Here is a 52127-nt window from a genome sequence, read left to right as displayed (position 1 = left end):
TCAAAGTAGCGCGCCGTAAGGGCGCAAAGGTGACCTGAGCCATGCGCTCGGCTCACTGAGTCCGCAATCTGTGCCATGTGTGACGCGGAGCGTCACGTGGGGCATGCCCACGCGATGGGCACGATCAGTGTCGAGGCAGACATCTGGGTAGCGATGTCTGCCCCACCTCACAAATCATCAAAGAACCGTTCATGCCAGTCCACCAGCGGCTGCGGCGAATTGAGTTTCTGTCCGTAGATCACCGAGTACGACAGCACGTTCTGTACGTACTGACGGGTTTCGTCGAACGGGATGCTTTCGACCCAGACATCGAAGGCCAGGTGATTGGCGCCCTTGAGCCACTGGCGTACGCGGCCGGGACCGGCGTTGTAGGCTGCAGAGGCAAGCACACGGTTACCGTTGAACTGGCTGTGCACCGAACTCAGGTAGGCGGCACCGAGTTGAATGTTGGTGTCCGGGTCAAGCACCTGCTGGGGAGAGGCCAGCGGGATGCTGTACTTGCGAGCGGTTTCCTTGGCAGTAGCGGGCATCAACTGCATCAGACCGCTGGCACCGACGCCTGAACGCGCGTCATCCATGAAGGCGCTTTCCTGACGAGTAATTGCAAACACCCAGCTGGAATGCAGGCCGCGGATCTTGGCTTCGCGAACCAGCGTGTCGCGGTGCGCCATCGGGAAGCGGATATCCAGATCGTCCCAGTACTGGGCCTGGCTGATGGTGCGAATTGCCGGGAAATACCACTTCAGGTCGTAGGCCAGCTTGGCCTGGGCAACCATTTCATCACGATTGAAATGGCGACTGACGTGGTACCACTCGCGACGACCATCGACGATTTCGCCACGGTCATGAAACTCCAGCGCGCGACGGACGCCCGGCGTGTTGCGGACTTTGTTGATCAGTGCCTGGCTGAGCACCAGCGGTTTATTGTTGAGCTGGTAGGGGCTCTGTATACGGTCGGCGGCCAGGAAGCCATAGAAGTCACGTTCCTTGGCCACGTCCTTGTACAGCGCGGGAATCAGCGGGCTGTTGGGCTGGGCCAGTTCGAGCGCACGGGCTTCCCAGTAACGCCAGCGGTTGGTGCTGGCCAGATCCTTGGGCAGACGGCGTGCCAGTTCATAGGCATCTTCCCAACGGCCCAGACGCAGCAACAGGCGCATGCGCCATTCGGTCACCGTGTTGTCGCGCAGGTCCGGGTCATATTTGGTCATAACCTCAAGGGCACGATCATCGTAGCGGCGCGCGAGGGTCAGGCCGATTTCCTTGGCGATTTCCACCTGTTCTTCACGGGAGAAGTGCATGGTGATGGCGTAGCTGTCCAGCATCGCCAGGGCTTTCTGCGGGTCCTGACGTGCCAGTCGACGCAGACCCAGGCCTACGACGTCAGACATGGCTTCATCCACCGGCACGAATTGCCCGGGGTTGTTGATCATCTCAGGCTTCTGTGCGACCGCAACCAGCAGTTTGCCCTGCGGAGCGAGCGAGTTGAGGCTGTTGACCAGCGTGTTGGCCAGCGTGTAGTTGCGCGACTGCGCCGCCAGCTTGGCGCGCTGCCAGCGTTTTTGCTCGGTCAACTGACCTGCCGCAGCCCATTGCGCGAAAAACGCGTCGCAGGCAGCCGGCAGGGTTTTGCCGGTCATCCACAGCTTCTCGGCACTGGCATAGCCTTCGGCGCGCTTGTTGTTGTTCAACTGGTACTGGCCATAAAGGCAGTCCAGCTCGACGAAATTCATCTTCGGGTCGTAATACTTGACGAACGGCTGCCAGTCGCCGCGCTCGGCCAGCCAGCGCAGCCAGCGCAATTTCATCCAGTTGGCCTGTGGCAGATCACCGTGCTCGGCGAGAAATTTCTCGATCTCGGCGTTGCTGGCAGTCTTCAGGCGCGCCGTCAGCTCGTCGTATTCCAGATACGGCTCAAGCGGATAGTCGGCGAGCACGGCGCTGTACATCTGGTAGGGGCCCAGGTCGCCCTTGGCCAGAGCCCGCTTGGCCTCGTCGTAATATTTGCGTTGTTGGGTAAGGTCTGCCGCGTGAGCAGTCTGGACGGTAGTGGCAGAGAGGAGCAGGCACGATAGAAAGCTGAACAAACGACTGCGCATGAGACTTCCGAGCAGATGAGTCGTGAAAAGTGCCGCTAGCTTAGCCTTTTGCCAGCTCATCGTGAAAGCACTGCCGACGAGCTTGACTCATGAAGAAATAATTCGCGGGTATAAGGAAGGCATATGTCGACCGCCTGCACGACGAATCCCGACATCCACCGGCTATCTCAGGTAGAATGCGCGCCCGGTTTTTGGAGAAGCTCATGACCCTGCTCAAATTCAGCGATGTGTCCCTTGCTTTCGGCGCCATGCCGTTATTGGACAAGGTGTCCTGGCAGATCGCCCGTGGTGAGCGGGTGTGCATCATTGGCCGTAACGGCACTGGCAAATCCAGCATGTTGAAGCTGGTCAAGGGGGTTCAGAAGCCCGACGAAGGCGCTGTCTGGCGTGCACCCGGTCTCAAGATCGGCGAGCTGCCCCAGGAATTGCCGGTAGCCGACGGACGGACAGTGTTCGACGTCGTAGCCGAAGGTCTGGACGGCGTTGGCGCCTTGCTCGCCGAATACCACCATCTGGCCCAGAACTGCGTGACCGAGGAAGACCTCAACAAGCTCATGCATGTGCAGCAGGACCTCGAGGCCCGTGATGGCTGGCGTCTGCAGCAACTGGTCGAAAGCACCCTCAGCCGTCTGCAGTTGCCTGCCGACAAGACGCTCGCCGAGCTGTCCGGCGGCTGGCGCCGTCGTGTCCTGCTGGCTCAGGCGCTGGTGTCCGAACCCGATCTGCTGCTGCTCGACGAGCCCACCAACCACCTGGATATCGGCGCAATCGCCTGGCTTGAAGAAGCCCTCAAGGATTTCCAGGGCGCCGTACTGTTCATCACGCACGACCGGGCATTCCTGCAGAATCTGGCGACCCGTATCCTGGAACTGGATCGCGGCGGCCTGATCGACTGGAACGGCGATTACGCCAGCTTCCTCGTCCACAAGGAAGCGGCGCTGGCGGCCGAAGAAACCGCCAACGCGCTGTTCGACAAGCGTCTGGCTCAGGAAGAAGTCTGGATTCGTCAGGGCATCAAGGCCCGTCGTACCCGTAACGAAGGCCGGGTACGCGCGCTGAAAGAGTTGCGTGTCGAACGCAGTGAGCGTCGCGAGCGCACCGGCAAGGCCAACATTCAGCTCGACACTGCCGAGAAATCCGGCAAGCAGGTCATGGTGCTGGACAACGTCAGCTTCGCCCACCCGGGTGGCCCGATGCTGATCAAGGACTTTTCCATGGTCCTGCAGCGCGAAGACCGTATCGGTCTGCTGGGTGCCAACGGTACCGGCAAGACCACGCTGCTCAAGCTGATGCTCGACAACCTGCAGCCGACCGGCGGCAAGGTTGAAGTCGGTACGCGTCTGGACGTTGCCTACTTCGACCAGTTGCGCCACCAGCTCGATCTGGAAAAGACCGTGATCGACAACGTCGCAGAAGGTCGCGATTTCATCGATATCGATGGCCAGAGCCGTCATGTACTGAGCTACCTGGGCGACTTCCTGTTCAGCCCTCAGCGCGCCCGTACGCCGGTGAAAGCGCTGTCGGGTGGCGAGCGTGCCCGTCTGTTGCTGGCCAAGCTGTTCAGCAAGCCGGCCAATCTGCTGGTCCTCGACGAACCGACCAACGACCTGGACGTGGAAACCCTGGAACTGCTCGAAGAAGTGCTGTTGACCTTCAAGGGCACGGTACTGATGGTCAGTCACGACCGGGCATTCCTCGACAACGTCGTGACGAGCACGCTGGTGTTCGAAGGTGAAGGCAAGGTTCGCGAATACGTGGGTGGTTATCAGGACTGGCTGCGTCAGGGTGGCTCTCCGCGCCTGCTGGGCGTGGCGGATACCAAGTCGGGCAAGGCCGAGCTGGCCAGTGCTGTTGTCCAGGCTGCCCCGGTAGCCGCTCAGGAAATGCCGGTCGCCAAGAAGAAGCTCAGCTACAAGCACCAGCGTGAGCTTGAAGCCTTGCCGGGCCAGATCGACGAAGTTGAAAGCAAGATGGCTGCGTTGACAGCTGAAATGGCTGCGCCGGGCTTCTATCAGCAGCCAGCCGAGCAGACCACCGCGGCATTGGCGCAGATGGAAAGCCTGCAAGGCGAGCTGGATGCCTTGCTGGAGCGCTGGGCCGAGCTGGACGAGTGATCCTCTGACGTTAAAAGCAGAAAGCCCGGATCATGTCCGGGCTTTTCGCCTTCATGCCGAGGTTATTCGGACTTCTTGAGACGTACCGCCAGCACATCGCACGGTGCGCCGTGCAGAACGTCATTGGCAGTGGAGCCGAGCAGTAGCGCGAGGCCGTGGCGGCCATGGCTGCCGATGACGATCAGGTCGCAGTCCTGCTTGCTGGCGAGTTGGTGAATTTCCTGGCGCGGCTGTCCATACACCAGATGGCTTTCGCCGGCTCTCAGGTCAGGATGAGTGATCTTCAGCTTTTCCAGTTTTTCCTTGGCCTGATCGAACTGCTGTTGTTGCAGCTGAGACAGGTCCATTGGAACGTCGCCCCCGAAGGCCATCGCCATCGGTTCGACGATGTGCACCGTGGACAGCTTCGCATTGCTCTCTTTTGCCAGCTCCAGTGCACGCTTGAGCACCGCACTGCATTCGTCGGTGAGGTCAATGGCAACCAGAATATGTTGATACGACATGAGGGTGTCCTCCGAGAGGGTTGCGATAGGGTGAGTATGGCTCTTTCGTTCGCATCTGGGCAGACCCCGTGCAAGCCACTGTTTTCAAATTGTTGTTTAGCCTGAATCGGGCGGGGGCAAGAAATATGACGGTCTGGATAGTCCTGTCAATCATTTGTGTGATGTTGAGCCCACTTGTGTGGTTGCGTCCGTCGCGTCATCAGAGCGGCAGGATGGCCTTGCGCATGGAAGCGCGGCGTATCGGCATGGCCATGCAGCTTGCGCCCCAGGAGTGGCCTCACTGGCTTCCCAGGCAGCCGCCCAGTCCGTGCGCGCAGTACCATCGGCCACGCAGAAGCTCGAAGCCCGATGTCTGGACCTATTGGCAGACGGAGCCGGGAATCTGGGTTAACCGCTGGCGCGAGCCCTGCGAGGACGTCGCATTGCTGACGCACTTCAGCACGCTACCGGCTGATGTCTTCAAGGTCGAGGCGGATTCGCAAATGATTGCGGTGTATTGGGCCGAGCAGGGAGAGGCAGATGTGTTGCAGCGTATTAATGCCGTGCTCAAGGCGCTGGCCTGAATACCCGCCGAATCGCAGGCAATAAAAAGCCCGATAACAACATCGGGCCGGGGTTGGCCAGGCAGGCCGATAATTCCTGGTATGCCGGCACCCAGTAGCTGAATGCCGGTTATCACCGCTGCGCACCCGTGATCGCAATCATCGCGGGCCTCTTGTGGCGCAGTTCGCTGACTCTAGACCTTCTGCTCTCTTTTGTCGCGTTTTTCTCGACGCATCTCTCAAATGAGCCTCAACGGTGCAGAATCTGCGGGCTTTGAGCTGATCTTCGCATTATCACTTTGTTGAATGGTGGCAAATCAAACATCGGTTTGCTGGTCAGGAATCGCTTGTGCCTTTTGCAATCCGCCGTTTTTATGGGTGTTTTGGCGAATTGACAATTATCCGGTTTTGCCTGATGGTGTGCGTACCCAAATCAAACGGGCGTATGAAATGAGCGTTTGGTCGTCAGACGGCTCTGACAGAATCCTGGCTACCTCGTCGCAGCGGATGTACGTGTGATTTGGCGTGTTCATCGACGGCGACGTCGTAGTCCCGCTGAACGTTAAGGTTCGGCGGGTATTGTTCAGCTTCCATATTGTGGAGATCAGTTGATGATTTACGAAGGTAAAGCCATCACGGTTAAGGCTCTTGAAAGTGGCATCGTCGAATTGAATTTCGACCTCAAGGGTGAGTCCGTCAACAAGTTCAACCGTCTCACCCTCAACGAACTGCGTCAGGCAGTGGATGCTGTCAAGGCTGACGCGTCGGTCAAAGGTGTGATCGTCACCAGCGGCAAAGATGCATTCATCGTCGGCGCTGACATCACCGAGTTTGTCGACAACTTCAAGTTGCCCGAAGCCGAGCTGGTCGCTGGCAACCTCGAAGCCAACCGGATCTTCAGTGATTTCGAAGACCTTGGCGTGCCGACAGTCGTCGCCATCAACGGCATCGCGCTGGGCGGTGGCCTCGAAATGTGCCTGGCGGCCGATTACCGCGTCATGTCGAGCACTGCGAAGATCGGCCTGCCGGAAGTCAAGCTGGGTCTGTACCCGGGCTTCGGCGGCACGGTTCGTCTGCCGCGCATCATCGGTGCCGACAATGCAATCGAGTGGATTGCGTCCGGCAAGGAAAACGCTGCCGAAGACGCTCTCAAGGTCGGCGCTGTGGATGCAGTCGTTGCACCTGAAAAACTACAGGCTGCGGCGCTGGACCTGATCAAGCGCGCCATTTCCGGCGAGTTCGATTTCAAGGCCAAGCGTCAGCCCAAGCTGGACAAGCTCAAGCTCAACGCTATCGAGCAGATGATGGCATTCGAAACCGCCAAGGGTTTTGTCGCAGGTCAGGCCGGCCCCAACTATCCGGCACCGGTCGAAGCGATCAAGACCATCCAGAAAGCCGCGAACTTCGGTCGTGACAAGGCGCTGGAGATCGAAGCTGCGGGTTTCGTGAAAATGGCCAAGACCTCTGCTGCGCAGAGTCTGATCGGCCTGTTCCTGAACGATCAGGAACTGAAAAAGAAAGCCAAGGGTTACGACGAAATCGCAAAAGACGTGAAGCAGGCGGCTGTACTGGGCGCTGGCATCATGGGTGGCGGCATCGCGTACCAGTCGGCGGTCAAGGGCACGCCGATCCTGATGAAGGACATTCGCGAAGAGGCCATTCAACTGGGTCTGAACGAAGCGTCGAAACTGCTGGGTAACCGCGTCGACAAGGGCCGTCTGACGGCTGCGAAGATGGCCGAAGCGCTCAATGCGATTCGTCCTACGCTGTCCTACGGTGACTTCGGCAACGTCGATCTGGTTGTTGAAGCCGTGGTCGAGAACCCGAAGGTCAAACAGGCCGTTCTGGCTGAAGTCGAAGCGCAGGTGGGTGAAAACACCATTCTGGCGTCGAACACCTCGACCATCTCGATCAGCCTGCTGGCGAAGGCGCTCAAGCGCCCGGAAAACTTCGTGGGCATGCACTTCTTCAATCCGGTGCACATGATGCCGCTGGTTGAAGTGATCCGTGGTGAGAAGTCCAGCGAAGAAGCGGTGGCCACCACCGTCGCTTACGCCAAGAAGATGGGCAAGAACCCGATCGTGGTCAACGACTGCCCGGGCTTCCTGGTCAACCGTGTGCTGTTCCCGTATTTCGGCGGTTTCGCCAAACTGGTCAGCGCTGGCGTCGACTTCGTGCGCATCGACAAGGTCATGGAAAAGTTCGGCTGGCCGATGGGCCCGGCGTACCTGATGGACGTAGTCGGCATCGACACCGGCCACCACGGTCGAGACGTCATGGCCGAGGGCTTCCCGGACCGTATGAAGGACGACCGTCGTTCTGCCGTCGACGTGCTGTACGAAGCCAATCGCCTGGGTCAGAAGAACGGCAAGGGCTTCTACGCCTACGAGATGGACAAGAAAGGCAAGCCGAAGAAGGTCAACGATCCGGCTGTGCTGGACGTGCTCAAGCCGATCGTTTTCGAACAGCGTGAAGTCACCGATGAAGACATCATCAACTGGATGATGATCCCGCTGTGCATGGAAACCGTGCGCTGTCTGGAAGACGGTATCGTTGAAACCGCCGCCGAAGCCGACATGGGCCTGATCTACGGTATTGGTTTCCCTCCATTCCGTGGTGGTGCGCTGCGTTACATCGACTCGATCGGTGTTGCCGAATTCGTTGCCCTCGCTGACCAATATGCCGAGCTGGGTGCCTTGTATCAACCGACCGCGAAGCTGCGTGAGATGGCCCGAAATGGCCAGAGCTTCTTCGGTTAAGCGCCTTCTGAGGAATGAACGTATGAGCTTGAATCCAAGAGACGTCGTGATTGTCGACTTCGGTCGCACCCCGATGGGCCGCTCCAAGGGTGGCATGCACCGCAATACCCGCGCCGAAGACATGTCTGCGCACCTGATCAGCAAGCTGCTGGAGCGCAACGACAAGATCGACCCGGCGGAAGTCGAGGACGTGATCTGGGGCTGCGTCAACCAGACCCTGGAGCAGGGCTGGAACATCGCGCGCATGGCGTCGCTGCTGACCCAGATCCCGCACACCTCTGCCGCCCAGACCGTGAGCCGCCTGTGCGGTTCGTCCATGAGCGCGCTGCACACCGCTGCGCAGGCGATCATGACCGGCAACGGCGATGTATTCGTCATCGGCGGCGTGGAGCACATGGGCCACGTCAGCATGATGCACGGCGTCGATCCCAACCCGCACATGTCGCTGTATGCCGCCAAGGCGTCGGGCATGATGGGGCTGACCGCAGAAATGCTCGGCAAGATGCACGGCATTACCCGCGAGCAACAGGATGCCTTTGGCCTGCGCTCCCACCAGCTCGCCCACAAGGCGACGCTGGAGGGCAAGTTCAAGGACGAGATCATCCCAATGCAGGGTTATGACGAGAACGGCTTCCTCAAGGTCTTCGACTACGATGAAACCATTCGTCCGGACACCACCCTGGAAAGTCTGGCGGCGCTCAAGCCGGCATTCAATCCGAAAGGTGGCACCGTGACAGCGGGCACGTCTTCGCAGATCACCGATGGCGCGTCATGCATGATCGTGATGTCGGCGCAGCGTGCCAAGGACCTCGGCATCCAGCCAATGGCGGTGATCCGCTCGATGGCCGTTGCCGGTGTGGACCCTGCAATTATGGGCTATGGCCCAGTACCTGCGACCCAGAAAGCACTCAAGCGTGCAGGCCTGGGCATCGCCGATATCGACTTCTTCGAGCTCAACGAAGCGTTCGCTGCACAGGCTCTGCCCGTGCTGAAAGATTTGAAAGTGCTCGACAAGATGAACGAGAAGGTTAACCTGCATGGCGGCGCCATCGCTCTGGGCCATCCATTTGGATGTTCCGGTGCGCGCATCTCCGGCACCTTGCTCAATGTCATGAAGCAGAATGGCGGCAACCTCGGGGTTTCCACCATGTGTATCGGACTGGGACAGGGTATCGCGACCGTTTTCGAACGCGTCTGATCTGCCTGACGTGATGCAAGCCGGGGCTTGATGCTCCGGCTTTTGTATTTTTGAAAAAGCGGTTTTAACCCCAATGTTAAGGCTGTGTTTCTGTTTTGAACCCGTTTCACGAGGGCTGCACCATGCAACTGCAACCAGGGCTCTACCGCCACTATAAAGGTCCGGAATACCGGGTGTTCAGTGTGGCGAAGCATTCTGAAACCGAAGAAGACGTCGTGTTCTATCAGGCGCTCTACGGTGATTTCGGCATGTGGGTTCGTCCGTTGGATATGTTCCTGGAGTCCGTCGAGGTTGACGGCGAGCAAGTCCCGCGCTTTGCTTTGGTCCAGGCCGAACCGAGCCTGTTTTCGGGTTCGTGACGCGCAAATTCACAACAGGCTGTGCTTGACCTCACCTTGTAGCCACTATATATAGCGTGGCCTTTACAAGCTCGTCATTGTCTTTCATCTAGTATTCAGGAATTTTCTGATCCATGGGCAAATCGCTGGTCATCGTGGAATCCCCGGCTAAGGCCAAGACCATCAACAAGTATTTGGGCAACCAGTACGTGGTGAAGTCGAGTATCGGCCATATCCGAGACCTGCCCACCAGCGGTTCGGCCAGTGCTGCCAAAGAGCCTGCCGCCAAGCGTGGCAAGGCCGCCGCAGGCGAGGGCCCGGTACTGACGCCGAAAGAAAAGGCGCAGCGCCAGCTGGTCTCACGCATGGGCGTCGATCCGGAGCATGGCTGGAAAGCCAAGTACGAAATCCTTCCCGGCAAGGAGAAGGTGATCGAAGAGCTGCGCAAGCTCGCCAAGGATGCCGACACCATCTATCTCGCGACGGACTTGGACCGCGAAGGGGAAGCTATTGCCTGGCACCTGCGCGAAGCCATTGGCGGCGACGATAGCCGCTACAAGCGCGTGGTGTTCAACGAGATCACCAAGAAAGCCATTCAGGAAGCCTTCTCCAAACCGGGCGAGCTGGACATTGCGCGGGTCAACGCCCAGCAGGCGCGTCGCTTCCTGGACCGCGTGGTCGGTTACATGGTTTCGCCGCTGCTGTGGCAGAAAGTCGCTCGCGGCCTTTCCGCAGGCCGGGTGCAGTCGGTTGCCGTGAAGCTGGTGGTGGAGCGTGAGCGCGAAATCCGTGCGTTCAATCCCGAAGAATATTGGGAAATCCACGCCGATCTGGGCACTGCCAAGGGCGCCAACGTGCGTTTCGAAGTCGCCCGTGAAAACGGCGAAGCCTTCAAGCCGTTGAACGAAGCGCAGGCCATGGCCGCGCTGGAAAAGCTCAAGGCTTCCAGCTACAGCATCATCAAGCGTGAAGACAAACCGACCAGCAGCAAGCCGTCGGCGCCGTTCATCACTTCAACCCTGCAGCAGGCAGCGAGCAATCGTCTGGGCTACGGCGTGAAGAAGACCATGATGATGGCCCAGCGCTTGTATGAAGCTGGCTACATCACTTATATGCGTACCGACTCGACCAACCTGTCGGCCGACGCGGTGAGCATGGCGCGCGATTACATCGAAACCGAGTTCGGCAAGAAGTACCTGCCGGAATCGCCGAACGTCTACAGCAGCAAGGAAGGCGCACAGGAGGCTCACGAAGCGATTCGTCCGTCCGACGTCAACATGCACCCGTCCAAGCTGTCGGGCATGGAGCGCGACGCCGAGCGCCTGTATGAGCTGATCTGGCGCCAGTTCGTGGCCTGCCAGATGCCGCCTGCGCAATACCTGTCGACCACCGTCAGTGTTGCCGCCAGCGATTTCGAGCTGCGTGCCAAGGGTCGCATTCTCAAGTTCGACGGCTATACCCGCGTCTTGCCGCAAATGGCCAAGCCTGGCGACGACGACGTCTTGCCGGACATGGCGCAGGGCGAAACCCTGAAGCTGAACAAGCTCGATCCGACCCAGCACTTCACCAAGCCGCCAGCGCGTTACTCCGAAGCGAGCCTGGTCAAGGAAATGGAAAAGCGCGGTATCGGCCGTCCATCGACGTACGCAGCGATTATTTCGACCATTCAGGACCGCGGCTACGTGGCGCTTCACAATCGCCGCTTCTATTCGGAAAAGATGGGTGACATCGTCACCGGTCGCCTGTCCGAGAGCTTTGCCAACCTGATGGACTACGGCTTCACCGCCGGCATGGAAGAAAACCTCGACGACGTGGCCCAGGGACAACGCGACTGGAAGAACGTGCTGGACGAGTTCTACGGCGATTTCCGCAAAAAGCTGGAAGTGGCCGAAGCGCCGGACAGCGGCATGCGCGCCAACCAGCCGGTCATGACCGACATTCCGTGCAAGGTCTGTGATCGTCCGATGCAGATTCGTACCGCCTCCACCGGCGTGTTCCTCGGTTGTTCGGGCTACAGCCTGCCACCCAAGGAGCGCTGCAAGGCTACCGTCAATCTCACGCCTGGCGACGAAATCGCCGAGGACGACGAGGGTGAGTCCGAGTCCAGGGTTCTGCGCGGCAAGCATCGCTGCCCGATCTGCAGCACGGCCATGGATGCCTATCTGCTGGACGAGAATCACAAGCTGCACATCTGTGGTAACAACCCGGATTGCACTGGCTACGAGATCGAGAAGGGCACCTACCGGATCAAGGGCTACGAAGGCCCGAGCCTGGAATGCGACAAATGTGGCAGCGAGATGCAGCTCAAGACCGGCCGTTTCGGCAAGTTCTTCGGCTGCACCAACCCTGAGTGCAAGAACACCCGCAAGCTGCTCAAGAGTGGCGACGCGGCACCGCCCAAGATGGATCCGGTCAAGATGCCGGAACTCAAGTGCGACAAGGTTGATGACACGTACATCCTGCGTGATGGCGCTTCCGGGTTGTTCCTGGCGGCCAGTCAGTTCCCGAAAAACCGTGAGACCCGCGCACCGCTGGTGATCGAGATCGCGCCGCACAAGGACGAGATCGATCCGAAGTATCACTTCCTCTGCGAAGCGCCGAAGAAGGATCCGGACGGCCGTCCGTCGGTGATCCGTTACAGTCGCAAGACCAAGGAGCAGTACGTGCAGACCGAGGTTGAAGGCAAGCCTACCGGCTGGCGTGCGTTCTACGATGGCAGCGCCTGGAAGGTCGAAGACAAGCGTTGACCCTTGACGTCCGGCACCCACGTGCCGGACGTTCTTCCAAGGCAGCGCGGTCCGGCTATGCTGGTCTTATTCGATTGTGATGGAGAGTTGCCATGGCTCATGAACTCTACACCCGTACCAACCAGAAGATTTATTTTGCCGGGCTGGCGCTCGAGGCGTTGGGCAAGGCCGAGAACGGTCAGGTGATCAACGCACAGGCGTTGCAGCAGGCTGAGCGCGAATCGGTGCTGTTTCATCTGTACGGTGCCTTGTTGGGGTTGTGCCACGAGATTGCAGGCTATTACCGCCTGCCACAGGCCAGCGCGCCGCGTGCAGAGCAGTTGCTGACTCAGGAAGTGCTGGACGCTATTGCGATCCCTGAGATGGCTGAGCTGGTCGAACTGGCTCAGCACCGCGAGACCTGGCTGGCCAGGCTGCTGGCGGCTTACAACGCGCTTTTTCAGCCGCCGCGTGCCCCCGTCAAACCCAAGGGTGACGTGACCCAGCCGATGATTGTGGCAGTGAATCTGGATGCCGAGCCGGAGCCGGAATTGACCCGCGAAGAACTGGAGAGCTGGCGCCAACAACTGAAAAGCCTGGCGGTGCGTTTCCGTGAAGGTTTGAGCGAGTGCTGAAAAGCAATGATGGAAGGGCTGGCAGGCTGTTACAATGCCAGCCTATTGCGGAGTAACTGTACTGATGCCTACCTCTTTTCTTGAAATTGTCGAACTGCCTGACGGTCGAATTGAACTGCGTCGCGCTGATGACGAGGGCTCGTTGGTCACGCTGGACTTCTCGGCCGATGCCAAGGCGTTCATGCAGGGTCAGCACGTCGAGGTCGCCAAGGCGATGTTGAGCGTTGGCGTGCAAATGGCCGGTCGCCTGGCCGAAGGCGAAGTCGAAAAGGATGACGGGCCTCACGTTCTGCACTAATCGGTCCAGCTGATCAGTGACCGGGCCTTCAGCCCAGTCTGATATTCAGGCTTTGCGCTTCACCAATCCTCGCAGCACCGATCAACTGCTGGCGCGACGACGTGCTGAGTGGGTTGATCCAGCTCACCACGGTATGGCTGCGTCCCAGCCGTAGCGCCTCTCGCGTCAATTCCAATGCACTCTGAGTGCCGCGTGGCTGAAGCAGAAGAATCCTTTCCCGATTCAGACCGGCATCGCGTAGCCATGCCTGGGTCAGGTTCGACGGCGGCGCGATGAGAGTCAGCCAGCGTGCATCGTCATCCTGACTGAGCTCGCGAAGGATGGGGGCGAGCAGGTTCATGCAGTTCCCTGCAGCACCGCGCAAGGACAGTTCGCTGAAAGGCTCAGGCTCATTGCTCCAGGGCGTTTCGACGATATCCGTGATCATCGGGGCGATGGGCTGGGCCATGAACGCCTCGAACAGCGGTAATTGCGAATGCGGTGCTTGATGGAACTGCATAACGTCTCCTTAGCGGCGAATGACGCCGACGCTCAAACCTTCGATCACCAGATCCTGATCCTTGAGATCGACCTCGATAGGCGCGAACTCCGGGTTTTCAGCCAGCAGCCAGACTTTGCTGCCTTCACGCTTGAAACGTTTGACGGTCACTTCGTCGCCGATCCGGGCAACAACAATCTGGCCGTTGCGGGCTTCACGTGTGGTGTGCACCGCCAGCAGATCGCCGTCGAGGATGCCGATGTCCTTCATGCTCATGCCGTGCACGCGCAACAGATAGTCGGCGCTTGGATGAAAGAAGGTCGGGTTGATGTTGCAGGATTCTTCGATGTGCTGCTGCGCCAGAATTGGTGCGCCGGCGGCAACACGGCCAATGATCGGCAGGCTGCTTTCGTCGGGTTTGGCTTCGAAACCGGGAATGCGGATACCGCGTGATGCGCCCGGGGTCATTTCGATTGCGCCCTTGCGGGCAAGCGCCTTGAGATGTTCTTCAGCGGCGTTTGGCGACTTGAAGCCCAGCTCCTGAGCGATTTCCGCACGTGTCGGGGGAAAGCCGTTGTCTTCGAGGCAGCGTTTGATGAAGCCCAGGATCTCGGCCTGGCGTGGCGTCAGTTTAATCATGTCGAGCGCTCTGTCTTTTTATACAGTGACTGGGATTATATACAGTGGAAGCGCAATGGCAATCGACTATTTCGTTTTCACCGCCGAGCGGTTACAACAGGCATCACCTTGCGCTGTGCGTGGGTGATGCAACCAGCCTTGCTGGATGCCAGACATTTCATCGTTTATTTCATGAATTCGTGACTGTCCGGCCATAAAATGAACGCGTTTGCTTGACAATCAGGGCGTATGATACGTATGTTTCAAACGTTCGTTTGTTAGGCAGAGAGCCATGGCACAGTCGGAAACCGTTGAACGCATTCTTGATGCTGCGGAGCAGTTGTTCGCAGAAAAGGGTTTCGCTGAAACCTCGTTGCGTCTCATCACCAGCAAGGCCTCTGTCAATCTGGCTGCGGTGAATTATCACTTCGGGTCCAAGAAGGCGCTCATCCAGGCGGTTTTTTCGCGTTTTCTGGGGCCTTTCTGCGTCAGCCTCGAACGCGAACTGGAGCGTCGTCAGGCGAAGCCCGAGCACAAGCCTACGCTTGAAGAGCTGCTCGAGATTCTGGTCGAACAGGCGCTGGTCGTGCAGCCGCGCAGTGGCAATGATCTTTCCATCTTCATGCGTCTGCTGGGGCTGGCGTTCAGTCAGAGCCAGGGCCACTTGCGACGCTACCTCGAAGACATGTACGGCAAGGTCTTTCGCCGCTACATGACGCTGGTCAACGAAGCCGCGCCGCGTATCCCGCCCATCGAACTGTTCTGGCGCGTGCACTTCATGCTCGGTGCTGCGGCGTTCAGCATGTCCGGCATCAAGGCCCTGCGCGCCATTGCCGAAACCGATTTCGGCGTCAATACCTCGATCGAGCAGGTCATGCGCCTGATGGTGCCTTTCCTGGCTGCCGGCATGCGTGCGGACACCGGGGTGACCGATTCCGCCATGATCGCCGCTCAGCTCAAGCCGCGCAGCAAGAGCATCAGCACACCTGCACCTGTCGCCGCCAAGGCCTGAGCATCGCTGAAGCCCTTCGCATTGCACAGGGCTTCAGGATCAAGCACCATGCCCGCATTGTAATCGGGCACTGGTGTGTAAGGGTTTTTCTATGAGTTCTGGCCTGCAAGGCTCCCTGATGGTCGATGTCGCCGGTACCTGGCTGACCAGCGAAGACCGTCAGTTTCTGCGTCAGCCCGAAGTGGGCGGTCTCATCATATTCGCTCGGAATATCGAGCATCCCCGTCAGGTGCGTGAACTGAGTGCCGCGATTCGCGCCATTCGGCCCGACCTGTTGCTTGCAGTGGATCAGGAGGGCGGGCGCGTTCAGCGTCTTCGTCAGGGTTTTGTGCGTCTTCCGGCGATGCGCGCCATCGCTGAAAAGCGCGATGCCGAGCTTCTGGCGGAGCATTGCGGCTGGCTGATGGCGACCGAGGTGCTGGCAGTAGGGCTGGACCTGAGTTTCGCCCCGGTGCTGGATCTGGATTATCAGCGCAGCGCAGTCGTCGGCACGCGGTCCTTCGAGGGCGATCCCGAGCGTGCGGCCCTGCTGGCAGGCGCGTTCATTCGCGGCATGAACGCAGCGGGCATGGCAGCCACCGGCAAGCATTTCCCCGGTCATGGCTGGGCGGAGGCTGATTCTCACGTGGCGATCCCCTCCGATGAGCGCAGCCTGGAGCAGATACGCGCCAATGATCTGGTGCCGTTTGCGCGTCTGAGTCAGCAACTGGCGGCGGTCATGCCGGCGCATGTCATCTACCCGAAAGTCGACTCGCAGCCGGCCGGTTTCTCACGCCGCTGGCTGCAAGACATCCTGCGCGACGAACTGAAATTTGACGGGGTTATCTTCAGTGATGACCTGTCGATGGCGGGCGCGCATGTGGTCGGTGATGCGGCAAGCCGTATCGAGGCCGCGTTGACGGCGGGCTGCGACATGGGGCTGGTGTGCAATGACCGTGCGGCGGCAGAGCTGGCGCTCACCGCGGCGCAGCGCATGAAGGTCAAGCCTTCGGCGCGTATCGCCCGCATGCGTGGCAATGCCGTTGCCAGCACCGAGTATCGACAGGATCCACGCTGGCTCGCCGCGCTTGCTGCACTGCGCAGCGCCCAATTGATCGACTAAGGATTAGCAATGACTGTTTACGCGATTATCGGTGGCACCGGCCTGACCCAGCTCGAAGGGCTGAACATTCGTCAGTCTTTGCCCATGAACACGCCTTATGGCGCGCCGTCCGGCGAAATCCAGATAGGCGAGTACGCCGGACGTGAAGTGATGTTTCTTGCGCGTCATGGCCATCCGCACCGCCTGCCGCCGCATCAGGTCAACTACCGCGCCAATATCTGGGCCTTGAAGCAGGCCGGCGCCGAAGCGATTCTGGCCGTTAACGCAGTGGGTGGCATTCATCCTGCGATGGGCACCGGGCACTTCTGCGTGCCCCATGACCTGATCGATTACACCAGTGGCCGTCAGCACACCTTCTTCGCCGACGACCTGGAACAGGTTACCCACATCGACTTCAGCTACCCCTACAGCGAGGCGCTGCGCGCCCGTCTGGTTGCAGCGCTTGCGGCTGAAGGCTGCGAGTTCAGTGATCGTGGGGTGTACGCCTGCACACAGGGACCTCGTCTGGAAACCGTGGCCGAGATTATTCGGCTGGAGCGTGACGGCTGCGACATCGTCGGGATGACCGGCATGCCGGAAGCGGCGCTGGCCCGCGAGCTGGAGCTGGATTACGCGTGTCTTGCGCTGGTGGTCAATCCGGCGGCAGGCAAGTCGACCGCTGTCATCACCATGGCTGAAATCGAGCAGGCCTTGCGTGACGGGATGGGCAAGGTCAAGGCAACGCTGGCGCGGGTGCTGTCGGCGCAGTAGGCCCACATTCGGTCTGCGCAGTATCAGGGCTTTCGGCGAAAGCCCTGACGTGTCGTCAGACCATACGCTTGAGGGTATTGTCCTTGCGCACCAGGTGGTGCCAGATCGCTGCCACCACATGCAGTGCGATCACGTAGTAGAAAATCGAACCCAGCAGTTTGTGCAGGTCCTCGAAATATTCCGCCGTACGATCCGAAGTCGCGAATGGCCAGGGTATCTGCAGGTCGGTGAGCGGGACGGGCAGGGCGCCTTTTTCCACCATCACCGTCAGCAGGCCCAGCACGGGCTGAATGAAAAGAAATGCGTACAGCGCGTAATGCGAGACCGTTGCGGCCACACGTAACGCGCCTTCAAGTGGCGGGGTGATGCCCGGCGGCCGGTGGCGACGTCGCTCGGCAACGCGGAAAAATGCCAGCGTCAGAATCAGAATGCCGACCCAGAAATGGCTCTGCACGACCAGCAGGCGATATTCCGAACCCTTGCCGAACTGACTGCGGCTGAGAATCAGCGTGTAGGCCAGCACGATCAGCGCGGCCATGACCCAATGCAGCCAGCGGGCTTTTGAGGTGTAGCGTTGGGAGGTCGGTGCATGCACGTTCTGAATTCCTTGTCGCATTTTTCGGCAGTGTGCCTCGGATTCGACACACTGCGTAAGAGTCTTTCAACGGTCATGCGTTCATCGGCAGCTTAAGTACCTATGCGCATGCGCTGACAGGATGCTGGTTTCCTGACGCGAGTCTCCCCGATGGGGGTGCATAAGCAAGCCTTGTGCCTCCCCGCTATTTCAACGGGTAACTGAATGTTCCCCCAGCCTGTTCGCAGTCGATTCGGGCCTGAGCCTGCTCCGGAAGATCGTAGTACCAGGTGAACACTTTCGCGTCGCTCGGAATATCCAGCGTGGCCTGTCCCGGTTCCTTGCTGGTCGACTGCTCGTTGGCCAATGCTTCCTGCGTGAGTGTCGCGCTACAGGACGCTATCGGTTTTTCAGGGCACGCGGAGACCTTTCGTTTCTGCCGGGGTCTTGAGCCCCTGTCTTCATTACTGCACGACCAATCGATAGTGCCGGGCGGCATGCGTTGAAACTCATAGCAGGTATGGCCCTGAACGACAGGGACCTGCGGGCTGGAGGACGTCGTCGTCACGTCACAGGCCTCTCCCCAGGCGATACCGGTGTAAAGCAGGCACGCGGCCAGAATGACGCAACTTCCTTTCCACGACTTGATCCATGACCTGGACATCGTGTGGTTCCTCGATACGGATTTTCCTCACTGCTGTTGAAAAAATCCGAATGGGCCGGATGACCAAAGTTCCTCCAGGCTCGACGAGTGGGTGGATATGGCAAAGGAATGGCATTGCCGTTCAGCAATGGAACCTGTGCCAACGGGTGGCTTCATATACGTTGAATATCTATCCAGGAGTCAGTCTTGACCAGTGCCAATACGCCCGTCGGCCAGGCTACGCCGGTATCGGCCAGCATTTCCCTGAATGTACTGACCATGAACATGCACATGGGCTTCGGCATTTTCAATCGTCGATTCATTCTTCCCGAATTGCGTGAAGCGGTGCGCAGCGTGTCGGCTGATGTGGTGTTTCTGCAGGAAGTGCATGGAGAGCATCAGAGTCACGCCCGAAACGTGAAGGACTGGCCGACCATTTCGCAGTACGAGTTTCTGGCTGACAGCATGTGGAGTGACTTCGCCTACGGTCGTAACGCGGTTTACCCGGACGGCGACCACGGTAATGCGCTGCTCTCCAAATACCCGATCGTGAGCCACGAGAATCTCGACATCTCTATTGACGGTACGGAGCAGCGCGGACTGCTGCATTGCATTCTTGACGTGCCGAATCATGGTCATGTGCACGCCGTCTGTGTGCACCTCGGCCTGTTCGAAAGTCATCGGCGCAAGCAGCTCGGTTTGCTTGCCGAGCTGATGGGCCGTCTGCCTGATGGAGAGCCAGTGATCGTTGCCGGAGATTTCAACGACTGGCGTCAGCGTGCCGACGCCCTGTTGCAGGGAACCGGGCTGCATGAAGCCTTCGTTGAGCGCTTCGGTGCACCGGCCAAGAGTTTTCCGGCGCGCTGGCCACTGTTGAGGCTGGACCGGATCTACGTACGCAACGCCACGACCCACAGGCCCAAGGTGCTTTCCAATCGCCCCTGGTCTCATCTTTCCGATCATGCACCGCTGGCGGTGGAGGTGACCTTATGAGCAACACGGCTGGCCGCAGTAAAGAACAGTGGCGCGACGGCAACTCGGTGGAGTTGCTGATCAACGGTGAGGATTTCTTTACCCGGGTGTTCGAATGCATTCGTGCCGCTCGCACTGAAGTGTTGATCGAGACCTTCATCATTTTCGAAGACCGGATCGGCGTCGGCCTGCAGGAGGCCGTGATCGAAGCGGCCAGAAATGGCGCGAAAGTCGTGATCACCGTCGATGACTACGGCACGTCCGACCTCAGCTCCGCGTTCGTCAGGGCCATGATCGATGCGGGCGTCCAGATTCAGCTGTTCGACCCGCGCCCGCGGTTCATGGGCATGCGCACCAATCTGTTTCGCCGGCTGCATCGCAAGGTGGTGGTGATCGACGGCGAAATCGGTTTTATCGGCGGCATCAATTACAGCGTCGATCACATGACTGACACTGGTCTGACCGCCAAGCAGGATTATGCGGTGCTGGTACGCGGGCCGATCATTCAGGACATTCATCGCAGCGCTGTGAACATGCTCAGCGATGCGGTACGCGCCAAGCTGACGCCGATCCCACTCAAGCTGGAGCCGGCTGGCAACGCCCGTATGCTGCTGGCCGAGCGCGACAATGCCGAGCACACGACGGACATCGAAGAGCGCTACCTTGAGGCCATTCGCGAGGCGAAGCAGCGCATCACGCTGGCCAACGCCTATTTCTTCCCCAGCTACCGCTTCCTGCGCGAACTGCGCAACGCGTCGCGGCGCGGCGTCAAGGTCACGCTGATTCTGCAGGGCAAGCCGGATATGCCCTTCGTGCGGGTCTGCTCGCGTCTGACCTACACCTATCTGCTGCGCGACGGCGTGATCATTCATGAGTACAAACAGCGTGCGTTGCACGGCAAGGTCGCGCTGATCGACCAGGACTGGTCCACCGTCGGCTCCAGCAACCTCGATCCGTTGAGTCTGGCACTGAACCTGGAAGCCAACCTGTTCATCCGTGATCAGTCGCTCAATGATCGGCTGCAGACGCATCTGATGGAACTTGCCGCAGCGCACAGCACCCAGATGAGTTTGAAGGGCGCGGCGCGTGGCCAGTGGTGGCGCGCTCCGATGATTGTGTTGAGCTTCTTTTTCCTGCGCAGGTTTCCGGCAATCGCCGGTCTGTTCCCGGTTCATGGCATGCGCCTGAAACCGTTGCGGGCGAAAGATGTGGTGCCGGAAGCCAAGGTGATTGAGCAGCAACAAGCGCACCACGAGCTGGATCAGGAGAAGACATCATGACGCAGGCAGCCAGCGCATCCTCGCAGGGCGCAAAGGGTGACAAGAAAAGTGACAAGTGGAAGTGGGCGAAACGGGCATTCAATCTGTTTTTCTTCATCGCCGTGCCGGTACTGCTGTTCCTGCTGGTCAAGAACCTGGACTGGCAGGAGGTCAAACAGGCGCTGCAATCCTACAAGCTCAGCACGCTGTTGATGGCGGCCTTCGTGGCGCTGCTCAGCTATCTGACTTACTGCGGCTTCGATGTTCTGGCGCGTTATTACACGCGCCACAAGCTGTCGATCAAGCAGATCGTCCCGGTGACATTTGTCTGCTACGCCTTCAACCTCAACCTGAGTTCCTGGGTGGGCGGGATTGCGTTGCGGTATCGGCTGTATTCGAGGCTTGGGCTGGACGTGGCGACCATCACGCGCATTCTGAGCCTGAGCCTGATCACCAACTGGCTGGGCTACATGCTGCTGGCGGGTTTCGTGTTTTCCATGCGCTTTCTGTCGTTGCCCAAGGAATGGTCGATTGGCACTGACACGCTTCAGTTGATCGGTTTCGGTCTGCTGGCGGTGTGCTTTGCGTACCTGGCGGCGTGCCGTTTCTCCAAGCGTCGCTCGTGGAAGATTCGTGATCAGGAATTCAACCTGCCTTCGATGAAGCAGGCCCTGATGCAGGCCAGTCTCGGTGCCTTGAACTGGTCGCTGATGGCGGCGGTGATATTCATCCTGTTGCCGGAGAAAGCCTTCTATCCGGCGATTCTGGGCGTACTGCTGATCAGCAGTATCGCAGGCGTGATCACCCACATTCCGGCCGGGCTTGGTGTGCTGGAAACGGTATTCATCACACTGCTTTCACACGAGTTCTCCAAGGGCAGCCTGCTGGCCGCGCTGATCGGATACCGTGCGATCTACTTCCTGCTGCCGTTGTTGCTGGCCGTGGTGGTGTACCTGGTGCTGGAAAAGCGTGCAAAAAAAATGGGCGAACGAAATCAGCAGCGTATGGGAGAGGAGGCCAAATCCTGAACGTGGCGGGGGAGGTGAAAGGCCGTGTTGACGGACTTCACTTCCCCGTGTCTCGCGCCTCGTCAGTCATCGAATCCTACCTGCTCGTGTATCTCGTCCACTTTCAACTCAAGTCGATACGCCACGGCGATGAACAGTGCCTGACACAGGCACAGGGTGGCGCTGAGTGAGCGAAAGGCGAACGAACTGCCCTCGTTGACCAGCAGCACCGAGTTGGCCCGTTTGGCCAGAGGCGAGAGATTGCTGTCGGTGATGATCAGTGTCTTGGCCTGATGGTGCTGGGCGATGCGCAGGCAGTGCTGGGTTTCCTTGCCATACGGCGTGAAGCTGATGGCGATCACCAGATCGTTGGCCCGTACGCTGCGCATTTGCTCACGGTAGCTGCCCCCCAGTCCCGAGATCAGGTGGATGCGTTTGTTGGTGTGCTGCAGGTTGTAGACCAGATAGTCGGCGACCGCGAAGGAGCGGCGTACACCTACGACGTAGATATTGTCGGCATTGACGACCAGATCCACGGCCTTTTCGAATTCCTCATCATCGAGTTCCGCACCCAGGCGTTCCAGCCCGGACAGGGTCGCGTTCACGCACTCGCGGGCAAGGTCGCCACCGCTGGCCTTGTGCGATTTGTTGGCAATCATGCTGCGAATACGCTGCTGGTAGTTCTGCACCGGCGTGGTCTTGTGCGTGTACGCTTCGCGAAACAACGCCTGCATCTCACTGAAACCGCTGAACCCGAAGCGCTGCGAGAAGCGCACGATGGCTGACGGGTGGACCTCGCATTCCCGCGCAATATCGCTGATCCGGTCAACCATGATCCGGTCACTCTGCTGGCTCATGTAGCTGGCAATGCGTTTGAGCTGACGGGGCAGGGCGTCGTACTCGTCGGTGATCAGCCGCAACAGGCCTTCGGCGCTGGTCGGTGGCAGGTCGACGCTAGCCTCTGGCAGAGACGGCTGGTCGGTGCTGTTCATAGTCAATCCTTCTTACGTTTTTCCGGGGCATTGGCGTGTAGAGAAGCCCCGACAATAAAGGCTGCTTTTGGCAGGATCGGAACTATATCGCACCTGCCTGCCCATTGTGCCAGCACTTGCGACGGCTTATGGAAAAAATATTCCACAATAAAAAATTATAGAATAAATATTGATTGATCCGTCAGGACGTTTTAGGCTGCATTCACAAGGCACGGCGTGTACCTGATACGCGCCATGCAGGCTGATAAAAATAACAGGAGCCACCATGGGCCAGACACGCTTTGCTACCGGGCGTCAGTTGGATCTAATTTGTCTTGGACGCCTGGGCGTCGATCTTTATGCGCAGCAGGTGGGTGCCCGCCTCGAAGACGTTTCAAGCTTCGCCAAATACCTGGGCGGCTCGTCGGCGAACATCGCGTTCGGCACCGCGCGGCTGGGGTTGAAATCAGCCATGCTCAGTCGGGTCGGCGATGACCATATGGGGCGCTTTCTGGTTGAATCCCTGGCCCGCGAGGGCTGCGATGTCAGCGCTATCAAGCGCGACCCCGAGCGGCTGACAGCGATGGTGCTGCTCGGCTTGAAAGATCGCGAAACATTTCCCTTGGTGTTCTACCGCGAAAATTGCGCCGACATGGCCCTGCGGGCTGAGGACATCGATGAGGGGCAGATCGCCTCCAGCAAGGCGCTGCTGATCACCGGCACGCATTTCTCTACCGATCAGGTCTTCAAGGCCAGCATCCAGGCCCTCGACTATGCCGAAAAGCATCAGGTCCACCGGGTGCTGGATATCGACTACCGGCCTGTGCTGTGGGGGCTGGCCGGCAAGGCCGACGGCGAGACGCGCTTTGTGGCCGATCAGAATGTCAGCCAGCATGTGCAGCGCATCCTGCCGCGTTTCGACCTGATCGTCGGCACAGAAGAAGAATTCCTGATTGCCGGCGGTGCGACCGATCTGCTGAGCGCCTTGCGCACCGTTCGCGAGCACACGGCCGCCACGCTGGTGGTCAAGCTCGGTCCGCAAGGCTGCACGGTGATTCACGGTGCTATTCCGGCGCGTCTGGAAGACGGTGCGATCTATCCGGGCGTCAGGGTCGAAGTGCTTAACGTGTTGGGCGCGGGCGACGCCTTCATGTCCGGTTTCCTCAGCGGCTGGCTCAAGGACGCCAGCGACGAACGCTGCTGCCAGTTGGCCAATGCCTGTGGCGGGCTGGTGGTGTCCCGTCACGCCTGTGCCCCTGCCATGCCGACGCCTGCCGAGCTGGATTATCTGTTCAACAGTTCGCAACCCATTACCCGGCCGGACCAGGATATCGGCCTGCAGCGGCTGCATCAGGTCAGCATCCCACGCAAACAGTGGAAGCAATTGTTCATTTTTGCGTTCGATCACCGCGGGCAACTGGTCGAACTGGCGCAACAGGCGGGCCGCGACCTGAGCAGTATCGGCAGGATCAAGCAACTGTTCGTGCAGGCGGTGGAGCGGGTCGAAAACGATCTGCGCAACCGAGGTATCGAGGCTGACGTGGGTCTGCTGGCCGATCAGCGTTTCGGTCAGGATGCGCTCAATGCCGCCACCGGTCGTGGCTGGTGGGTGGCGCGTCCGGTCGAAATTCAGGGCTCCAGGCCCCTGGCGTTCGAACATGGCCGCTCGATTGGCAGCAACCTGATCAACTGGCCGCAAGAGCAGATCATCAAGTGCCTGGTGCAATACCACCCCGATGATGAACCGATGCTGCGCCTGGAACAGGAAGCGCAGATCAAGGCGCTGTATGAGGCTTCCAAGGTCAGCGGGCACGAGCTGCTGCTGGAAATCATCCCGCCGAAAGATCACCCCTCGACCTATCCCGACGTAATGCTGCGGGCCTTCAAGCGCCTCTACAACCTGGGCATCTATCCTGCGTGGTGGAAGATCGAAGCACAGACTGCCGAAGTCTGGCAGCAGCTGGATGCCTTGATCGAAGAGCGTGATCCGTACTGCCGTGGCGTGGTGCTGTTGGGCTTGAATGCACCGGTCGAAAGTCTGGCGGAGGGATTTGCCGCTGCACGCAACAGCCGCACCTGTCAGGGGTTTGCCGTCGGCCGGACGATCTTTCGCGAACCGAGCCGGGCCTGGATGGCCGGGGAGATCGATGACGCGACCCTGGTGGCCAGGGTACAGAGCACGTTCAACTGGTTGATTGAATCCTGGCGCGAAAGCCGCGCCTGAATTCAAACGTCATTGACGCCGTGATAACAACAAAAAGGTCCAGCCATGCCCGCTTCCGTATCCAATATCCGCATCGGCATCAACCCGATTTCCTGGAGCAACGATGACCTGCCTGCGCTGGGTGGCGAAACGCCGCTCAGTACAGCGCTGAGTGAAGGCAAGGCCATCGGCTACGAAGGCTTCGAGCTCAACGGCAAGTTTCCCAGGGACGCCAAGGGCGTCGGCGATGTCTTGCGGCCCTACGACCTGGCGCTGGTGTCCGGCTGGTACTCCAGTCGTCTGGCCCGTCGGGCGGTGGCCGAAGAAATCGAAGCCATTGCCTCTCACGTACAACTGCTTGCCGAAAACGGCGCCTCGGTGCTGGTCTATGGCGAGGTGGCCGACTCGATTCAGGGGCAGCGTATTCCTCTGGTCGAACGACCGCGTTTTCATACCGATGAAGCGTGGCGTGACTACGCCGACAAGCTCACCGAGCTGGCCCGGTTCACGCTGTCGCAAGGTGTACGACTGGCGTACCACCACCACATGGGCGCCTATGTTGAATCACCCCAGGACATCGATCGCCTGATGGCGTTGACCGGCAGCGAAGTGGGACTGCTGTTCGATTCGGGCCACTGCTACATGGGCGGTGGCGAGCCGCTCGACGTACTTAGCCGCCATATCGACCGCGTCTGCCATGTGCATTTCAAGGACGTGCGCAAGCCGGTCGTGCAGTTGGCGCGCAATAATCTCTGGAGTTTTCCGGACTGCATCATCAACGGCACGTTCACGGTTCCGGGTGATGGTGATATTGATTTTTCGGCGTTGCTCAAGGTGCTGTTGCAAGCCGATTACAAAGGCTGGCTGGTAGTCGAGGCCGAACAGGATCCAGCCGTCGCGCCCAGCTACGTCTATGCCAAAAAAGGCTATGACACGCTGCGCCAATTGCTGGCCGATGCTCGATAAGGAGGACTGGACAATGAATCTGTTGATCAAAAGCGAAACTCAGGGTCGAGACATCGTTGCGCTACCTGAGGGCGCACTCGAGTACGTGGGCTTCTCCGCCTACCGGCTTGAGGCCGGGGACCGTCTACCGCTGAATGCAGGTGATCATGAGCTGTGTGTGGTGCTGCTCACCGGACATGCGAGTGTCAGCGGCGAAGCGCCGGGGCAGGGTGCGTTCAGTTGGGAAAATATCGGAGACCGACACTCGGTGTTCGAAGAGAAATCGCCGTTTGCGGTCTACCTGCCGCCTGACAGTCAGGCACAATTCACCGCGCTGGGGCCGGCCCATCTGGCGGTTTGCAAAGCGCCCGGCGACCGCACGAAGCGCGCCCCGGCGCGGCTTATCACACCCGACAGCATGAAGCGCAGCGTGCGCGGCAAGAACGCCAACACCCGTTATGTGTGCGACATCCTGCCGGACACCGAAGTCGCTCATTCGCTGCTGGTTGTCGAAGTGCGCACGCCGTCCGGCCATTCCTCGAGCTACCCGCCCCACAAACATGACCTGGACAACCTGCCTCACGAGAGCTTTCTCGAGGAAACCTACTACCACCAGGTCAATCCGCCTCAGGGGTTCGTGTTCCAGCGCGTCTACACCGACGACCGCAGCATCGATCAGGCCATGGCCGTGGAAAACAGCGATCTGGTGGTCGTGCCCAAGGGCTATCACCCGGTCACCGTGCCTTATGGCTACGAATCCTATTACCTCAACGTGATGGCCGGTCCCACCCGTGCGTGGCAGTTCCATAACGATCCGCAGCACAGTTGGCTGCTGGAACTTTAATTCTCTCTTTTACATGGAGTCAGTCAGATGAGCGATTCACCGGTGATCGGCCACTACATCAACGGGCAGGTGCACAACGGCGATGGCGAACGCTACAGCGACGTGTTCAATCCGGCGCTCGGCAGTGTTCAGGCACGCGTGGCGCTGGCCAGCCTCAAGACCGTCGATGAAGCGGTTGCGTCAGCGAAAGCGGCTTTCCCGGCCTGGGCCGATCAGTCTTCACTGCGCCGCGCCCGCGTGATGTTCAAATTCAAGGAATTGCTGGATCGTCATCATGACGAGCTGGCGCAGATCATCTGCCGCGAACATGGCAAGGTATTGTCCGATGCGCGTGGCGAAGTGGTACGCGGCATCGAGATCGTCGAATTTGCCTGCGGTGCTCCCAGCCTGCTCAAGAGCGATTTCAGCGACAACATCGGCGGCGGTATCGACAACTGGAACCTGCGTCAGCCGCTGGGCGTCTGCGCCGGTGTCACGCCGTTCAACTTCCCGGTCATGGTGCCGCTGTGGATGATTCCCATGGCGCTCGTCACCGGCAACTGTTTCATTCTAAAACCGTCCGAGCGTGATCCTTCGGCCAGCCTGTTGATGGCGCGCCTGCTGAAGGAAGCCGGTCTGCCCGATGGCGTCTTCAATGTGGTGCAGGGCGACAAGGTCGCTGTGGATGCGCTGTTGCAGCACCCTGATATCGAAGCGGTGTCCTTCGTCGGTTCGACACCGATTGCCGAGTACATCCATCAGCAGGGCACGGCGCACGGCAAGCGCGTCCAGGCGCTGGGCGGTGCGAAGAACCACATGATCGTGATGCCAGATGCCGATCTGGATCAGGCCGCCGATGCCTTGATTGGCGCTGCCTTCGGCTCGGCTGGCGAACGCTGCATGGCGATCTCCATCGCGGTGGTTGTGGGTGACGTGGGTCAGGCACTGATCGACAAGCTGCTGCCGCGCATCGACCAGCTCAAGGTCGGCAACGGCATGAACGCCGATTCGGACATGGGGCCGCTGGTCACTGCCTTGCACAAGGCCAAGGTCGAAGGTTACATCGACCAGGGCGTCAAGGAGGGCGCGAAACTGATCGTCGACGGGCGCAACTTCAAGGTGCCGGGTGCCGAGCAGGGCTTCTTCGTCGGTGCGACGCTGTTCGATAACGTCACGCCCGACATGCAGATCTACAAGGAAGAGATTTTCGGACCGGTGCTGGGCATCGTGCATGCGCCTGATTTTGCCAGGGCGGTCGAGCTGATCAACGCTCACGAATTCGGCAACGGCGTGTCGTGCTTCACCAGCGACGGCGGTGTGGCGCGCGCGTTCGCCCGTTCCATCAAGGTCGGCATGGTCGGCATCAACGTACCGATTCCGGTGCCGATGGCCTGGCATTCGTTCGGCGGCTGGAAGCGCTCGCTGTTCGGCGATCACCATGCCTACGGCGAAGAAGGCCTGCGCTTCTACAGCCGCTACAAAAGTGTCATGCAGCGCTGGCCGGACAGCATTGCCAAGGGCCCTGAATTCAGCATGCCAACCGCCAAGTAGTTTTCTTCAACGGGAAGTGGAGAACAAAAACAATGAGCCAACCCCTGCGTTTTGCCCTCAACCGAATGGTCGCACCGCGTCTGTCTCTGGTTGATTTTCTGGATATGGCGGTCAGCCTCGGGGCCGATGCCATCGAAATCCGCAATGACCTGAAGGGCATCGAGATCGAGGACGGCACGCCACCACAGGTGGTGCGTGAGCAGTGCGCCGCAAAAGGTGTGCGTGTCCTGTCGATCAATGCGCTGTATCCGTTCGACGTCTGGAACGACGAGCGCCATGCCCAGGTGACGAAGCTGGCGCAGTACGCCCGTGACTGTGGTGCCGAGGGGCTGGTGCTGTGTCCACTCAACGACCGTGCCGACCCGCGCAATGCCGCACAACGTGCGTCGGCCCTGCGCACCGCCTTGACGGCGCTGGCGCCGATCCTGCGCGAGCATGGTCTTCTGGGTTTCGTCGAGCCGCTGGGGTTCGAGGAGTGCTCGTTGCGCCTCAAGCGTCAGGCGGTCGATGCGATCAAACAGGTGGGCGGGCTGGATGTGTTTCGTCTGGTTCACGACACCTTTCACCACCATCTGGCGGGCGAGGTCGAGCTGTTTCCGGAGCTGACCGGGCTGGTGCACATCTCCGGCGTCGAAGACGCAGATGCACCGCTCAACAGCATTCGCGACGGGCATCGGGTGCTGGTGGGCGAGGCGGACATTCTTGGCAACGCTTCACAGATAGAACGCCTGCTGGGTGGCGGCTATACCGGTTACCTGTCCTTCGAGCCCTTTGCCGAGAGCGTGCATGCGCTGGACGACATCTCTCAGGCAATGTCGGCAAGCATGGGCCACCTGTCTCGCGCTGTAGCGGCGGGCTGAAAACACCTTCCACCTCAAACAACAACAAGGTGCGAGCATGAGTACTACCCGACTGACCATGGCTCAGGCTCTGGTGAAGTTTCTTGATAACCAGTACGTCGAAATCGACGGCGTGCAGAGCAAATTCGTCGCTGGCATATTCACCATCTTTGGTCACGGCAATGTGCTGGGCCTGGGCCAGGCACTGGAACAGGACAGCGGCGAGCTGGTGGTCCATCAGGGCCGTAATGAGCAGGGCATGTGCCATGCGGCGATCGGCTTTGCCAAGCAACACCTGCGTCGCAGGATCTACGCCTGCACCTCGTCGGTGGGGCCGGGTGCGGCGAATATGATTACGGCAGCGGCCACGGCTTCGGCCAACCGTATTCCGTTGTTGCTGCTGCCCGGTGATGTGTACGCCAGCCGCCAGCCGGACCCGGTGCTGCAACAGATTGAGCAGTTTCATGACCTGAGCATCAGCACCAATGATGCGTTCAAGGCCGTGAGCAAATACTGGGACCGCATCAACCGTCCCGAGCAACTGATGAGCGCAGCGCTCAATGCCATGCGCGTGCTGACCGATCCGGCCGACACCGGCGCCGTGACGCTGTCACTGCCACAGGATGTACAGGCCGAAGCCTGGGATTACCCAGACAGCTTTCTGCAGAAACGCGTGCACCGCATCGACCGTCGACCGCCCAGCCAGGCAATGCTCGACGACGCGCTGGCGTTGCTCGTCGGCAAGCGCAAGCCGCTGCTTATATGCGGCGGGGGCGTGCGCTATTCCGGGGCTGCGCAGGCCCTGCAGGCTTTTGCCGAACGCTTCGGTATTCCCTTCGCTGAAACCCAGGCGGGCAAGAGCGCCATCGTCTCGGCGCACCCATTGAACATGGGCGGCATCGGTGAAACCGGTACCATCGCGGCCAATCGGCTGGCAAAGGAAGCGGACCTGATCATCGGCGTCGGCACCCGCTACAGCGATTTCACCACCGCGTCCAAGTGGCTGTTCCAGAACCCGGATGTGCAATTCCTCAACCTCAACGTCGGCGCCTTCGATGTGCAGAAACTGGACGGTGTGCAAGTGCTGGCTGATGCGCAGGTGGCCTTGCAGGCGCTGACCGGACAGCTGGAAAGCCGCGACTACCGGGCTGCCTGGGGCGACGCACCACGAGCGGCCAGGGCCGAACTGGATGCCGAAGTCGACCGCGTGTATGCCGTGGAATATCAGCCCGAGGGTTTCGTACCGGAAATCAACGACCACATGGATCCGGCCGTGCTGCGCGTTTTCATCGAGCTGACCGGCTCGTGCCTGACCCAGAGCCGCGTGCTGGGCATTCTCAATCAGAACCTGCCAGCCGATGCGGTGATCGTCGCCGCAGCGGGCAGCCTGCCCGGGGACTTGCAGCGTGCCTGGCGCAGCACCGGCGTCGATACCTATCACGTCGAGTACGGTTATTCGTGCATGGGCTACGAGGTCAACGCTGCGCTGGGCGTGAAGCTCGCCCAGCCGCAGCGGGAGGTGTTCGCGCTAGTGGGGGACGGCTCTTACATGATGCTGCACTCCGAGCTGGCCACCTCGATCCAGGAGCGGCGCAAGATCAACATTGTGCTGCTCGATAACATGACGTTCGGCTGCATCAACAACCTGCAGATGGAACACGGCATGAACAGCTTCGGCACCGAGTTCCGCTTCCGCAACGAAGACACCGGCCAGCTCGACGGCGATTTCGTGCCGGTGGATTTTGCCATGAGCGCGGCGGCGTATGGCTGCAAGACCTACAAGGTCAGTACCGCTGAACAATTGCTCGAAGCACTGGCGGATGCGCAGCTTCAGACCGTCTCGACCCTGATCGATATCAAGGTCCTGCCCAAGACCATGATTCACAAATACCTGTCGTGGTGGCGGGTCGGAGTGGCCGAGGTTTCGACCACCGGCACCACGGCCCAGGTGTACGAAAAGCTCAACCAGCAACTGGCCAAGGCTCGTCAGTATTGATCAAAAGCGTTTTTGCAGACCTTCAAACAAGAACAATCATTCATACAGGACAGTGAAATGACTTTGAAACTAGGTGTGATCGGTACAGGCGCAATCGGTCAGGATCATATCCGTCGTTGCAGCAAGGCCTTGATCGGCAGCCAGGTGGTGGCCGTCACCGACATCAATCTGGAGCAGGCCGCCAAAGTGGTCAGCGACCTGGGCATCAGTGCCGAGGTGTATGCCGATGGCCATGCGCTGATCGCCGCGCCCGACGTGGAAGCGGTGCTGGTCTGCTCATGGGGCGCAACCCACGAAGAATATGTGCTGGCCGCCATTGCAGCGGGCAAGCCGGTGTTCTGCGAGAAGCCGCTGGCCGTGACGGCGGCAGGTTGCCGACACATCGTCGAAGCCGAAATCGCAGGGGGCAGGCGTTTGGTGCAGGTCGGTTTCATGCGGCCTTACGATCATGGCTACCGCGCCCTCAAGGCGGTGATCGACAGTGGCCAGATCGGCGAGCCGTTGATGCTGCACTGCGCGCACCGCAACCCGCGGGTCGGCGAGAACTACAAGACCGACATGGCGATCACCGACACGCTGATCCATGAACTCGACGTGCTGCGCTGGTTGCTCAACGACGATTACGTCTCGGTGCAAGTGGTGTTCCCGCGCAAGACCAGCAAGGCACTGGCTCACATGCGCGACCCGCAGATTGTGATGCTGGAAACCGCGCGTGGCACGCGCATCGACGTCGAGGTCTTCGTCAACTGCCAGTATGGCTATGACATTCAGTGCGAAGTGGTCGGCGAAACCGGCATTGCCAAACTGCCCGAGCCGTCGCAAGTCCAGTTGCGCAGTGAGGCCAAACTGTCCAACGCGATCCTGATGGACTGGAAGGACCGATTCATCGCCGCCTATGACGTCGAGTTACAGGCTTTCATTGATGGCGTCACTGCTGGCACACTCACGGGCCCTTCGGCCTGGGATGGCTATTGCGCCGCCGTCGCCGCCGATGCCTGCGTCCAGGCGCAGGGCAGCGGGGCGATCGTGCCGATCAGCCTGGAACAACGTCCGGTGTTTTACAACTGACCGGAGGCTGACGCAAAGGCGCCGCTTTATCAGCGGCGCCTGTTTTGAACCATTGCCAGGCGATTGCTGGACAGGAGAATGCCATGCGAACAGGACTGGTGGGTTACGGCAAGGGAGGACGCTACTTCCATGCCACGCTGATTTCGAGTTTGCCAGGTGCGTCGTTCGTGGGGGTCGTCACCCGGTCACCCGAGCGCAGGCAGGAAGTGGCCAATGATCATCCCGGCGTTGCCACCTTCGACACGCTGGCTGAACTGGTAAACGCCGGGGTCGATATGGTGGTGATCTCCACGCCCTTGGCATCACGTCGTGAGCTGATACTGGAAGCCATCGAGCTGGGTGTGAACGTGGTCAGCGATAAACCGTTCGCCAACGACGCCGCGCAGGCCCGCGAGCTGGTAGAGGCCGCCGAACGGCGTGGCGTGCTGCTCAGCGTCTATCAGAACCGACGCTGGGATTCGGACTTTCTGACGGTGCGCAAGCTGATCGACAACCAGGTGCTGGGCACGATCAGCCGTTTCGAGTCCAGTATCGAACGTTATTCGCCGCGCTCGGTGGGCAAGGCCAGTGGCGGCGGGGTGCTGCGCGATCTGGGCAGTCACTTGGTGGATCAGGCACTGGTGCTCTTCGGACCGGTAGAGCGGGTGTACGCCGAGCTGCAGTTCGCAGGCACTGAACGTGAGCTGGACCATACCTTCTTCGTCGCGCTGACCCATGCCAATGGTGTGGTTTCGCACCTCTCCGGCAGTTGTCTGCAGAACACCCCGAGGCCGCGCTTCAGGGTCAGCGGCTCACAGGGCTGTTACAGCGTCGAAGGGCTGGACGGTCAGGAAGACGCCGCGTTTGCCGGATTGACGCCGCGTTCCGAAGGCGAGCGCTGGGGCGTCGAGGAACATCGACGCTGGGGCTGGTTCGAGCAGGGCGATCATCGTGAACGAGTGCCTTCCGAGCGTGGCTGCTGGCTGGCGTTTTATCGCCAGTTGCAGGACGCGGTCCACGGGCAGGCGCAGGTTCCTGTTGATCCGCACGACGCCGTTGCGTCGGCCCAGGTCATGGATGCGGCACGTCTGAGTTCACGCGAGGGGCGCGTCGTGGTTCTGTAACGTTTTGAGTGGATGAATAGATGCATACGGATAGCCCGGCACCCATCAGGGAGTCGGGCTTTCTGGCATTCTCGGGCAGACAAAAGAAAAAACAGAATAAATTCTAAAATCAGTTGAATTGGAAAATATTTTCCAATAGAGTCGTTTTCAGGTTACCGACTATCGAACCCTCTGGGCTGTCAGACATGTCTGAACGTCACAGGTAGCAAGCCAACAAAAACAAGATAGGTACTGTCGATGAAAACCCCCACCTCTGGCGTACCCGCCAAGCGTTCTGCACCCCCTGCATTCTGGCTCCGGCTCATGGAGCGCTTCCTGACCCTCGTTGCAAGCGGCATGTGTGTGCGCCACAAGGATGCGTTGCTGTTCTGCATTCCCGGCGCGACCGGCGTGCGCCTGCCCCGATAAGTCACCCCTTGCTTGATAGCTTCATCGCTACGTCGTTACCAAGTCCGAACAACAACAAGAATTTGGAGACAGACCTTCATGAAGACCCCGATTCGTTTCACCGCAATGGCCCTCGCGCTGATGCTCGGCAGCGGTGCCGCCCTGGCCGACATCAAGGTGGGCGTGGCCATGTCGCAGTTCGACGACACCTGGCTGACCTACCTGCGCGAAGACATGAGCGCCAAGGCCAAGACCATGTCCGATGGCGTGTCGCTGCAGTTCGTCGATGCACGGGCTGATGTGAACAAGCAGCTCGATCAGGTCCAGGAGTTGATCGGCAAGAAAGTCGACGCCCTGATCGTCAACCCGGTGGACACCGCCGCCACCGCCAGAATCACCAAGATTGCGGTCGCGGCCGGCATCCCGCTGGTCTACGTCAACCGCCGCCCGGATGATCCCAAACTGCCTGCAGGCGTTGCCACCGTGACCTCCGATGATGTCGAGGCCGGGCGCCTGCAGATGCAGTACATCGCCGAGAAAATGGGCGGCAAGGGCAGCGTGATGATTCTGCTGGGCGATCTGGCCAACAACTCCACGAAAGGCCGTACCGACGGCGTGAAGGAAGTGCTGAAAAAATACCCCGGCATCAAGATCGATCAGGAACAGACTGGTATCTGGTCGCGCCAGAAGGGCATGGACCTGACCAATGACTGGATTACCCAGGGCCGGGATTTCAACGCTGTGCTCGCCAACAACGACGAAATGGCAATCGGTGCCGCAATGGCCCTGAAGCAGGCTGGCAAGAAACAGGGCTCGGTCTTCGTGGCCGGTGTGGACGGCACGCCCGACGGGCTCAACGCGATCACCAAGGGTGACCTGACGGTCTCGGTCTTTCAGGATGCAAAGGGTCAGGCCAACGGCGCTATCGATGCAGCCGTGAAGCTGGCGAAAAAGGAGACCCTGGCGTCTCAGACCATAGTCATTCCGTACCGCCTGATCACGCCTGAAAACGTCGTCACCTTCAAATAAGAACAGCCAACAGGCGGGGCGGATCCTGCGCCCCGGTCCTGTCGCTTGAGGAGCTTGTCACCATGCCCGGTTCAGCGACTGCCACCCCCACGCCCGCCCAGCGCGATTCTTCCGGTAGTGCAGGTCACGATGTCCTGAATGCCCAACCGCCTTATCTGCTGGAAATCAGCAATATCAGTAAAGGCTTTCCAGGCGTCATTGCACTCAACGATGTGCAACTGCGGGTCCGTCCCGGCAGCGTACTGGCGCTGATGGGCGAGAACGGTGCCGGCAAATCGACCCTGATGAAAATCATTGCCGGTATCTATCAGCCCGACGCAGGCGAAATTCGCCTGCGAGGCAAGCCCGTCACGTTCGACACGCCGCTGTCGGCACTGCAGTCCGGGATTGCCATGATCCATCAGGAGTTGAACCTGATGCCGTTCATGAGCATTGCGGAGAACATCTGGATCGGCCGTGAGCAGCTCAACGGCCTGCACATGATCGACCACCGGGAAATGTTCCGCTGCACCGCCGAACTGCTCGAACGCCTGCGCATCAAGCTGGACCCGGAAGAGCTGGTGGGTAATCTGAGCATCGCCGAGCGGCAGATGGTCGAGATTGCCAAGGCGGTTTCCTATAACTCCGATGTACTGATCATGGATGAGCCCACCTCGGCCATTACCGAAACCGAAGTCGCGCATCTGTTCTCGATCATTTCCGACCTGCGTGCGCAGGGCAAAGGCATCATCTACATAACGCACAAGATGAATGAAGTCTTCGAGATTGCAGACGAAGTGGCAGTGTTTCGTGATGGTTGCTACATCGGTCTGCAGCGCGCCGAAAGCATGGACGGCGACAGCCTGATCTCGATGATGGTCGGTCGCGAGCTGACCCAGTTGTTTCCAGAGCGTGAAAAGCCGATCGGCGATCTGCTCCTGTCGGTGCGTGATCTGCGCCTGGATGGCATTTTCAAGGACGTGTCCTTCGATCTGCATGCCGGTGAGATTCTGGGTATTGCGGGGCTGATGGGCTCGGGCCGCACCAATGTGGCGGAAACCCTGTTCGGCATCACGCCCAGCGACGGTGGAGAAATTCACTACGATGGCGCAGCGGTGCGCATCGGCGATCCTCATCAGGCCATTGGGCTGGGTTTTGCGCTGCTGACCGAGGATCGGAAACTGACCGGACTGTTTCCCTGCCTTTCAGTGATGGAAAACATGGAAATGGCAGTACTGGCCAACTACGCAGGCAATGGCTTCGTCAAACAGAAGGCCTTGCGGGCGCTGTGCGAAGACATGTGCAAGAAGCTGCGGGTCAAGACGCCGTCGCTGGAGCAGTGCATCGACACACTGTCCGGCGGCAATCAACAGAAGGCGCTGCTGGCCCGCTGGCTGATGACCAACCCCAGAGTTCTGATTCTCGACGAGCCGACCCGCGGTATCGACGTGGGCGCCAAGGCCGAGATCTACCGCCTGATCGCCTTTCTGGCCAGCGAAGGCATGGCGGTCATCATGATCTCCTCGGAATTGCCCGAAGTGCTGGGCATGAGCGACCGGGTCATGGTCATGCACGAAGGCGAAATGATGGGGATCCTGCCGCGCAGTGAAGCGACTCAGGAAAAAGTCATGCATCTGGCTTCCGGACATCGAGTCCATTGAGTTCGCAGGGCTGGCCTCGGCCAGAAGAACACGCCAGAACAAGAACAAGAGGGTAACACCATGAGCAACGCTATCTTGCAGAACAAGCCGGCCCTGGCGCCGACCAAGAACAAACGGCGACTGCCGACCGAACTGAGCATTTTTCTGGTCCTGATCGGTATCGGTCTGGTCTTCGAACTGTTCGGCTGGATCGTCCGCGATCAGAGCTTTCTGCTCAATTCGCAGCGGCTGGTGCTGATGATCCTGCAGGTGTCGATCATTGGTCTGCTGGCCATTGGCGTGACGCAGGTGATCATCACCACCGGCATCGACCTGTCTTCAGGATCGGTACTGGCGTTGTCGGCGATGGTTGCCGCCAGCCTGGCGCAGACCTCGGATTTCTCCCGTGCGGTCTTTCCGTCGCTGACCGATCTGCCCGTATGGATACCGGTGGTGGTCGGTCTGGGTGTTGGATTGCTGGCCGGTGCGATCAACGGCAGCATTATTGCCATCACCGGCATTCCGCCGTTCATCGCAACCCTCGGCATGATGGTGTCGGCTCGCGGGCTGGCGCGCTTCTACACCGAAGGCCAGCCAGTGAGCATGCTGTCGGACTCCTACACCGCCATTGGCCAGGGCGCGATGCCGGTGATCATCTTTCTGGTGGTCGCGGTCATCTTCCACATCGCACTGCGCTACACCAAGTACGGCAAGTACACCTATGCCATCGGCGGGAACATGCAGGCGGCCCGCACTTCCGGGATCAACGTCAAGCGTCATCTGGTCATTGTCTACAGCATCGCCGGTTTGCTGGCTGGCCTTGCCGGTGTCGTGGCGTCGGCGCGGGCAGCAACCGGGCAGGCCGGGATGGGCATGTCCTATGAGCTGGACGCCATTGCCGCTGCGGTAATTGGTGGCACCAGTCTGGCGGGCGGGGTGGGGCGCATCACCGGTACGGTGATCGGCGCACTGATCCTCGGCGTCATGGCCAGCGGGTTCACGTTCGTCGGGGTGGATGCCTACGTTCAGGACATCATCAAGGGGCTGATCATTGTGGTGGCGGTGGTCATCGACCAGTATCGCAACAAGCGCAAGACCAAGCGCTGAGAGCAACCTGCGCACACAAGGGCCTTCGAGGCCCTTTTGTGCGTTATAAGGTTGCTGGAACCGATTGGTTCTGTGTCGGTCAGACCCTCATCCAACCCAGCGTAATACAGGTTCGGTGCCCGGTTTTCAGGGGCTGCCGCGCAATTGTTGGCCAAAAGACTTCAATTGTGTTGCCGAGTGCGCGAGGCGGCCTTAGACTGCCGCCCCTCGTAAATTGAGTGCCAGGTGGCGCTTGGAGATCATGGCGCTTGTACGGCAACGTTGAGCCGCTCCTCAATGCACGTTTTTTTATAGAGAAATCAATGACAAAGGAAAAGTTGCTGGCCATGCCGGCCGATGACTACATGAACGCCGAGCAGCACGCTTTCTTCGTCGAGCTGTTGCAGAACATGAAGGTCGAAATCCACGAGCGAATCGAGCAAAGCCGCATCGCGATCGAGAGCCTGGATACCCCTGCTGATCCCGCCGATGCTGCTTCTGTGGAAGAAGAGCGTCACTGGCTGGTGAACGTGATCGATCGTGATCAGCGCATGCTGCCGCAGCTGGAAATGGCGCTGTCGCGTATCGCTGAAGACACGTTCGGCTGGTGTGATGACAGCGGCGAGCCGATCGGCCTGAAGCGCCTGTTGATCAGCCCGACGACCAAGTATTGCATCGAAGCGCAAGAGCGTCACGAGCAGATCGACAAGCACCAGCGCCAGGCCTGATTTACCGGCAGCGGGCAGGTGTCACGAAACCGGGAGGCAAGCGATTGCCTCCCGGTTTTCTTGTGCCTGCGTTTTATTGAAAGGAATATTGCTCTTACCACCAATGGCTCATGGCAGATGGCCGGTTTCTGGCGTTTAATGAGGACAAACAACGATAAATAAACGCTTGGGGTGATGCAGCATGTCCGACAACGCTTTCGTGGCAAACCGGTCCTGGGTGCCCGTTCTACAGACGCTCGCGCTGTGCCTGCTGTTGGCCGCGATCAATTTTGTCGGCGTCTCGCTTTACCTCGCCGTGCCGGTCGCCCTGTTGGTGATCTGGCTGCCACGTCTGCTGCCCGCCAACGCCGCTCGCCCCGCAGTCGTGTCTGAAGACAGCGCCATCGGTAATCTGACCCGCGACCTGTCCCGCACCACCAGCCACAACGCGCTATCCGCTGCGCAAGTCGCGTTTTCCGTACGTCAGCTGGCGGGCAGGGTGCAGTCACAACTCGATGCTGCGGAACAGGTGGTGAGCAGCGCCGACGTCATGATCACGACAGAACGGCAGACGGCCCAGTTGAGCCAACAGGCCCTCAGCGCGGCCAGCCAGGCCCGCCAGCGCAGTGATGCGGGCAGCGTGGTTCTGAACGAATCCATTCAGCGCATGCACCGCCTGAGTCAGGGAGCGGTGGAGAGCCGTGAACTGATCGAGGCACTGAATCAGCGCAGCGAGGAAATCCAGCGTGTGACGATGGTGATTCAGTCCATTGCCAGCCAGACCAACCTGTTGGCGCTCAATGCCGCCATCGAAGCCGCACGCGCCGGCGAGCACGGGCGCGGTTTTGCCGTCGTGGCTGATGAGGTGCGCGGGCTGGCCGGTCGCACCGCCAGTGCCACGCAGGAAGTCGGGCAGATGGTTGCCGATATCCAGCAACGCACCACCCAGGTGGTCGAACAGATTCGCCAGTTGTCAGCGGATCTGGACAGTGGTGTCCAGCAGGTGGAACTGACCGGTGAGCACCTGGACAGCATTGCGCGTCTGGCGGTCGAGGTGGAGAGCCAGGTGGGTGAAATTGCCCACGGCGCGCAGACCAATCAGGACCAGTTGGCCGGCCTGTTCGAAGCCGTTGAGCGCATGCGCGGCGATCTGGCCGTCAGCGACGAGCAGACCCGGCATCTGGCTAAAGCTGCCGTCCAGATGGAGGGGCAGGCCGAAACGATCAGTCAGCGTCTGGCGCAGGTCGGTCTGGATGATTACCACCAGCGCATCTACGATCTGGCCCGCGAGGGGGCGCAGCAGATCGCGGCGAAGTTCGAAGCCGACATCGAGCGGGGCACCGTCAGCCTCGATGATCTGTTCGACCGGCAGTACAAACCCATCCCGAATACGTTGCCGACGCGTTTCAATACCCGCTTCGACCGCTATACCGATCAGGTCCTGCCCGCTGTGCAGGAACCGTTGCTGTCGCGGCATGAAGGGCTGGTGTTCGCCATCGCCTGCACGCAACAGGGTTACGTACCGACTCATAACAATGTCTTCAACCAGCCCTTGACCGGAGACGCTGCTGTCGACAACGCCCGCAACCGCAGCAAGCGCAAATTCGATGATCGCACCGGCATCCGTTGCGGCAGCCATCAACAGCCCGTGCTGCTGCAGACCTACACCCGTGACACCGGTGAGCTGATGCATGACCTGTCGGTGCCGATCATGGTCAAGGGCAGGCATTGGGGTGGACTGAGACTGGGCTACAAGCCTGAAGCGGTAGCTTCGAAGTGACAGATCACTCACTTGCGGTTGAATAGCGTTCAAAAGGGCGGCAAACAGTTTGAATATGTTTATTGCGGTAGTTGATATATAAAAATATAGTTTCTCTATTTTTATCGGATTTGTTTGCCCTGATTTATTGTGAGTGTTTTATTGTTGTAGGAAGTTTCTGAAAAGTCTTTCCGTGACTTGACTGTTCGTATGGGCTGAGCAAGCTAGTTGAATCAACGGCGTAAATAGTTGATTTGACAATCGCCGCTACAGGGAACATCTAAGGACGGAAACAGGATGAAAAATACAGGGAATGTTAAAGAAGGCGCTACCGTTTCGGACGCTGCTGCACTGCGCGTCACTATACGGGCAGGCGTTTTCTTCGATGGAACAGGCAATAACCGACTCAATAGCCGGATCGGCGCGGACTGTCAGGCGCTTATGGAAGTCAATGGCGAACGGCATATCAGGGAGTGTGCAGGGCGCCATTCGGATCCTTCCAGCAGTTACAGCAATGATCTGACCAATATCGCCAGGCTGGTCGATCTCTATCGTGATCAGCAGATTGCCGCCAATGATGGGGGTGGGCTAAGGGTTTACTGGCCGATCTATGTCAGTGGTGCAGGGACAACGTCGGGCAGTCGCGATTCGCTCTGGCCGGGCCAGAGTTTCGGTCGTGGGCCCACGGGCGTGGTGGCCAAGGTCGAGCGAGCGATCAGAAAGCTGGACTCGCGCGTAAGAGCGTTCCCGCAACTCAATCCGGGGTGCGTCATCGAGGCGATCGAACTGGATGTCTTTGGGTTCAGTCGGGGCGCCGCGTCAGCCAGGCACTTCGTCAACGAAGTGCTCAAACAGTCCGCAGGCCTGCTTGAGCCTGTGCTCGGCAGTCGCAAGGTTCGGTTGAGCGAAGACTTCAGCTGGAAAAACCGCAGTGTGCGGGTCAAGGTGGTCGGGCTGTTCGATACCGTCGCTGCCATCGGCAGCCTCAAGGATCTGGGCAACGTCAGTGACTCGGCCAATCGACGCGTCAATCTCTACCTGCCGCCCGATTGCGCACAGCAGGTCCTGCATCTGGTGGCCCGTGATGAGTTGCGCCGCAATTTTGCGCTGAACAGCATCAGACCGGTGTGGCCGCGAGAAATCGTGCTGCCGGGCGCGCATGCCGACATCGGCGGCGGGTATTTGCCGCAGATGGAGGAAAGCGTGATGCTGACCCGGCCACGTGTCAGCACCCTGTACGCAGATGATCTGCATGAATCGACGTCTGCATGGCTGCAAGCGCAGGCCGAACTGAGCGAGATGGATGCAGAGCGCTGGATCGATCCGCTGGACACCCAGGCGTCGCTGCAGGTCCAGGCGTGTGATGAACAGTGCCGGTCTCGCGGCAGGGGATCTTTTGGGGGGCGTTCGACGGTTATTGCTGTCTGTCTGCGGCGTCAGGTGTTCGGCCATCTGTCACGGGTGCATCTGCGCGTCATGCATGCGCTGGCCTGTGACGAAGGCGTCCCGTTCAAACCGATTCCCATCGTGCAGGAGCTCAAGCTACCGCCCGAACTTGAAGGGATTGCCTGCAAGCTGATCGATTATGCGCGGGGGGATCCCTACACGCTGAGCGACGATGAAGAGAAAATTCTTCGCTGGCGCTACATTCATCATTCGGCGCACTGGAGCGCGGCGATAGGCAGGCTGGGCAGTCTGGGTGACGCAGTGTTCGTGCATGCGCCGGAGCCAGGCGGACGGGTGCTGCATCCCAATGTCGGACAGCATGGCTATCCTCAATAAGCCTGGGAGAGTGATGCAGTCTGACCTGCATCACTCTTTTTCGGTCAGGGTTGCTTGTGCAGAAGTACGTTCAGTTCGTCGACCACAGGTGCCCACTCGGCATCGGCGCGCAGCTCTTCCTTGAGGAATGCTGCCTGTTGGGGAGTCCAGAATTCGGCGTCGATCAGTTTCACCTCATCGGGCAGTCGATGTTGGGCAACAAAGGCATCGATACTGTTCTCGTCATTATCCAGACCCAATTGGGCAAACAGGCCTGGCAGGTCAGGGTTGGGCAATTCCATGTCATCTCCTCGACGAGGGCGAACCCCGTACAGTCATTGGTCCTGCATCGGAGTGGTGTGCCCGGACAAGAGTTCGATGCATTTTTCCCTGGAGATGAGCCGACTTTTCTTATACGCAAGGCAAGTGCTATGTTCATACATGCAACGAGTCACTCCTCAGTGAGAATCAGGCACCCCTTACGTGTCCAGGGCGTCTCGGGTTCATCGCAGGTGACGCCTGTGCGACATCGTTTGTACAAAAGGTATATATCCCGTTGACGCTGTGAGCCGGTAGAATCCGTCGCCAGCCTGCACAGGGTACGGGGTGGCCTGCCTGGCACCCCGCAGTGCAGCGCGTCAGCAGGTCTTGGTCGCGCCACGCGGCAACACGGATGAACGACTTTTAACTGCCCGCATACCGGGCAGCATCATTTATCACGTTGGGGGTTTGTACTTTGGCTGTAAGCAACCTGGATACGCACGCGTTATTCGTGCTCGGCGATCTGCGGGCACAGTTGGTCAAGCAGTTTCAATCACGTTTTGTCTATGTCACCGAACAGTCGGCCGAAGGCATCTACATCGCAGAGATCGACACCGAGTCCGCCATGGTCGTCGATGACAAGCCGCGCCTTGAACTCAAGGTCGGTGATCATTTTCGCGCCTCTGTATTGCCGAGCCGTGAGGGTGGGAAGTTCGAAATCAAATTCCGTGAAATCAAACTGACCGTCTACGGCCTGGGCGATTACGCGTTTGTCGATACCGCTGAAGGTCACGGCATTGTGTTCAAAGAAGGTCACACGGTGTTCATGGTGTTTGCCGCCACTGAACAGCTTCAGTCCGGCATGAGCAAGACGCTCAAGACGGCTGTTGGCAAGGCTGCAAAATGGCGCAAGGGCGAACTGTCATTCAAGGCCAGCGAATAACGCTGGCGATTGCGCTCGTCATCCGCCAGCGGACTCGCCTTCGTTGCGTCCGCCGCTGACTTCCGCTGGTACGTCATCGCCGGCCATGCGCTTGCGAAACAGCGCGGTTCGCGCCAATAGCAGTGTGGTCACAGGGACTGTGATCGCCAGCAGGACAGGGATCAGCCAGGCGTGAATCACCGGCTCCGACTTGAGTGCGGAGAAGTAGATGATCGAGGCCAGCGCGACGCACCAGGCACCCAGTGTCGAAGCCAGGGCAGGCGGGTGCATTCTCTGGAAAAAGTCCTTCAGGCGCAGCAGACCCAGTGCTCCGGTCAGGGTGAACAGGCTGCTGGCAATCAACAGCACGGCAGTCAGTACCTCGGCCCAGAAAGGCACGTTCATCGGTAGTGAAGTCATTCGATTACTTCTCCGCGCAGCAGAAACTTGGCCAGGGCAAACGAGCCGACGAAGCCGAACAGTGCGATCAGCATGGCGGCTTCGAAATACGTGTCACTGGCATAACGGATACCCAGCACCAGCATCATCAGCATCGCGGTGATGTACAGGTAGTCCAGCGCCAGTACGCGGTCCTGGGCAGACGGTCCTCTGATCAGCCGGATCAGGGTAATGACCATGGACAGGGCGAAGATCAGCAGGCTGATCAGAATGGCAGTGTCGAGCAGGGCACTCATTGGAAAATCTCCATCAAGGGGCGCTCATAGACGGTCTTGAAGTGCTCGATGAATTGCGCCTCATCCTCAAGATCGAAGACATGCATCAACAGCACGCTGCGATCCAGCGCCAGTTCCGACCAGACAGTCCCCGGTACTACCGTGGTTACCATCGCCAGCGCGGCAAGGCCATGGGCGTCGTGCAGGTCCAGCGGTATCCGGACGAAGGCCGAGCGCGGCGGACGACGCTTGAGTCGCCAGACACTCACGCCGACCTGGAAGTTGGAGACCACCACATCCCACCCGACCATCAGCAGGAATTTGAGGATGACGCCCGGCTTGCGAATGCGCACCGGCAACGGTCGCAGCGGCGCCATGAGCAACGGCGCCAGAAAGCCCAGCACGGCGCCCAGCAACAGATGCCCCGGACTGATGGACAGGTTCAGCACCAGCCACAGTGCCCACAGGGCCAGAGAAAAAACGGGGGCGGGGAACAGGCGCTTCATGGCTGTACCTCCGGCGCGCCAGCGTTGCTGTTGGGGCCTGGTACCGGACGCGTTGCCAGAACCGACTGCACGTACTGCTTGGGTTCATGCAGGGCGGCTGCCGTGTCCTGGGTGTAGCGCAGTAATGGTTCGGCCTTGAACGTCAGGGCAACGCACAGGCCCAGCAGGATGATGATCGGCAGGCATTCGTTGCGACGCAGGATGGGCGATGGGCGTTCGTAGGGGGTCCAGAATCGTTGGGTGCCAAGTCTGGAAAAGGCGATCAGCGAGGCCAGCCCCGAGAAAATCAGCAGGGCGATCAGCATCCAGGCAGGCGTCGACAGGGCTTCGTCCTGTGCGACGTCCAGGCCGAGCGGATTCATGAGCGCGCTGAGCAGGGTCAGTTTGCCGATGAAGCCGGACAGCGGCGGCATGCCGATGATCAGCAGCGCGCAGATCACGAAGCTCAAACCCAGAAATGCCATGGTGACCGGGATGACTTGCCCGACCACGACTTTCTGCTCTTCGTCCAGGTTGGTGCCGGGCGGTGGATGCAGTGACTCCAGGGTGCGTGGCAACTGGTCGGCGTCTTCTTCCAGTGGAATCTCGTTGGCCGAACGCGAGCGCTCGACCAGCTCGGCCAGCAGGAACATCGCGCTCAGGGCCAGTGTGGAACTGACCAGATAGAACAGCGCGCCAGAAGTAAGGCTTGGTTGCGCGAAGCCGATGGCCGACAACAGAATGCCTGCCGACACCAGAATGCTCAGGCTGGCCATGCGCTCCAGTCGTTGGGCCGCAATGATTGCAATGGCTGCCGTGACGATGGTTGCCATGCCGCCGTAAATCAGCCAGTCGCCGCCAAAGAACGCCGACGCACCCGCCTGACCTGAAAACAGCAGTGTCCACAGACGCAGCAGGGTGTAGATGCCGACCTTGGTCATGATCGCGAACATCGCCGCAACCGGAGCGCTGGCGGCGGAGTAGGCGGGGACCAGCCAGAAGTTCAACGGCCACATGCCAGCCTTGGCCAGAAACGCGGTGGCCAGAATCGCGGCCCCGGCGTGCAGCAGACCCTGATCGGCTTCGGATACTTGCGGGATCTTGATCGCGAGATCTGCAAAGTTCAGGGTACCCGTCACCCCGTATATCAGCGCGGCGCCAATCAGAAACAGCGACGAGGCCAGCAGGTTGATCGAGATGTAGTGCAGACCCGAGGTGACCCTGGCACGGCCGGAACCATGCAGCATCAGGCCGTAGGAGGCTGCGAGCAGGACCTCGAAAAACACGAACAGGTTGAACAGGTCTGCGGTAAGGAACGCGCCGTACAGGCCCATCAGCTGAATCTGGAACAGTGCGTGGAAACTGGCGCCGGCCCGGTCCCAGCGGGCCAGGGCGAACAGCAGGGCGCAGACACCGACAATGCCGGTCAGCACCATCATCATGGCCGACAGATGATCCACCACCAGCACGATGCCGAACGGTACGCCCCAGTTACCCGGCAGGTACACGCCTATCGAACCGGTGCTGCCGGTGTCCTGGACCCAGAACAGCAGCACGACGGAGATACCCAGCCCGAGCATGCTGGAGAACAGGTTGATACGGCCCTTGAGCGGGCGACGTTTCTCGCCCAGCCACAGCATCAGCCCGGCCGTCGCCAGCGGCAGAAGGATGGGGGCAATGATCAGTTGATTCAGCCAACTCATGCCTTGGGCTCCCGGCCATCAACGTGGTCGGTGCCGGTCAGGCCTCGGGAAGCCAGCAGCACCACCAGAAACAGCGCGGTCATGGCGAAACTGATCACGATGGCCGTCAGCACCAGTGCCTGGGGCAGGGGATCGGTGTAATTGAGCAAGTCCTGGGGAACGCCGTCCTTGATGATCGGCTCCCTGCCGATGAACAGGCTGCCCATGCTGAAGATGAACAGGTTCACGCCATAGGACAGCAGGCAGAGGCCCATCACGACCTGGAAGGTCCGCGGGCGCAGCATCAGCCACACACCCGATGCGGCCAGAACGCCGATGGCGATTGCAATGACTTCTTCCATCAGAGGGCTCCTTGCGGGTTGGCGACAGGCTTGGGTAACGGCGTCGGGCGATGGCTGCGTACCGACTGGTGAGCCAGCGCGGTAAGAATCAGCAGCGTCGCGCCCACGACCACGGCATAGACGCCGACGTCGAAGAACAATGCGCTGGCGAAGTGGATATCACCCAGGATCGGCAAGTGCAGATGCGCGGTGTGGGTGGTCATGAACGGATAACCCAGCACCATCGAGCCTGCTCCGGTGAGCACGGCGCACAGCAGGCCGGTGCCCATCCAGCGCAAGGGCCTCAGGCTCATCTGCGCTTCGACCCACTGCGTGCCGGCGACCATGTACTGCAGAATGAACGCCACCGACATGACCAGCCCGGCAACGAAACCGCCGCCCGGCTCGTTGTGGCCGCGCATGAACAGGTACATCGACACGATGAAGGCGATCGGCAGCAACAGACGTACCAGTGCGGCGGGGACCATCATGAAGCCCAGAGCGGTGTCGCTCGCACTGCGCGGGTTGATCAGATCGGTGACCACGTCGCGTGCCAGCAGACGCTGCTGGGCGGGTAATGGAATGCTTTCCTTGGGCGGGCGGAAACGACGCAGCAGGGCGAAGACCGTCAGGGCGACAGCGGCCAGCACGGTGATCTCGCCAAAGGTGTCGAAGCCGCGGAAGTCCACCAGCATGACATTGACCACGTTGGTGCCGCCGCCTTCGGGAAGGGCACGGCTGAGGTAGAACGAGGAGATGGCGTTGGGTGTCTGGCGGGTCAGCATGGCATAAGACAGGATCGCCATGCCAAGGCCGACCATGACCGCCAGCACGAAGTCGCGGATCCGGCGGGTGCGGGCTCTGAGTCGGGTACTGGTGGCTGCGACGTCTTCGTTACGGCGTGGCAGCCAGCGCAGGCCGAGCAGGATCAGCACAGTCGTCACGACTTCGACAACCAACTGGGTAAGCGCCAGGTCAGGCGCGGAGAACCATACGAAGGTGATGCAGGTCATCAGGCCGCAGACGCTGACCATGACCAGTGCTGCGAGGCGGTGATACTTGCCCTGCCATGCCGCGCCGAGCGCGCAGACAATCGCAATCAACCACAGTGTCACGAACACGCCGGAGCCCGGAATCTTCGGACGATCCCCCCAGGTCAGACCACTGAAGTACATCGGAATGAAGCCGCCCATCACGGCCGCCAGCACCAGCAGGAACAACTGCGGCTGCAGCCGGCGCGTGCTGACCTTGCGCTCGAAGCGCCGCGCCCAGTGCATCACGACCACCAGACTGCGTTCGAAAAAGCGCTTGCCGTTAAGGCGTCCCACCAGCGGTGGAACAGGGAAGCGGTCGGTCTTGAGGGAGTTGCGCAGCAACAGATAAAGAAGGATGCCGCCCGCCATCGCTACCAGGCTCATGATCATCGGCGCGTTCCAGCCGTGCCAGATCGCCAGGCTGTACTCGGGCAGGGTTCCGCCGACCACCGGTTGGGCGGCAGCCGCCAGCAACGGCGCGACCGACTGGGATGGAAAAATGCCGACGATGATGCAGGCCAGCACCAGAAACTCGACCGGCGCACGCATCCAGCGTGGCGGCTCATGCGGCATGTGCGGCAGGTCTTTCGCGATTCGTCCGAAGAATACGTCGACGGTGAAACGCAACGAATAGGCCACGCTGAACACACCGGCGATGGTTGCCACTACAGGCAGTGCGATTTCGACCCAGGCAGTGGCGGAAATGAACACGGTTTCGGCGAAGAACATCTCTTTGGAGAGAAAGCCGTTGAGCAGCGGTACACCTGCCATTGAGGCACTGGCCACCATGGCCAGCGTCGCGGTGTAGGGCAACAGTTTTATAAGTCCGCTGAGTCGCTGGATGTCCCGGGTTCCGCTTTCGTGGTCGATGATGCCCGCCGCCATGAACAGCGAGGCCTTGAAGGTGGCGTGGTTGAGAATGTGAAACACCGCAGCGACGGCAGCCAGCGGGCTGTTGAGGCCCAGCAGCAGGGTGATCAGGCCAAGGTGACTGATGGTCGAGTAGGCCAGCAGGCCTTTCAGGTCATTCTGGAAGATCGCGGCATAGGCGCCGAGAATCAGGGTGCAAGCTCCGGCACCGCTGACGATCCAGAACCATTGTTCAGTGCCTGAAAGGGCAGGCCACAGGCGTGCCATGAGAAATACGCCCGCCTTGACCATCGTCGCCGAGTGCAGATAGGCCGACACCGGGGTTGGCGCGGCCATGGCGTGAGGCAGCCAGAAATGGAAGGGAAACTGCGCGCTTTTGCTCAGTGCGCCGATCAGGACCAGGGTCAGCATGACCGGGTACAGGGTATGGGCACGGATGGCGTCGCCGGAGGCCAGAACGCGGTCCAGATCGTAGCTGCCGACGATATGGCCGAGGATCATCATTCCCGCCAGCAAGGCCAGACCGCCTGCACCAGTGACCATCAGTGCCATGTAGGCACCGCGTCTGGCATCGGCACGGTGGTGCCAGTAGCCGATCAGCAGGAACGAGAACACGCTGGTCAGTTCCCAGAAAAACACGATCTGAATCAGGTTGCCGGACATCACCAGCCCGAGCATGGCACCCATGAAAGCCAGGAAAAACGCAAAGAAGCGGGGCACCGGATCGTCCGGTGACATGTAGTAACGGGCATACAGTGACACCAGTGCACCGATCCCCAGCACCAGCATGGAAAACATCCAGGCGAAGCCATCGATGCGCAAGACGAAGTTCAGCCCCAGGCTTGGCAGCCAGAAATACTCTTCACGGATGACGCCGCCGTCGGCAATCTGCGGAAACCACAAGGCCATTTGAACCGCGCCGATCAAGGCGACGAGACCTGCGAGAAGGGATTCTGCGTTACGCGCGTTGTGCGGCAAAAACGCCGCCAGACAGCTGCCGATGAAAGGCAGAAGCAGTAGAACTATCAGGGACATAGGCTTCTAATCTGCGGGGAAATATCAAGCATCATACGTGCCAGACACTTCGAGACCAAAGGGACAGTTTTTCGAATTTCCTACAAAAAGTGTCTGATGGCGTTTTGTAAGCCATCTTTACCGGGGCTGATGTCAGTCTCAGCATCAGCCAGTGGTTTCAGTCCGCTTTTTCCACACCTTCTTCTTCGAGGGTCATCGGGTGGACGGTCGATGGCCGACGCCGCATTTCACTGACAATCACGCCAAGCACAATCAAGGCCCCGCCCAGCAGGGCAATGCCCGGCAAACGCTCACCTGCCAGTCGTCCGACAATGCCGGCCCACACGGGTTCACCGGCATAGATCACTGTTGCGCGGGTGGGCGAAACGCTTTTCTGTGCCCAGTTCATGGCCACCTGAATCACTGCGCTCATCGCGCCGAGCCCTACGGCGATGAATACCAGTAACCAGGAAAAGTCCGGCAGCCGTTCCTGGGTCGGAACGATCATCAGGAACGCCAGGATCGACGCGGTCGCCAGTTGCACCACGGTGACCCGCCGCACGTCGACTTTACCGGCATAGGCGCTGATCATGATTATTTCGGCGGAAATGGCCACCGCGCTGATCAAGGTGGCAATCTCGCCCGGACTCATGTGCAGTGAAGCGCCCTGCGGACCTGAAAGCAGCATTAGGCCGGTGAAGGCCAGGGCGATGCCAAGGCTCGGCATCAGACCCGGACGCCGCCCCAGTACCAGCCATTGCAGCAAAGGTACGAACGGCACGTAGAGCGCGGTAATGAACGCTGACTGACTGCTGGGAATGGTCTGCAGGCCGATGGTCTGCAAGCCGTAGCCGAGCATGATCGCCGCGCCAATCAGGACACCGGCCTTGAGCTCCAATAACGTCAGCCCGCGCATGACGTTCATCGAGCACAGCGCGACGATCATGGCGGCGGCAGCGAAGCGCAGGCCAACAAAAAACATTGGACCGCTGACCGTCATGGCGTGCTGCACGAGCAGGAACGTACCGCCCCATAGCATGGTAATGAAGATGAGGACGGCTTCCGCCTTGCTGATACGGGGTGTACGGCTGATAGACTTCATGTCGGCTCCAGATCCCACGGCCTTGCTTGTGACAAGCGGGTCGACACACAATGGCGTCGCGAAAGTGTGCAGTATAATGCGCAACGGATTCGGATGAGCACTCCCATGGACAAAGAAAATTCCCAGCGCGCGCCAGTACTGCAGCATGTCAGTCAGAACGTACGTCGCCTGCGCAACGCGGCCGACCTCAGCCAGACTGCGCTGGCAGAACGGTCCGGGGTCAGTCGACGCATGCTGGTGGCCATCGAGGCCGGTGAAAAAAACGTCAGTCTGGCGACTCTGGATCGGGTTGCCGAAGCACTGGAAGTGGCGTTCAGCGACTTGATTCAGGCACCTGACATTCGTGACCACAGCCGTATCAATGAACTGGCGTGGGCAGGTACGATTCACGGCAGCAAGGCCGTTCTGCTGGCCAAGGCCAATGCGCGGCGCGAAGTCGAGTTATGGGAGTTCTGCCTGGCGCCCGGCGACCTGTATTCAGCCGATGCCGACCCGGAAGGCTGGAGCGAGCAGGTCTATGTCGTTGAAGGGGATCTGACCATTCGGTTTTCCGATGGAATCGAACCTCGAAAGGTCGGCTCCGGCGAGTTCTACATGTTCCCCAGCAGTCAGCCGCACCGTTATTGCAACGAAGGTAACGTCACGCTGCGCTTTGTGCGCAATGTGGTGCTTTAACGTACCGACCTCCATTCATTGCAACATTCGCCAGAGGCCACGTTCGATGATCGACGACCATAACCCGACCGCCGACATCCTGATTGTCGGCGGCGGGCTGAGCGGCACCATGCTGGCCGTGCAATTGCTGCGCATACCCGGAAAGCGTCGAATCCTGATTGTCGAAACCCGTGAAGAGCTGGGCCGCGGTGAGGCGTACAGTGCGACGGAAATCGGTCACACCCTCAACGGCAATGCTGCCCGCATGAGTGCCGATGCGGATGATGCAGACGACCTGACGCGCTGGCTCACCGAATACCTGGCCAGCGGCGGCTGGCCCGAGGCTGCCGCGCAACGGGTGCCGGTCGCCGAGCTGTTTCCGCCACGCGGTATTTTCGGGCTCTACGTTCAGCAGCGATTGAAGGAAGCCCAGGCACTGGGCGCGACCCGTGGATCGACTGTCGAGCACGTGCGCGGTGAAGTGGTGGATCTTCAGGAGCAGGCCGCCGGCGTGTCAGCCACGCTTGCCGATGGCCGCGTACTGCAAGGGCACTTCGCCGTATTGGCGACTGGCATGTATGCGGCGTCGCGTACACCGCAGCGCGAGTCGAGCGGGCTCAATGCGGCGGCGCTCGATCCGTGGGACGTCAAGGTCATGCGCGAGCTCGATCCCAAGGCACGGGTGTTGATCATTGGTTCCGGGCTGACGATGGTGGACGCCGTGGTATCGCTCGAACAGGCAGGGCACCGGGGGCCGATTCAAGTCTATTCCCGTCATGGACTGTTACCCCATGTGCGGCGACAGCCGCCCGAATGGCCGGATTTTCTCGGCCAGGATCACGGCATCCGCACCACCCGGCAGTTGATTCGCAAGGTCCGCGAGCAATGTGAACTGGCCATCGAGAGCAGTATCGACTGGCAGGCACCGCTGGACACGGTCCGCGCCAACATTGGGCGATTGTGGAACCAGGCCAACGACAGGCAGCGTCGTCAGTTCGTCCGTCACGTGCGGCCCTGGTGGGAGAGTCATCATCATCGCTCGCCGCCGCCAAGTGCGGCACTGGTCGCGCGGCTCTTGAAGGAAGGGCGACTGAGCATCCATGCGGCATCGTTACAGGGAGTCTCGACCCTGGCGTCAGGTCAAGTGCAGATTACGCTGCGTTACCGAGGCGATGATAAGCCATCATCAATCACTGGCGATGCGTTGATCAATTCCACCGGCATCGAATACGACTGGCGTCGCGTTGATCGTGCTCTACCGCGTCAACTGCTGGCCAGAGGGTTGATCCAGCCGGGGCCTTTGGCGCTGGGCATCGCAGCCGATTCCCGCGGCGCCGTGCGTGATGCGCAAGGCCGTTATTCTTCACGCCTGTTCGCCATGGGCCCGCCGTTGCGCGGGATGTGGTGGGAGAGTACCGCTGTGAATGATGTGGCGAGTCAGGCCAAGGCGCTGGCCATTCATCTGGCAGACTGAGTCCGCAACGTTTCAGGCCTGATCCAGCAGATAAGGTCCTGCCCCGCGTTTACCCAGCTCATCGCCCTTGTTGCGAAGGGGGCAGGCTTCCATCGACAGACACCCGCCACCGATGCAACCCTTAGGGTGGCGCTCATCGTTAC

The 52127-nt window shown here is 59.8% G+C and carries 47 protein-coding genes and 1 pseudogene; 32 read left to right on the top strand and 16 right to left on the bottom strand.

Annotation, left to right across the window (positions count from 1 at the left end; all coding sequences use genetic code 11):
• Positions 1-167: 167 nt before the first annotated feature.
• Positions 168-2096, bottom strand: a complete 1929-nt coding sequence (locus tag AO065_RS20785; RefSeq protein WP_004883811.1) for a transglycosylase SLT domain-containing protein — start codon at positions 2094-2096, stop codon at positions 168-170.
• Positions 2097-2299: 203 nt separating this feature from the next.
• On the opposite strand from AO065_RS20785, the gene AO065_RS20780 reads away from it, so the two are divergent.
• Positions 2300-4210, top strand: a complete 1911-nt coding sequence (locus AO065_RS20780; protein WP_004883810.1) for an ATP-binding cassette domain-containing protein — start codon at positions 2300-2302, stop codon at positions 4208-4210.
• Between the two features lie 62 nt (positions 4211-4272).
• Here AO065_RS20780 and AO065_RS20775 read toward each other — a convergent pair whose 3' ends face one another.
• On the bottom strand, positions 4273-4713 hold the full coding sequence (locus AO065_RS20775) for a universal stress protein (RefSeq protein ID WP_004883809.1): 441 nt from the start codon (positions 4711-4713) through the stop codon (positions 4273-4275).
• 125 nt (positions 4714-4838) lie between these two features.
• Here AO065_RS20775 and AO065_RS20770 point away from each other — a divergent pair, with 125 nt between their 5' ends.
• From AO065_RS20770 to AO065_RS20740, 7 genes are all read left to right on the top strand, one after another.
• Positions 4839-5276, top strand: a complete 438-nt coding sequence (locus AO065_RS20770; protein ID WP_004883808.1) for a hypothetical protein — start codon at positions 4839-4841, stop codon at positions 5274-5276.
• Between the two features lie 590 nt (positions 5277-5866).
• Positions 5867-8014 carry a fatty acid oxidation complex subunit alpha FadB gene (gene fadB / locus AO065_RS20765; RefSeq protein ID WP_004883807.1) on the top strand — a complete coding sequence of 716 codons (2148 nt, stop codon included), beginning with the start codon at positions 5867-5869 and terminating at the stop codon, positions 8012-8014.
• A 22-nt stretch (positions 8015-8036) separates the two neighbouring features.
• Positions 8037-9212: an acetyl-CoA C-acyltransferase FadA gene (fadA, locus tag AO065_RS20760; RefSeq protein WP_004883806.1), complete on the top strand. Its 1176-nt coding sequence runs from the start codon at positions 8037-8039 to the stop codon at positions 9210-9212.
• Positions 9213-9334: 122 nt separating this feature from the next.
• Positions 9335-9571 carry a DUF1653 domain-containing protein gene (locus tag AO065_RS20755; protein WP_004883805.1) on the top strand — a complete coding sequence of 79 codons (237 nt, stop codon included), beginning with the start codon at positions 9335-9337 and terminating at the stop codon, positions 9569-9571.
• A gap of 113 nt (positions 9572-9684) precedes the next feature.
• A complete protein-coding gene (gene topA / locus AO065_RS20750; protein WP_004883804.1) occupies positions 9685-12297 on the top strand; it encodes a type I DNA topoisomerase in 2613 nt (870 codons plus the stop codon).
• 92 nt (positions 12298-12389) lie between these two features.
• On the top strand, positions 12390-12911 hold the full coding sequence (locus AO065_RS20745) for a DUF6586 family protein (protein WP_004883803.1): 522 nt from the start codon (positions 12390-12392) through the stop codon (positions 12909-12911).
• A 64-nt stretch (positions 12912-12975) separates the two neighbouring features.
• A complete protein-coding gene (locus AO065_RS20740; protein WP_025993436.1) occupies positions 12976-13209 on the top strand; it encodes a hypothetical protein in 234 nt (77 codons plus the stop codon).
• 28 nt (positions 13210-13237) lie between these two features.
• On the opposite strand, the gene sulA is transcribed toward AO065_RS20740, so the two are convergent.
• Both sulA and lexA read right to left on the bottom strand, forming a co-directional pair.
• Positions 13238-13708 (bottom strand): SOS-induced cell division inhibitor SulA, encoded by a 471-nt coding sequence (sulA, locus tag AO065_RS20735; protein ID WP_004883802.1) that lies wholly within the window; start codon positions 13706-13708, stop codon positions 13238-13240.
• Between the two features lie 9 nt (positions 13709-13717).
• Positions 13718-14326: a transcriptional repressor LexA gene (gene lexA / locus AO065_RS20730; protein ID WP_004883801.1), complete on the bottom strand. Its 609-nt coding sequence runs from the start codon at positions 14324-14326 to the stop codon at positions 13718-13720.
• Between the two features lie 271 nt (positions 14327-14597).
• Here lexA and psrA point away from each other — a divergent pair, with 271 nt between their 5' ends.
• The 3 genes from psrA to AO065_RS20715 all read left to right on the top strand — a co-directional run bounded on the left by psrA (position 14598) and on the right by AO065_RS20715 (position 17169).
• On the top strand, positions 14598-15317 hold the full coding sequence (psrA, locus tag AO065_RS20725) for a transcriptional regulator PsrA (protein ID WP_004883800.1): 720 nt from the start codon (positions 14598-14600) through the stop codon (positions 15315-15317).
• 91 nt (positions 15318-15408) lie between these two features.
• Positions 15409-16419 (top strand): beta-N-acetylhexosaminidase, encoded by a 1011-nt coding sequence (nagZ, locus tag AO065_RS20720; RefSeq protein ID WP_004883799.1) that lies wholly within the window; start codon positions 15409-15411, stop codon positions 16417-16419.
• A 9-nt stretch (positions 16420-16428) separates the two neighbouring features.
• Positions 16429-17169, top strand: a complete 741-nt coding sequence (locus tag AO065_RS20715) for an S-methyl-5'-thioinosine phosphorylase (protein WP_004883798.1) — start codon at positions 16429-16431, stop codon at positions 17167-17169.
• A gap of 55 nt (positions 17170-17224) precedes the next feature.
• Here AO065_RS20715 and AO065_RS20710 read toward each other — a convergent pair whose 3' ends face one another.
• Positions 17225-17764, bottom strand: a complete 540-nt coding sequence (locus AO065_RS20710; protein ID WP_004883797.1) for a cytochrome b — start codon at positions 17762-17764, stop codon at positions 17225-17227.
• 184 nt (positions 17765-17948) lie between these two features.
• A complete protein-coding gene (locus tag AO065_RS20705) occupies positions 17949-18407 on the bottom strand; it encodes a hypothetical protein (protein ID WP_004883796.1) in 459 nt (152 codons plus the stop codon).
• Positions 18408-18593: 186 nt separating this feature from the next.
• Here AO065_RS20705 and AO065_RS20700 point away from each other — a divergent pair, with 186 nt between their 5' ends.
• The 3 genes from AO065_RS20700 to AO065_RS20690 are packed head-to-tail and all read left to right on the top strand — an operon-like array spanning position 18594 to position 21645.
• Positions 18594-19379 carry an endonuclease/exonuclease/phosphatase family protein gene (locus tag AO065_RS20700; RefSeq protein WP_004883795.1) on the top strand — a complete coding sequence of 262 codons (786 nt, stop codon included), beginning with the start codon at positions 18594-18596 and terminating at the stop codon, positions 19377-19379.
• On the top strand, positions 19376-20638 hold the full coding sequence (clsB, locus tag AO065_RS20695) for a cardiolipin synthase ClsB (RefSeq protein WP_004883794.1): 1263 nt from the start codon (positions 19376-19378) through the stop codon (positions 20636-20638). Before AO065_RS20700 ends, clsB begins: the two co-directional genes overlap by 4 nt.
• On the top strand, positions 20635-21645 hold the full coding sequence (locus tag AO065_RS20690) for a lysylphosphatidylglycerol synthase domain-containing protein (protein ID WP_004883793.1): 1011 nt from the start codon (positions 20635-20637) through the stop codon (positions 21643-21645). The genes clsB and AO065_RS20690 overlap by 4 nt, the downstream gene beginning before the upstream one ends.
• A 62-nt stretch (positions 21646-21707) precedes the next feature.
• On the opposite strand, the gene AO065_RS20685 is transcribed toward AO065_RS20690, so the two are convergent.
• Complete coding sequence (locus AO065_RS20685) at positions 21708-22616, bottom strand: MurR/RpiR family transcriptional regulator (protein ID WP_004883792.1); 909 nt, start codon at positions 22614-22616, stop codon at positions 21708-21710.
• 265 nt (positions 22617-22881) lie between these two features.
• On the opposite strand from AO065_RS20685, the gene AO065_RS20680 reads away from it, so the two are divergent.
• From AO065_RS20680 to AO065_RS20615, 15 genes are all read left to right on the top strand, one after another.
• On the top strand, positions 22882-24819 hold the full coding sequence (locus AO065_RS20680) for a bifunctional 5-dehydro-2-deoxygluconokinase/5-dehydro-2-deoxyphosphogluconate aldolase (protein WP_004883791.1): 1938 nt from the start codon (positions 22882-22884) through the stop codon (positions 24817-24819).
• Positions 24820-24864: 45 nt separating this feature from the next.
• Positions 24865-25764 (top strand): myo-inosose-2 dehydratase, encoded by a 900-nt coding sequence (gene iolE, locus AO065_RS20675; RefSeq protein WP_004883790.1) that lies wholly within the window; start codon positions 24865-24867, stop codon positions 25762-25764.
• A gap of 13 nt (positions 25765-25777) precedes the next feature.
• Complete coding sequence (gene iolB, locus AO065_RS20670) at positions 25778-26587, top strand: 5-deoxy-glucuronate isomerase (RefSeq protein ID WP_004883789.1); 810 nt, start codon at positions 25778-25780, stop codon at positions 26585-26587.
• A 27-nt stretch (positions 26588-26614) separates the two neighbouring features.
• Positions 26615-28117 carry a CoA-acylating methylmalonate-semialdehyde dehydrogenase gene (locus tag AO065_RS20665; RefSeq protein WP_004883788.1) on the top strand — a complete coding sequence of 501 codons (1503 nt, stop codon included), beginning with the start codon at positions 26615-26617 and terminating at the stop codon, positions 28115-28117.
• 32 nt (positions 28118-28149) lie between these two features.
• Positions 28150-28977 carry a TIM barrel protein gene (locus AO065_RS20660; protein ID WP_004883787.1) on the top strand — a complete coding sequence of 276 codons (828 nt, stop codon included), beginning with the start codon at positions 28150-28152 and terminating at the stop codon, positions 28975-28977.
• Between the two features lie 37 nt (positions 28978-29014).
• The gene (iolD, locus tag AO065_RS20655) at positions 29015-30952 is read left to right on the top strand and encodes a 3D-(3,5/4)-trihydroxycyclohexane-1,2-dione acylhydrolase (decyclizing) (RefSeq protein WP_004883786.1); all 1938 of its coding nucleotides are present in this window, start codon (positions 29015-29017) and stop codon (positions 30950-30952) included.
• A gap of 57 nt (positions 30953-31009) precedes the next feature.
• Positions 31010-32020, top strand: coding sequence for a bifunctional inositol 2-dehydrogenase/D-chiro-inositol 1-dehydrogenase (gene iolG, locus AO065_RS20650; protein ID WP_004883785.1), 1011 nt, complete (start codon positions 31010-31012; stop codon positions 32018-32020).
• Between the two features lie 83 nt (positions 32021-32103).
• Positions 32104-33123, top strand: a complete 1020-nt coding sequence (locus AO065_RS20645; protein ID WP_004883784.1) for a Gfo/Idh/MocA family protein — start codon at positions 32104-32106, stop codon at positions 33121-33123.
• 237 nt (positions 33124-33360) lie between these two features.
• Positions 33361-33531, top strand: coding sequence for a hypothetical protein (locus AO065_RS27120; RefSeq protein ID WP_155500399.1), 171 nt, complete (start codon positions 33361-33363; stop codon positions 33529-33531).
• A 78-nt stretch (positions 33532-33609) separates the two neighbouring features.
• Complete coding sequence (locus AO065_RS20640; protein WP_004883783.1) at positions 33610-34539, top strand: sugar ABC transporter substrate-binding protein; 930 nt, start codon at positions 33610-33612, stop codon at positions 34537-34539.
• A gap of 62 nt (positions 34540-34601) precedes the next feature.
• The gene (locus AO065_RS20635) at positions 34602-36179 is read left to right on the top strand and encodes a sugar ABC transporter ATP-binding protein (RefSeq protein WP_004883782.1); all 1578 of its coding nucleotides are present in this window, start codon (positions 34602-34604) and stop codon (positions 36177-36179) included.
• 60 nt (positions 36180-36239) lie between these two features.
• Positions 36240-37265, top strand: a complete 1026-nt coding sequence (locus tag AO065_RS20630; RefSeq protein ID WP_004883781.1) for an ABC transporter permease — start codon at positions 36240-36242, stop codon at positions 37263-37265.
• Between the two features lie 302 nt (positions 37266-37567).
• Positions 37568-37972 (top strand): TraR/DksA family transcriptional regulator, encoded by a 405-nt coding sequence (locus AO065_RS20625; protein WP_004883780.1) that lies wholly within the window; start codon positions 37568-37570, stop codon positions 37970-37972.
• A 181-nt stretch (positions 37973-38153) separates the two neighbouring features.
• Complete coding sequence (locus tag AO065_RS20620) at positions 38154-39731, top strand: methyl-accepting chemotaxis protein (RefSeq protein WP_004883779.1); 1578 nt, start codon at positions 38154-38156, stop codon at positions 39729-39731.
• Positions 39732-40007: 276 nt separating this feature from the next.
• Positions 40008-41492 carry a T6SS phospholipase effector Tle1-like catalytic domain-containing protein gene (locus AO065_RS20615; RefSeq protein WP_032651548.1) on the top strand — a complete coding sequence of 495 codons (1485 nt, stop codon included), beginning with the start codon at positions 40008-40010 and terminating at the stop codon, positions 41490-41492.
• Between the two features lie 44 nt (positions 41493-41536).
• Here the strand turns inward: AO065_RS20615 and AO065_RS20610 are convergent, their stop codons facing one another.
• Positions 41537-41773: a DUF2789 domain-containing protein gene (locus tag AO065_RS20610; protein WP_004883777.1), complete on the bottom strand. Its 237-nt coding sequence runs from the start codon at positions 41771-41773 to the stop codon at positions 41537-41539.
• A gap of 434 nt (positions 41774-42207) precedes the next feature.
• Here AO065_RS20610 and AO065_RS20605 point away from each other — a divergent pair, with 434 nt between their 5' ends.
• On the top strand, positions 42208-42675 hold the full coding sequence (locus tag AO065_RS20605; protein WP_004883776.1) for a hypothetical protein: 468 nt from the start codon (positions 42208-42210) through the stop codon (positions 42673-42675).
• Positions 42676-42693: 18 nt separating this feature from the next.
• Here the strand turns inward: AO065_RS20605 and AO065_RS20600 are convergent, their stop codons facing one another.
• The 7 genes from AO065_RS20600 to AO065_RS20570 form a co-directional block, all read right to left on the bottom strand.
• Positions 42694-43074, bottom strand: a complete 381-nt coding sequence (locus AO065_RS20600) for a Na+/H+ antiporter subunit G (RefSeq protein ID WP_025993046.1) — start codon at positions 43072-43074, stop codon at positions 42694-42696.
• Positions 43071-43349 carry a K+/H+ antiporter subunit F gene (locus tag AO065_RS20595; protein ID WP_004883774.1) on the bottom strand — a complete coding sequence of 93 codons (279 nt, stop codon included), beginning with the start codon at positions 43347-43349 and terminating at the stop codon, positions 43071-43073. The genes AO065_RS20600 and AO065_RS20595 overlap by 4 nt, the downstream gene beginning before the upstream one ends.
• On the bottom strand, positions 43346-43834 hold the full coding sequence (locus AO065_RS20590; protein WP_004883773.1) for a Na+/H+ antiporter subunit E: 489 nt from the start codon (positions 43832-43834) through the stop codon (positions 43346-43348). The genes AO065_RS20595 and AO065_RS20590 overlap by 4 nt, the downstream gene beginning before the upstream one ends.
• Positions 43831-45516, bottom strand: coding sequence for a monovalent cation/H+ antiporter subunit D (locus AO065_RS20585; protein WP_004883772.1), 1686 nt, complete (start codon positions 45514-45516; stop codon positions 43831-43833). Before AO065_RS20585 ends, AO065_RS20590 begins: the two co-directional genes overlap by 4 nt.
• A complete protein-coding gene (locus AO065_RS20580; RefSeq protein WP_004883771.1) occupies positions 45513-45857 on the bottom strand; it encodes a Na+/H+ antiporter subunit C in 345 nt (114 codons plus the stop codon). Before AO065_RS20580 ends, AO065_RS20585 begins: the two co-directional genes overlap by 4 nt.
• The gene (locus tag AO065_RS20575; RefSeq protein ID WP_004883770.1) at positions 45857-48775 is read right to left on the bottom strand and encodes a monovalent cation/H+ antiporter subunit A; all 2919 of its coding nucleotides are present in this window, start codon (positions 48773-48775) and stop codon (positions 45857-45859) included. Before AO065_RS20575 ends, AO065_RS20580 begins: the two co-directional genes overlap by 1 nt.
• Before the next feature lie 157 nt (positions 48776-48932).
• On the bottom strand, positions 48933-49856 hold the full coding sequence (locus AO065_RS20570) for a DMT family transporter (protein ID WP_004883769.1): 924 nt from the start codon (positions 49854-49856) through the stop codon (positions 48933-48935).
• 105 nt (positions 49857-49961) lie between these two features.
• Here AO065_RS20570 and AO065_RS20565 point away from each other — a divergent pair, with 105 nt between their 5' ends.
• Together AO065_RS20565 and AO065_RS20560 are read left to right on the top strand one after the other, a co-directional pair.
• The gene (locus AO065_RS20565; RefSeq protein WP_004883768.1) at positions 49962-50531 is read left to right on the top strand and encodes a helix-turn-helix domain-containing protein; all 570 of its coding nucleotides are present in this window, start codon (positions 49962-49964) and stop codon (positions 50529-50531) included.
• A 46-nt stretch (positions 50532-50577) separates the two neighbouring features.
• Positions 50578-51984 carry an FAD/NAD(P)-binding protein gene (locus AO065_RS20560; RefSeq protein ID WP_004883767.1) on the top strand — a complete coding sequence of 469 codons (1407 nt, stop codon included), beginning with the start codon at positions 50578-50580 and terminating at the stop codon, positions 51982-51984.
• Between the two features lie 12 nt (positions 51985-51996).
• On the opposite strand, the pseudogene AO065_RS27920 reads toward AO065_RS20560, so the two are convergent.
• Positions 51997-52127 (bottom strand): annotated as a pseudogene (locus AO065_RS27920) (hypothetical protein); the annotation flags it as partial.

The sequence above is a fragment of the Pseudomonas viridiflava genome, assembly GCF_001642795.1.
GTDB classification, from domain to species: domain Bacteria; phylum Pseudomonadota; class Gammaproteobacteria; order Pseudomonadales; family Pseudomonadaceae; genus Aquipseudomonas; species Aquipseudomonas viridiflava.
This window is presented reverse-complemented; position numbering and strand designations above follow the sequence as displayed.

Bases quoted from the DNA above. Each gene is read 5' to 3' on its own strand.
- AO065_RS20785 (WP_004883811.1), bottom strand. From the start codon at position 2,096: ATGCGCAGTCGTTTGTTCAGCTTTCTATCGTGCCTGCTCCTCTCTGCC.
- AO065_RS20780 (WP_004883810.1), top strand. From the start codon at position 2,300: ATGACCCTGCTCAAATTCAGCGATGTGTCCCTTGCTTTCGGCGCCATG.
- AO065_RS20775 (WP_004883809.1), bottom strand. From the start codon at position 4,713: ATGTCGTATCAACATATTCTGGTTGCCATTGACCTCACCGACGAATGC.
- AO065_RS20770 (WP_004883808.1), top strand. From the start codon at position 4,839: ATGACGGTCTGGATAGTCCTGTCAATCATTTGTGTGATGTTGAGCCCA.
- fadB (WP_004883807.1), top strand. From the start codon at position 5,867: ATGATTTACGAAGGTAAAGCCATCACGGTTAAGGCTCTTGAAAGTGGC.
- fadA (WP_004883806.1), top strand. From the start codon at position 8,037: ATGAGCTTGAATCCAAGAGACGTCGTGATTGTCGACTTCGGTCGCACC.
- AO065_RS20755 (WP_004883805.1), top strand. From the start codon at position 9,335: ATGCAACTGCAACCAGGGCTCTACCGCCACTATAAAGGTCCGGAATAC.
- topA (WP_004883804.1), top strand. From the start codon at position 9,685: ATGGGCAAATCGCTGGTCATCGTGGAATCCCCGGCTAAGGCCAAGACC.
- AO065_RS20745 (WP_004883803.1), top strand. From the start codon at position 12,390: ATGGCTCATGAACTCTACACCCGTACCAACCAGAAGATTTATTTTGCC.
- AO065_RS20740 (WP_025993436.1), top strand. From the start codon at position 12,976: ATGCCTACCTCTTTTCTTGAAATTGTCGAACTGCCTGACGGTCGAATT.
- sulA (WP_004883802.1), bottom strand. From the start codon at position 13,708: ATGCAGTTCCATCAAGCACCGCATTCGCAATTACCGCTGTTCGAGGCG.
- lexA (WP_004883801.1), bottom strand. From the start codon at position 14,326: ATGATTAAACTGACGCCACGCCAGGCCGAGATCCTGGGCTTCATCAAA.
- psrA (WP_004883800.1), top strand. From the start codon at position 14,598: ATGGCACAGTCGGAAACCGTTGAACGCATTCTTGATGCTGCGGAGCAG.
- nagZ (WP_004883799.1), top strand. From the start codon at position 15,409: ATGAGTTCTGGCCTGCAAGGCTCCCTGATGGTCGATGTCGCCGGTACC.
- AO065_RS20715 (WP_004883798.1), top strand. From the start codon at position 16,429: ATGACTGTTTACGCGATTATCGGTGGCACCGGCCTGACCCAGCTCGAA.
- AO065_RS20705 (WP_004883796.1), bottom strand. From the start codon at position 18,407: ATGTCCAGGTCATGGATCAAGTCGTGGAAAGGAAGTTGCGTCATTCTG.
- clsB (WP_004883794.1), top strand. From the start codon at position 19,376: ATGAGCAACACGGCTGGCCGCAGTAAAGAACAGTGGCGCGACGGCAAC.
- AO065_RS20690 (WP_004883793.1), top strand. From the start codon at position 20,635: ATGACGCAGGCAGCCAGCGCATCCTCGCAGGGCGCAAAGGGTGACAAG.
- AO065_RS20685 (WP_004883792.1), bottom strand. From the start codon at position 22,616: ATGAACAGCACCGACCAGCCGTCTCTGCCAGAGGCTAGCGTCGACCTG.
- AO065_RS20680 (WP_004883791.1), top strand. From the start codon at position 22,882: ATGGGCCAGACACGCTTTGCTACCGGGCGTCAGTTGGATCTAATTTGT.
- iolE (WP_004883790.1), top strand. From the start codon at position 24,865: ATGCCCGCTTCCGTATCCAATATCCGCATCGGCATCAACCCGATTTCC.
- iolB (WP_004883789.1), top strand. From the start codon at position 25,778: ATGAATCTGTTGATCAAAAGCGAAACTCAGGGTCGAGACATCGTTGCG.
- AO065_RS20665 (WP_004883788.1), top strand. From the start codon at position 26,615: ATGAGCGATTCACCGGTGATCGGCCACTACATCAACGGGCAGGTGCAC.
- AO065_RS20660 (WP_004883787.1), top strand. From the start codon at position 28,150: ATGAGCCAACCCCTGCGTTTTGCCCTCAACCGAATGGTCGCACCGCGT.
- iolD (WP_004883786.1), top strand. From the start codon at position 29,015: ATGAGTACTACCCGACTGACCATGGCTCAGGCTCTGGTGAAGTTTCTT.
- iolG (WP_004883785.1), top strand. From the start codon at position 31,010: ATGACTTTGAAACTAGGTGTGATCGGTACAGGCGCAATCGGTCAGGAT.
- AO065_RS20645 (WP_004883784.1), top strand. From the start codon at position 32,104: ATGCGAACAGGACTGGTGGGTTACGGCAAGGGAGGACGCTACTTCCAT.
- AO065_RS27120 (WP_155500399.1), top strand. From the start codon at position 33,361: ATGAAAACCCCCACCTCTGGCGTACCCGCCAAGCGTTCTGCACCCCCT.
- AO065_RS20640 (WP_004883783.1), top strand. From the start codon at position 33,610: ATGAAGACCCCGATTCGTTTCACCGCAATGGCCCTCGCGCTGATGCTC.
- AO065_RS20635 (WP_004883782.1), top strand. From the start codon at position 34,602: ATGCCCGGTTCAGCGACTGCCACCCCCACGCCCGCCCAGCGCGATTCT.
- AO065_RS20630 (WP_004883781.1), top strand. From the start codon at position 36,240: ATGAGCAACGCTATCTTGCAGAACAAGCCGGCCCTGGCGCCGACCAAG.
- AO065_RS20625 (WP_004883780.1), top strand. From the start codon at position 37,568: ATGACAAAGGAAAAGTTGCTGGCCATGCCGGCCGATGACTACATGAAC.
- AO065_RS20620 (WP_004883779.1), top strand. From the start codon at position 38,154: ATGTCCGACAACGCTTTCGTGGCAAACCGGTCCTGGGTGCCCGTTCTA.
- AO065_RS20615 (WP_032651548.1), top strand. From the start codon at position 40,008: ATGAAAAATACAGGGAATGTTAAAGAAGGCGCTACCGTTTCGGACGCT.
- AO065_RS20610 (WP_004883777.1), bottom strand. From the start codon at position 41,773: ATGGAATTGCCCAACCCTGACCTGCCAGGCCTGTTTGCCCAATTGGGT.
- AO065_RS20600 (WP_025993046.1), bottom strand. From the start codon at position 43,074: ATGACTTCACTACCGATGAACGTGCCTTTCTGGGCCGAGGTACTGACT.
- AO065_RS20595 (WP_004883774.1), bottom strand. From the start codon at position 43,349: ATGAGTGCCCTGCTCGACACTGCCATTCTGATCAGCCTGCTGATCTTC.
- AO065_RS20590 (WP_004883773.1), bottom strand. From the start codon at position 43,834: ATGAAGCGCCTGTTCCCCGCCCCCGTTTTTTCTCTGGCCCTGTGGGCA.
- AO065_RS20585 (WP_004883772.1), bottom strand. From the start codon at position 45,516: ATGAGTTGGCTGAATCAACTGATCATTGCCCCCATCCTTCTGCCGCTG.
- AO065_RS20580 (WP_004883771.1), bottom strand. From the start codon at position 45,857: ATGGAAGAAGTCATTGCAATCGCCATCGGCGTTCTGGCCGCATCGGGT.
- AO065_RS20575 (WP_004883770.1), bottom strand. From the start codon at position 48,775: ATGTCCCTGATAGTTCTACTGCTTCTGCCTTTCATCGGCAGCTGTCTG.
- AO065_RS20570 (WP_004883769.1), bottom strand. From the start codon at position 49,856: ATGAAGTCTATCAGCCGTACACCCCGTATCAGCAAGGCGGAAGCCGTC.
- AO065_RS20565 (WP_004883768.1), top strand. From the start codon at position 49,962: ATGGACAAAGAAAATTCCCAGCGCGCGCCAGTACTGCAGCATGTCAGT.
- AO065_RS20560 (WP_004883767.1), top strand. From the start codon at position 50,578: ATGATCGACGACCATAACCCGACCGCCGACATCCTGATTGTCGGCGGC.